Origin of the sequence: Propionivibrio sp. (assembly GCF_016790145.1) — a bacterium.
Classification (GTDB): Bacteria; Pseudomonadota; Gammaproteobacteria; order Burkholderiales; family Rhodocyclaceae; genus Propionivibrio.
Window position 1 is genome coordinate 1 of sequence record NZ_JAEUOI010000016.1, and the last position, 50,897, is coordinate 50,897.

Sequence of the window (50,897 nt, forward strand, 5' to 3'; positions counted from 1 at the left end):
CGATATTCGCCTGCTGAGCGCAGCGGACGGCTACCGGGGCATCAAGATTGCGCGCGACACCGTGCCGGATGTGATCCTGATGGACATCAACCTGCCTGGCATCAACGGTCTCCAGGCGCTTAAAATACTGGCTGAAGACCCGGCCACTGCCCACATCCCGGTGATCGCACTGAGTGCCAATGCCATACCGCGCGATATCGAAAAGGGACTGGAAGCCGGATTCTTCAGATATCTCACCAAACCGATCAAGGTTGCGGAGTTCATGTCCACGCTGGATGTGGCCCTGCAATTTGCAACAACAGAGCGTAACAACGCAGCCAACAAGGAGCCCGCATGTTGATCACTGAATCCGAAATCCTCAGCGCCAGTATCCTGATTGTTGACGACCAGGAATCCAATATCAATTTGCTAGAACAAATGCTGATCGAAGCCGACTACACTTTTGTCACCTCGACCAAGGATCCGCACGAGGTCTGCGCTCTGCATCGAAAACACCACTATGACCTGATCCTGCTCGACCTGCAGATGCCCGGCATGGATGGTTTCCAGGTGATGGAAGGCCTGAAGACCAACGAAGCGGACAGTTTTCTTCCGGTTCTGGTGATCACCGCCCAGCCCGGCCACAAGCTGCGTGCGCTGCAGGCCGGCGCCCGCGATTTCATCAGCAAGCCCTTCGACCTGCTTGAAGTCAAGACGCGTATCCGCAACCTGCTGGAAGTTCGCTTGCTGTACAGGAAACTCGAAAATTACAGCAGGGAGCTGGAACAGACCGTGCAGGAACGGACCGCCGAACTGCGCGAAAGCGAAGCACGTTATCGCAGTCTGACCGAACTGGCCTCCGACTGGTACTGGGAGCAAGACGAGAACATGCAGTTCACCAAGGTTTCCGGCCCGGTACTGGAGATGCTTGGAATCCGCGTCGACAACCTGAGCGGAGATGCCGGAGATGCAGTCGATACACAATTGGCCGGCTGGAACAAGGAGGAGCGTGACTTGCTGCAGGCGACCATTGCCGCCCGGCAACCGTTTCTCGACTTTGTGTTCACCCGCGTCAATGCCGATGGCACGCAGCAGAAATTTCAGGTCAGCGGGGAGCCCATGTTCAACCAGTCCTGCCGCTTCCTCGGTTACCGCGGGATCGGCTTCGAACTCTCCGGCAAGCATTGAACTCAGTGTGGATGTTTAGTCATGTCAATCGCTCCTAGTCCTAATCAAAATCATCTTCTCGCCGCCTTGCCGACGGCTGAATTCGAGCCACTGGCGGCACAACTGGAACTGGTTCTGATGCCGCTCGGGCAGATGCTTTACGAACCCGGCAGTCAGTTGCAGCACGCCTATTTCCCGACGAGCTGCATCGTCTCGTTGCACTATGTCACCGAGTCGGGCGCGTCGGCCGAAACCGCCGGTGTCGGTAGTGAAGGTGTTGTCGGCGTTTCGCTGTTCATGGGCGGGGACACCACGTCGAGCTCGGCCGTGGTGCAAACCGCAGGCCACGCCTACCGGCTGGAGCGGCACAAACTGTTGCAGGAGTTCAATCGCGCCGGCCTGCTGCAGCGCCTGCTGCTGCGTTACACGCAGGCCTTGCTGACGCAGATGGCGCAGACGGCGGTGTGCAATCGGCACCATACGCTGGAGCAGCAACTGTGCCGCTGGCTACTGCTGACGCTGGATCGCCTGCCGACGAACGAGTTGATCATGACCCAGGAGCTGGTCGCCAGCATGCTCGGTGTGCGCCGGGAAGGGGTTACCGAGGCGGCCGGGAAGCTGCAGCGCGCCGGCTGTATCAGTTACCGGCGCGGCCACATTGCCGTTCTTGACCGATCGGGGCTGGAGACCCGCGCCTGCGAGTGCTACGCCGTGGTCAGGAAAGAAATGAACCGCCTGCTCTCCGATGTGCAGTATCGCCAGGGCATTTGACTGCCGCCTGCCAAGCGCCTCCGGCGCAGTGACGGCTGGCGCAAACACCGTGGCCCGAGGCCAGGCTTCGCGCTCATTCCGGGCTTGACCCGGAATCCAGTTCGTAAATCAAGACAGTTTTACTAACATTCTGATCAGATGAACGAATCTGGATTCCGGCCTACGCCGGAATGAGCGCAAAGCCTGGCCTCGGGCCACGATGGGTTTATAGAACAGATTCACCCGGCTGGCCAGGCGCTGCGTTTCACACCCTTACTCGGCTGCCCAGCGAAAGTCGATTGTACTGAGCTTTGTCGCGCCGACGGCAACCTGGCGTTTTTCCGCCTTGCCGGCGAAGCTGGCGACGATCTGGTAATTGCCTGCGGGCAAGCGGGTTAGGAGCCACGGCCCTGCGCTGGTAGTATCCAGAATGGTTTTGCCTTTCGCGTCAATGATTACGACTCTGACGTCGCTCACGTAGTTGCCAGACTTCATGGCGAACACCAGTTTTAGATTGAATTCACTGGCCATCATATTTAGCCTGTCGATCGACTCGTCTCCGACACCGCCGGAGACATAGGATATGCCTCCGGGGGTTTGAGCGATTGTTTCCTTGTTGTCGGCGGCGAGCGCAAGGAACGATGCTGAGCCAAGCAAAATGGCGGCACAGCCATACGAAAGTAATTTGCTCTTCATGCCAGGATTCGGTTTCATGTGTCGATACTCCAATAACAATTTGATGGCCCATGCTGCGCGGAGTGATTCAAGCCATTGGTGGAGTAATTATCCTCATCCGAGGAACGCCATCTGTGCGCTGGCGCACACCCGTCGATAAATTTCAGGGCGAACCGATTTTGCAGATTCTGTAGCTCGGGTGAGCGCAGTGTCCCCCAGGTGGATTTTCTTCGCGGCAAAACCCGACGAGTTTTATAGCGGGAAGAATAACTTTCCGCGTGTTCTTTTCCCAACGTGCGCCATCGCACAGAGCCTGTCGGCGCAAAAGGGGATGATGGCCTCTGTAACGGGCGGTCGGGCGTCCTCGGGACCAATATTTCCTGCTCCTGCAGGGCCATGCTCCTGCCCTCGGCCACAAATAAATCCTGACTCATGGAAAGCAATCATCTTGGACATCAAGACTCCTGTGGATGTGAAGGATGAAGGGTCGGGCTGGCTGGGCCGCTTGCGCGCACGCATGCCGCGGGCTACCCGCTGGATACTCCTGGCAGCCGCCTGTGTTATGTTGGCCGGTGGCGCGTACTATGCCTGGTGGGCAGGATTCGGTCAGGACAACCCGGCCGACAGCCTGATCACAACGCTGGCGCAGCGGGGTGATCTTGAGGATACGATCACCGCGACCGGGACGCTACAGCCCAAGGACTATGTCGACGTCGGCACGCAAGTTTCCGGGCAACTGAAAAAGCTGCTGGTGGATGTCGGTACCGTCGTCACCGCCGGGCAACTCCTCGCCGAGATTGACCCTTCGGTGTATCAGTCCAGGGTCGACGGCGATCACGCCCTGTTGCTCAACCAGGAGGCGCAACTCGCTGACCGCCAGGCGCAGCTTGTTCTTGCCCGCCTGCAGTTAACCCGGCAAAAAAATCTCGACCGCGAAAATGCAACCACCACCGACGCCTTGCAGAGTGCCGCAGCGACGCATCAATCCGCGCTGGCGCAGACCGATGCCATCCGTGCCCAGATCAAGCAGACCGGATCGATCTTGCGCGGTGACGAAGCGAATCTGGGCTACACCAGGATCTACTCGCCGATTGCCGGAACCGTCGTTTCGCAGACAGCCAAACAGGGGCAGACGCTTAATGCCAACCAGCAGGCACCGATCGTCATGCGCATCGCCGATCTGGCGACGATGACGGTACAGGCTCAAGTCTCGGAGGCCGACGTGTCCAAGCTGGTTATCGGCATGGACGTTTACTTCACGACGCTAGGTGGCAATAGCCGTCGCCACTACGGCAAGTTGCGCCAGATTCCGCCGACGCCGACAGTGGTCAACAATGTGGTGCTCTACGATGCCCTGTTCGACGTCGAAAATCCGGACCAGGCGCTGATGACGCAGATGACGGCACAGGTTTTCTTCGTTGCGGCGAGCGCCAGGGACGCCGTGCTGGTGCCGGTCGCTGCGCTGGGCCCGCTGGCAGCGAGCGGTCAGACGCCACGAGCCGGCGGCGGGCGCAAGGCTTCGGGCCTCGATCCGCGCGGCCAGTACGCAGGCGGCAAGGCGCTGGTCAATGTGCTCGACGCCGGCGGCAAGGTCACCGGGCGCGAGGTGAAAGTCGGCGTGATGAACCGCATTTCGGCGCAGATTATCTCCGGGCTGGAGCCGGGCGAGAAGGTGGTGATCGGCAGCCGCTCACCGGCAGCCGAGGATCAGTCGAAGCCGTCCAGTGCGCTGGCGCCCACCGCTCAGAAGGGCGGCCGCTAGTGGGCTCTGCGCTTCCCTTGCGTGCTGCGGGCCGACCGGCCAGCCAGACGGCGGGCAGAGCGCTGATCGAGCTGGTTGATGTCAGCAAGACCTATCGCAGCGGCGAACTCGATGTCGAAGTGCTGCACGGGGTCAGCCTGAAGATCTACCAGGGCGAGTTTCTGGCGATCATCGGCGCCTCGGGTTCGGGCAAGACGACGCTGATGAATATCCTCGGTTGCCTCGACCGGCCGACGAGCGGCAGCTACCACTTCAAGTGCGAGGACGTTTCCGCTTTCGGCCGCGACGAACTGGCGAGACTGCGGCGCGAGGATTTTGGCTTTGTTTTCCAGAGCTACAACCTGATCGGCACCGCGTCGGCACTCGAAAATGTCGAGGTCCCTGCCGTCTACTCGGGGATGACGCCGGCCGACCGCGATGCGCGGGCGCGGGAACTGCTCACCTCGCTCGGACTTGGCGAGCGCCTGGCACATCGCCCGAGCCAGCTCTCCGGCGGCCAGCAGCAGCGCGTTTCGATCGCCCGCGCGTTGATCAACGGCGGGCGCATCGTCCTCGCCGACGAACCGACCGGTGCCCTCGACAAGCAGAGCGGAATCGAAGTGATGGCGCTGCTGCAGGACCTGTCGCAGCGCGGACACACCGTGATTCTGATCACCCACGCCCCCGACATTGCGGCGCAGGCGCAGCGCACGATCGAGATCAGCGACGGGCGTATCGTCAGCGACTCCGGTGTCAGTGCTCCATCCTCCCCGCCAACGACTCCGTCGGTCCCGGCTTCCGGCTCCGCAGCGCGGCAGATGCTGCCCGAGCCGGTGCAGGGCGCAGAGGAAGGCGGCGCCTCGCTGCTCGGCGGCGCGCTGGAGGCGGCGAAAACCGCGGTTCGCGCGCTGCGCGCCAACCTTTTCCGCACGGTGTTGACGCTGCTTGGCATCGTCATCGGCGTCGGTTCGGTGATCGCCATGCTGGCCATTGGCGACGGTGCGAAGCAACTCGTTCTCGATCGCATCAGCGCGATGGGGACCAATCTGCTGCTGATCCGCCCGGGGCCACCGGATCGCCGCGGCGTTGGCGGCGCCGTCGCCTCGCTGGTGCCGGAGGATGCCGAGATGATTGCTGCGCTGCCCAATGTGCTTGCCGCCGTTCCCGAGCTCGGCGGCAGTGTCACCGTGCGTGTCGGCAATTCAGACTACCAGACGCAGGCCACCGGGACGGCGGCGACCTTTCCGGTGGCGCGCAACTGGCCGGTCAGCAAGGGCGTTTTCTTTTCAAGCGAAGACGTAAAAAGCTATACGGCGGTCGCGGTGCTCGGGCAGACGGTTGCCGACAAGCTGTTTGCCGAGGGTTCGGATCCGATCGGCCAGTACGTCGTCCTCAACAACGTGCTGTTTCAGGTGATCGGCCTGATGGCGGCGCGCGGGGCGTCGCCGCAGGGGCAGGATCAGGATGACGTGGTGATGGTGCCGCTGACCACCGGTGGCCTGCGCCTGTTCGGTCAGCGCTTCCTGCGCAATGTCACGGTGGCGGTCGACGATGTCACGCGCATCGACGAAACGCAGGCAACTGTCACGGCGCTGCTCAAGTCGCGCCATCAGAGCGCCGACTTCCAGATTCGCAATATGTCGTCGATCCTCGACACGGCAACCGATACCCAGAACACGCTGACCGTGCTGCTTGGCTCGGTTGCCGCGATCTCGCTGTTGGTCGGCGGCATCGGCGTGATGAACATCATGCTGGTGAGCGTCACCGAGCGTACGCGCGAGATCGGCATCCGCATGGCGACCGGGGCGCGCACGCGCAACATCCTGCAGCAGTTCATGACCGAGGCACTGGTCGTCTCATTGCTCGGCGGGGTGATCGGTGTCGCACTCGGGCTTGGCGCTGCAGCACTGGTCGGCTGGTTCGGAACACCGGTCAGGTATTCGATCGGCCCGGTTTTGCTGGCCTTTGGCTGCGCCATGGCAACCGGAATCGTTTTCGGTTACATGCCGGCGCGCAAGGCGGCGCGGGTCGATCCGATCATTGCCCTGGCAACATGATGCCCGACCACGGACCCGCACAAGGGCGCCGCGGCAAGTTCGCTTGTGCCATGCTGCCCGCCGTGCTGGTGCTTGCCGCCTGTTCCATCGCCAACACCGTGCCTCTGGTACCGGAAATCGCCTCCGACATGCCGACAGCCTGGGTCGAGCCGGCGTTCTCCGACGCCGACGCGGCGGTAAGCGCACCCGGGTGGTGGCGCAACTTCAACTCGAAGGAATTGTCGGCACTGATCGCCGCCGCCCTGAGTGCCAATCCGGACCTGGCGATCGCCGGCGAGCGCGTACACCAAGCGGAAGCTCAAGTGCGGATTGCCGGCGCCTCGCTATTTCCGGAGCTGAGCGTCGGGATGGGCAGCGCGCGTGGCAGAATCCGCCCGGACGGCGCTCCTTGGGTCACCAATGATGTGTCAAGCGCCACCTTCACTGCCAGTTATGAACTCGATCTGTGGGGAAGGAATGCCGCCGGAGTGAGCTCGGCCGAATCTACGCTGAGTGCCAGCCGCTTCGACTTCGAAAGCGTGCGCCTGACGCTGGTGGCGGGTGTGGCCAGCGCCTATTTCCAGGTGCTTTCGCTGCGCTCCCGCCTGGTCATCGCGCGCGAAAACCTGGTCATTGCCGATCGTGTCCTGGCCGTGGTCGATTCCCGCGTGCGCAACGGCGCGGCTTCCGCGCTCGACCTGGCCGGCCAGCGGACGGCCGTGCTCGCGCAACGCGCCACCATTCCGCCGCTCGAACTGCAGGAGCGACAAACGCTGTTTGCGCTCGCCTTACTGCTCGGCAGGCCGCCCGAGGGCTTCACTGTGGGCGTCAATTATGGTGTTGACACAAGCGCTGCGAGCGTTACTGCAACTTTATCCGATCTGGCCGTTCCGCGCGTCGCGCCCGGCCTTCCCGCCGATCTGCTGACCCGTCGCCCCGATCTTGCAAGTGCCGAAGCACAGCTTGCCGCCGCCCATGCCAATGTCACAGTAGCCAGGGCGGCTCTGTTACCCGCAATCCAGCTCACCGGATCGGCGGGGCTGGCGAGCAAGGTGCTGCTCAATTTCCTGAATGCACCCACGGCCGCACTGGCGCTCGGCGCGTCGCTGGTGCAGACAGTTTTCGATGCCGGCAGCCTGCGCGCCCAGGTCGATGTGGCCACATCGCACGAGCGCGAGCTGGTCGAAAATTACCGGAAGGCCATCCTCGCCGCACTGGCGGATGTCGAAAGCGCGCTCGCCGCGAACAGTCTTACGGCAGATCAGGAGTTGCTGCAGGAACAGATACTGGTTCAGGCGCGACTGGCCCTCAGGCTGGCAGAAATCCGCTATCGTGAAGGTGTCGACGATTTGTTGTTCGTACTGCTCGCGCAGCGCACGCTGTTCCAGGCCGAGGATCAGCTTGCACAAATCCGCCTGTCACGTCTGCAAGCCTCGATCAGCCTGTTCAAGGCGCTCGGCGGTGGCTGGAAAATAAACGAGACAGCGCAGGACGCTGTGCCTAACTGGAGATCGCGATGACCGTATTTCGTTCGCTCAAATGGATCGCCGCAGTTGTTCTGGCAGCACTTGTGCTGGCGGCTGTTGTTATCGGAACTGTCGGCTGGAACTGGCTGCGCGGGCCGATCGAGCGCATGGTCCTGGATAAAACCGGGCGCGAACTGGTCATTGGTGGCGATCTTGAGCTCAGGTTCGGCTGGCCGCATCCCCGCCTGCATGCCAGTTCAGTGACCTTCGCCAACCCCGGCTGGGCCAGGGAAAAGCAGATGGTCACTGCCGACGCGGTGGACATCACAATTGATTTGGCGCAACTGCTCCAGTTGAAGATCGTATTTCCCGAGGTCAGGCTTGCGCGTGGAACGATCTTTCTCGAGCAAGGCAGCGAAGCTCGAAAGAACTGGTTGCTGGATGTCAACCAGCAGGATGAGGCAGCACGCATCCTGATTTCCCGCCTGGCCATCGATCATGGAACGCTCGGCTATGACGATGCCGGTCAGAAGACACGCATCCGCGCCGAACTGTCGACGCTGGATAGCTCGACAGGCCCACAGCCCGACGCAGATGGGCTGTCCTTTACCGCACACGGGCAATACAAGGGCATGCCGCTCAAGGCGCACGGCAAGGGTGGGCCCATACTGGCCCTGCGTGACGAAAGCACGCCTTATCCGCTGCAAATCGAGCTTGCTGTGGGCCGCACTTTCGTCAAGGCCAATGGCACCATTACCAGCCTGGTGAAATTTACCGCGATGGACATGCACCTTGCGCTGCGCGGCGACAGCCTGGCGCAACTTTTCCCCTTGCTCGGCATCGCCTTTCCGGAAACACGCGCTTACGTGACCGAAGGGCAAATTGTTCATGGTGGAACAACGTGGCGGTACGAGAAATTTTCGGGGCGCATCGGGGGCAGCGATATCGCCGGGACATTCCAGGTCGATAGCGGCGGAAAACGCACGGCGATAGAGGCCGATCTGGTTTCCAGGCAGCTCGATCTGGCCGATCTTGGCCCCTTGATCGGTTCCCGGCCCGGTAGCCTCGAAGCGGCCAGAGAGGCGGCTCCAGAACCTTCGTCAAACGTTACTCCGACACCTGCGACCGCCCGCGTGCTGCCGTCCAAGCCGTTCAAGACCGGGCAATGGGACAGCATCGACGCGGAGGTCACCCTGAAGGCCGGAAGCATTCGCGCCGATGATCTGCCGCTGGAAGACCTGGTGACCCATCTGAGTTTGCGCGATTCGGTGCTGACGCTCGATCCGCTCGATTTCGGCGTCGCTGGCGGCCACCTCAGCGGCGTCATATCGCTCGATGGGCGGAAGGATTCGATTCAAGCGCAGGCCAAAATCAAGGCGAGAAAAATTCTCATTGCCAAGCTTTTTCCGAAGGTCGAACTGAGCAAAACCAGCATCGGCCAGATCAACGGCGAGTTCGATCTGACCGGAAACGGTAACTCGGTTGGACGCATGCTGGCGACGTCAAACGGCAAGGTCGGACTGGTTATCAAACGGGGCGAAATCAGTCAGTTGATGATGGAAAAAGCCGGTCTGCATCTCTGGGAAATTCTTGGGCTGAAAATGACCGGCGACCGGCTGGTCAAGGTGCGTTGCGGAGTAGCCGACTTTGATGTCAGGGATGGCAAAATGATCGCCGATGCGCTCATTTTCGACACCGAGGTGACGACCCTGATCGGTAGCGGCAGCATTGATCTCGGGCAGGAAACGCTGGATTTGAAACTCCTTCAGAAAACCAAGAACACCAGCCCACTGGCCTTGCGTAGCCCGATTTACATCCGCGGCAGCTTTGCCAGGCCGGATATCGGAATCGACAAAGGGCCGGTCGCCGCGCGTGTGTTCGGCGCCATTGCGCTGGCCATGGTCAATCCGCTGCTGGTGTTGATCCCATTGATTGACCCTGGTCCAGGTGAAGACAGCGATTGCCGGCAACTGATCCGGGATGCACAGGCTCTGCCGCGACAACAGCAGAAGCAGCGGTCAGGTGTTATACCCGCAAGATGAAGCGGCATGTATTCCAATGAGCCATCTTGAGAAGCTAGCTGTGTATGTGATGCGTGGAGTATTGCCGAGGATTGGCGAGGGGAGCAAGCTGCGATTCTTGCTCCATTTGGGTCCCAGAAGCTGTGAATTGATGGATAAACATCTCCCAAGTCGTGGCCCGAGGCCTGGCTTCGCGCTCATTCCGGCGAACTCCGGAATCCATTACCTTCTTCTGAAATCCATTAAACCAATCAGATAAACGAACTGGACCCCGGCTTTTGCCTGGGTGACGAGCGTGGAAATCAGGCTGTAATGATTTCTTCACGAGGCCAATCCTGGCCACATTTTCAACAGAAAATGCAAAAGCGCCTGCCGGCCTTGAGTTTTCAGGCCGCTTGCAGGCACTTGCAATTCCTGCCTGCGTCAACCGGCCCGCAGACAGGAAAGCCCGGCTTAAAGCTGGGACTTGAAGTAATTGAAGGAATGGATAAAGGCATCGCGCACTTTTTCCATTTCGCCGACCATGGTTTCCCAAGTATCTTCGCCGGCGGCCTTCAGTTCATCGAGTTTGGCGACTGCGAGTTTGGATTGATGCCGCAGTTTGGTCATTTCTTCCTTGTATTTGGCACGCGCATCTTCTTTCGCTTCCTGCGCCTTGGCTTCCAACTCGCTGATCTTTACGTTCAGCTCGTCGAGTTGAAGTTTCATTTTTGCCACATAGGCGTCTCTTTTTGTCATGGTATGTGCTCCTTGCTGTTGAAAAAAGGGTCTAGAGAAACCACGAAACGGGTGTTATCGATTCATGTTCCTTCTCCATGTATGACCACAATAGCCCTTCGGAAAAATGAGGTCTGTGCGATAGCGTACATTGGAGAAGATATTGATCTGCCGTCGCCTGGATCGATGCATCACAAGTAGATGATTCGCTTACGCCGGCCAAAAAACAGGCCCTCGGGCATGGGAATGCTCCGAGGGCCGCGACCAGCCAATCGACTTCAGAGGATGGGAAGAAGTGGCGAGTCCAGTTGCATGTTGCTCTGAATCCTTGCTGAAATCTGTACGCTGGCGCACAGAAGCGAAGGTAAATAGAGCGTAGATTCAAAACGTAACTTCAGACGGCCGCCAACCATTTCGGGTGAGTGGATTTTGTCAATCTTTGGAAAGGAATTCCCATGAAATATTCAATAGTGTTTTCATCCGTACTGATCGCTCTGTCCCTGGGCGCTTGCGACAAATCGACTCCGGCAATGCCCACCGTGGTTACCGTCCCCGTTCCCGGACCCGCCGGACCGACTGGGGCCACAGGTTCTACAGGAACCACCGGATCGACTGGCGCAACCGGGAGTGCAGGAAATACCGGAGCTACGGGTGAAAAAGGAAAAGCCAGCGGCGACACGGTGATTGTCGTTCCGCCATCGCCTCCCGCACGCTGATTTCATTCAGGAAGGGGGCCGGGACGCTCTGCGGAGCAGGCATCACGCTTGCTGCCCGTGTTCCGGCTCCTGCTCTAGCGACGGAGACAGCGCATGGTAATTCGATTGACCAAGCTGCTTGCCGTGGCTGTATCTTGCCTGCTCGCTGCGGACGGTTGCGCGACCTTGCCTGATACCGATGCCCTCATAGAGCGGCACAGCGGGCAGGCGGCCCGCTTTGAAAATGCCAGGGGTCCGCTGACCACGCAGAAAAGCGCCGCTATCCTCGCCGAGCTCAAAAGCAAATCCGGCGACATCGATATTCTTGAAAAGCAGATTGTGCTGGAACAGGCGATTGTCGGCAGCCCCTTGATCCTGGGCAACAAGGTCACCCTGCTGCAGGACGGCAAGGCGACCTACTCGGCGATGTTTGCTGCCATCCGCAAAGCCCGGAATCATATCAATCTCGAATCCTACATCATTGAAGACGACGAAATTGGACACCAGTTTGCCGACTTGCTTCTGGAAATGCAGGGCAGGGGAGTTCAGGTCAACCTGATCTATGACAGCGTTGGTGCATTCAATACACCGAAGACCTTCTTCGAGCGTCTGAGCGCGGGCGGGATCGAGGTTCTTGAATTCAATCCGGTCAATCCGCTGGCAGCAAAAAAGGAATGGCTGATCAATAACCGCGACCACCGCAAGTTGCTGGTGGTCGACGGGCGGATTGCGTTCATCGGCGGCATCAATATCAGCAGTGTTTATTCTTCGGGGTCGAGCCTCAGGCGGAACAGAAAAGTGACGGTGAAAGTGGCGGAAAACACGGTGGCCTGGCGCGATACCGATCTGCAGATCGAAGGTCCGGTAGTCGCCGAGTTGCAGAAGCTTTTCATCGAGACATGGGAAAAGCAGAAGGGCAGGACGCTGGCCGCGAAAGCCTATTTTCCGGTACTGGAAGTGCAGGGGAAAGACATCGTGCGTGCTATCGGCAGCACTCCCGACGACCCCTACAGCTTGATCTACCTGACACTGATCTCGGCCATCGGCAACGCCGAAAAGCAGGTGAGCCTGACCAATGCCTACTTTGTCCCCGATCCGCAACTGCTGAAATCCCTGATCGATGCCGCGGGGCGCGGTGTCGACGTGAAGTTGATCCTGCCCGGTCATTCCGACTCCGACGTGGTGTTTCATGCGGGCCGCTCACACTATTCCGCGCTGCTGAAAGCCGGAGTCAGGATCTACGAGCGACGCGGGGCGCTGTTGCATTCGAAGACCGCATTCATCGACGGTGTCTGGTCCTGCGTCGGCTCGACCAACCTCGACTGGCGCAGTTTTCTCGACAACGACGAGATCAACGCGGTGATCCTGGGGCGTGATTTCGCCGAGAAAATGCAGGCCATGTTTGCCACTGACCTCGAAGCTTCCGAGGCCATCGATCCGGAGAGTTGGGAACAGCGATCTCCACTGCTGCGTATCAAGGAATGGGGAGCCAGTCTGTTGCAGCGCTGGCTGTAGCACAATGTCGTTATCGCTGTCAGGGTCAAACCACCGAGCCACCGGGGACAGCACGCCAAGTTTGATATGGATCCGTCGGTGTGCCTGACCGGAAAACCCGGTCAGTCATGACCGACATGAACGAGCAATTTGCCAAAGTTCTTGCCCTGGAGCAGGCCGATGAAAGCTTGCGGAGCGTTCTCGAGGCCTTCGATGATGTGCTCCCGTATCTTGATCCTGTCCTCCTTGAGCCAGATGTTCATCTGCTTCAGGAATTCACCGAAGCGATCACCGTAGTCGTCGAAAATGATGAAGCCCTGCATCTTGATGCGCTTGGTGAGCAGCGTCCGGGTCAGGAGCCCCAGACGATCCGGACCTTGCGGTAAAGCGGTGTCGTTGTAATGGGCGATCAGGCCGCACAGTGGAACGCGAGCACGGGCGTTGAGCAGGGGCAGGACGGCATCGAAGACTGCACCGCCGACACTTTCGAAGTAGACGTCGATACCTTTCGGGCAGGCCGCCGCCAATTGTTGCGGAAAATCGATGCTGCGGTGGTCTATGCAGGCATCGAAACCCAATTCGTCGACCACATAGCGGCACTTGTCTGGACCACCAGCGATACCGACTGCGCGGCACCCCTTGATTTTGGCGATCTGTCCAACCACCGAACCGACGGCGCCGCTGGCTGCGGCAACGACAACGGTTTCGCCCTCTTTCGGTTGGCCGATGTCGAGCAGCCCCATGTAGGCCGTGAAGCCAGGCATGCCCAGAACGCCAAGGGCGAGCGAGTGGTGTCTCATGTCGGGATCGAGTTTGATCAGGCCCGTGCCGTCCGAAAGAGCATAGCTCTGCCAGCCGCTGAAACTGCGCACCAGATCACCTGGCTGGTAATCAGGATGCCGGGAGGCTTCCACGCGCGAGAGGGTGCCGCCGACCATCACCTCACCCACGGCCACTGGTGCGGCATACGAGGGGGCGTCGCTCATGCGACCGCGCATATACGGGTCGAGCGAAAGATACACGGTGCGCAGAAGGATCTGGCCGGACGATGGTTCAGGAACGATGCATTCTTCAAGCAGGAAATTATGCGCGCTCGGTGCGCCGACCGGACGGGAGTTCAGAACGATCCGGTGATTGACGGTGTTCTCTCTTGGGGTAATTATTGATCCATCGGAAGTGGATAGGGTGCGATGTTCCATTTATGGACTCCTGTAAAAGGTGTATGGGCAGGTTTTCCGTAGCGTCGATCGTACCGACTAGTCGGGGCTATGTGGCCGGGCTTTCCTTGATTCTGTTCGCTGTAACACGAAACCACTGTGACTTGATTGCTTCGAGCAGGAACAGGCTGAGTAAACCTGCTGCCGCGCATAGAGCAAGATCATCCCAGTGCAATCGGCCAAAATTAAATAGCGATTGCGCCGGGGGCCACGACAAAGCCAATGCGAGAAGTGCCCCGATGCTGCCAACCAGAATCCACAGCGAGCGGTTGGGGCGCATGAACGCGCGGATGAGTGACGACTTGAACGAACGGTTAACCAGGATGAGCCCGATGTTGATGAGTATCAGCGCCGTGAACACCAGAGCGCGCAGATCCGGATCAGGTACATCCATCCGTGCCGCACCAATGTAAACGCCTGCCAGGATGGCAAAAACAATCAAGCCTTGCAATACTGCCCACAGAATCCGTTTGGGAAGGAGCAGGGGGCTCGCCGGATCGCGCGGCGGACGTTGCATGACGTCGTCTTCCTCCTGTTCGGCTTCAAAAACGATCGAGCATGCCGGATCGATCACCATTTCCAGGAAGGCGATGTGGATCGGCGTGAGAATCAGCGGCAGACCCAGTAGAAGGGGAAGCAGTGCGAGTCCGGCGATCGGGATATGCACCGCAACAATGAACTCGATTGCCTTGCGCAGGTTGTCGTAGATACGGCGCCCGAGTCGGATTGTTTTGACGATCGAGCCGAAATCATCGTCGAGCAGCACGATGGCGGAAGCTTCACGGGCGACATCCGTGCCGCGCCCACCCATGGCAATGCCGATGTTCGCCGCCTTGATGGCCGGGGCATCGTTCACGCCATCGCCGGTCATGGCGACGATCTCGCCGTTGGTCTTGAGGCTCTGCACAATGCGCAGTTTCTGTTCGGGACGGATACGGGCGAAGATCGACGTCGATTTCACACGCAGGGCGAGTTGATCGTCAGTCAGGGTTTCGAGCTCGTCGCCGGAGAGCACTTCCGTCGAGTCGATCCCCGCCTGCTTGCCGATGGCGCGGGCCGTTTCCGGATAATCACCGGTAATCATCACCACGCGGATTCCTGCGGAGCGGCATTCCGCCACGGCGGCAGGCACATTGGGACGCAAGGGATCGGCGAAGCCGATCAGGCCCACATACTCGAAATTGAGACCTCGTGGTGTGTCCGGCAGGTTCTGTTCCTGCGCCGCATTCGGAACAGTGGCCCTGGCTACCGCGAGCACACGAATACCATCGCCGGCAAGCGCATCGACCCGTTGGCGAATCTTGAGGAGTCGATCTGCGGGCAGGTGACACAGTTCAGCGATCGCTTCGAGCGCGCCTTTGGCGTAGGCCGTGCCCACGTTATTGCCTTCGCCGGACAGAATGTTTGCGACCGCAAACAGGTCCGGTCTGAGGCCATAGGCGCGGATCAGCGTGTGTTTGGGGAAGCTTGCCGCATTTTTCCCGATCTGGGATTGCGCCAGCGTGTGAATGGCGATATCCATCGGGTCGGTGGGTTCGCGTGGGCAGGCAAGCAGGGCCGCTTCCAGCGTTTCCCGGATTTTGTCATCTGCTGGCTTGTTTTCTTTAGGATGCCAGAGCATGTCCTCGCTGTGTATGGCGACAAGCGTCATGCGGTTTTCGGTCAGCGTGCCCGTTTTGTCGGTGCATAACACGGTCGTCGCTCCGAGCGTTTCAATGGCCGATGCGCGCCGGGTGAGCACCCGAGCCCGCGAAATGCGCCACGCCCCCATGGCCATGAACACGGCGAGGACGAGCGGGAATTCTTCAGGCAGCAACGACATGCCGATGGCGATACCGCCAAGCATCGCCTCAAGCCACGATCCGCGTAACAACCCGTAAAGCAGAACTACCAACCCGCCGGCGAGCAGGCCAATAATGGCGAAGTTGCGAACCAGTCCGTGGATTTGAATTTTCAGGCGCGGCTGTTCTGTTTCAATGCTTTCAAGGGCTCGGCCGATCTTGCCCATCTCACTGCGGATACCTGTGGCGTGGACCAGGGCTTGTCCGGAACCGCGCACAACCAGCGTTCCGGCAAAGATATGGGGCAGGTCTTCACCGCCGGGCTTGGGTGCGGTCGCTTGTCCTTCCGTTATTGGCGAAGAATCCGGTGCCTGTTTGCGAACAGGAAGGGATTCGCCGGTCAGCAGCGATTCGTCGAGCAACAGATCTTGTGCGGAGACGAGCGTCGCGTCGGCTGCAACGCGATCACCCTCTGCAATAATGATCAGATCGTCACGGACGACCTCCCTGCCGGCAACCAGTATCCGCTGGCCGTCGCGGACCACAAGCGCGCGAGGACTGGCGAGGTTGCGCAGTGCTTCCAGTACGTTTTCACTGCGCGATTCCTGAACGATGGTGATCGTTACCGAAAGGGAAGCGAACAGTAGCAGGAGCAAGGCTTCTGTTCGACTTCCCAGGAGCAGATAAACGATCCCGCCACCGATCAGTAGCGCAAACATGGGCTGACGCACCACTTCGAAGAGGATGCGCAGGAATCCGCGTTTGCCGGGTGATGGCAGTTCGTTGAAACCGTCCTGCTTCAGACGCTGTGCTGCTGCTACCGCGCTTAGCCCGGTAATGGTTTTCGATTCAGTGGTCACTTGAAGGACTTGAGCAAGGCTTCAAACTTCGTTTTCAGCGACTCGGCGTGAGGCGTTACCGCCGGAATATCGCGCTCGATACCCAGTAGTTCATAGACTGCCATCTGGGCTGCGCGCACCGAATACTCGACGGTAAAGACGACATCATCGGGAATTTCGACGAACTGGCTGATGAACGCCAGATTCTTCGATCCATAGGGTACGGGCAGCGGCCGATCACCAGCCAGTCGCGGCATGAACATGCTGGTGATGTAGGGCATCCGGCACGGAATGCAGTTGGCTTTTGCAACCGTCTCCGGATCGAAGCGCAGGTGGCCGCACAACTCCTGCAGGATTTCTGCGCCGTTGCAGTCGGCCATCGACTTGGCAACGAAATTTCCGATCCGGTCGGGGAACAGTGAGTATCCCCAGAATACCTGCACATCGTCAGGCTGGTTCAGAAAGTGGGGTTGAAAGGCCAGCACGATGGACATCAGCCAGTTCGAGTCCTTGAACGTTACCAGGCCGCCGATTCCTGGTAAATTTCCGCTGAATTGACTCATCTGGTCGAAGAATGCGGTGTCCTTCAGGGTGACGGTAAACGACGCCCAATAGGACTGTGCGATGCAGCTATTGAAGACCTGGGGATGGCCGAATTCGGGACGATCATGCGCCAGTTTTTCCCACAGCGTCCAGCCGCCACTATCGGTTTTGGTCAGCTTGGCCGGCGCACTGGTCATCGACCCGAGGCTCGAGGCGTCGGTCATCGAGCCGTTTTGCATGAAGACCAGTTCGTCGTCATTGACGGTAATTAACATGCTTTTGCCACGGCCGAGACAATGGATGCCGGTCACGACAAATTTGTCGTCAACGGTCTGGTATTCGAGGTCTGTCACCTTGCAGTCCGTAATCAAATGGACGCCCTGGGCTTTGAGCCAGGTCTGCAAGGGAAGGACCAGCGAGTCGTACTGGTTGTAGATGGTTCGCTTGACGCCCGCCAGCGTCTCGATGCGGGAGAATTCGAGCATGAAACGCAGCAGGTAACGCTTGAACTCAACGGCGCTGTGCCACGGCTGGAAAGCAAAGGTGGTTGACCACATAAACCAGAATTCAGTCTCGAAGAACTCGGGCGAAAACCATTCCGTGATACGGCTTGCACCTAGCGCCGTTTCATCGGCCGTGCTGAGTTTCAGCAATTCGACGCGATCCTGCATCGAGAAGCCCATGGACGTTACCGGAACCTGCGCGCGTCGACGGTCAACCAGTCTTGCCATCGAATGTGCCTGGTGTTTCTCGTTGAACTCGACGGTTTCGTCGAATACTGTCTTGCTCTCGTTGTTCAGTGAGGGAATCGACTTGAAAAGATCCCAGGTGCATTCGTAGTTGTCGGTGGTCAGCATCCGTCCGCCACGCAATGAATAACCACGTTCCGCATCTCCGGCACCGTCCAGGCTTCCGCCGAGTAGCGGTGATGCTTCCAGGATCGTGATGTGGCCGCCGGGCAGCTTGCCATCACGGATCATGAAGGCGGCGGCAGCCAGCGAACCGATGCCGCCTCCGACGAGATAGGCTTTGGAAGTGATCATGCTCATGTTGATTTTTCCTTAAAACACTCAGGTGAAGATGCGAATGGAGGTTTGGTTTCACCAGTAACACCATGAAATAATCCCGATGCTCCTTGGTGAATCTGGTGACTGGGTACTTCGTAGTCTTAGTTGTCCGACTCCTTGCGCCGGGATGCAGTGGCCTGCCAATTGCCTGCCACTTCGGCGCAAAAGCCTGCCAGCTTTTCCAGCACCGTCTGTACGGCACGATTCGCTGCTACGACGCCGCCGTAGGGATCTTCGCTGGTGGCCGTAACACTCTCGTCGAATTCCTGCCACGCCAGCACCTGGCGCGTGGTGTTGTCGACCATGTAGGCGCGCAGCGTGAAACGCACGCGGCCGGGTGGGCTGCCAACCTCATGCTGCAGGCGTATTATTTCGCTGTCGAGCCGCAGATCGCCGTCGGCGGCGCTCGGTGTCGACACGACGGCGCGGAATGCGCCGCTGTTTTCCAGCGCACTGACGATGAGCGGTGCCAGCATGCGCGCCGGCGTGTCGACCCATTCGCTGTGCGCATAGTATTCAAGCTGGTGAGCCTCGCGCACGTAGACGATGCGCTGGCTGTTGAAGCCCGATGCGGAATGCGTCGGATTGACAATCAGGGTAGGCGCTACCATTGACCGCTTTGCCGGTGCAGGCGTTAACGCCTTCGCTTCCAGTCTGACGCTATCTAGGGAATAGAAGGACGGTTGTTCCGTCGCCGGTGGCCGCAGTGCACTGCAGGCACTGGCCACGATGAGCAATAGCGCGGTGGCGGCAAGCCGGCAGGGGCGTGCGTTGAGTAAGCTGATCATGGTTTCTTCTGTCCTGGTGGTGTGCCTGTCGATGCTTCTCCCGGACCTTCCGGCACCGGTCGGCGACCGAACAGGAGACTCGAGGGATTGCGTTCGGTTTGCTCGGTCAGGCGGCGCAGCGAGATCGACAGGGCACTCAGTTCGCCGAGCAGGCGTTCCAGTTCAGGCAGTGTCTCTGAAGTGAAGCGCTTCACGTCGGCACCGATCGCATTGACCGTCTTTCCGGCGCTGGCACTTGTCCGGGCGACCTCGTTCCCCATTTTCTCGATCGCTTCGGCGCTGCGTTCGATACGATCGACGACCGGACCGAGCTGGGCCGATGCACTTGATGTGTTTTCGAGCGTGCGTCCGGCATTGGCCAGCCCCGCGTCGATGGTGTCCTTGCGTGCGGCGATGGTATGCGCGACGGTGGCGATGTCGGCGAGCAGACTCTTGAACGCCGCCTTGTTTTCGTCGCTGAGAATGTCGTTGATGTTGCCCGAGGTGCTGTCCAGCTTGGTCAGCACGGAGGTCAGCACATTCTCCAGTCGCGCGCTCAGCGAGGGTTTGGTGCGGATCTGCGGATATTCGTTGCCCGCCGTGACGCCGAGCGGCGGTGCATCGCGGGCGCCACCGCTCAGCTCGACATAGGTGATGCCGGTCAGTCCCTGTGTTTTCAGCACTGCTACGGTATCCTCCTTGATTGGCGTGCCGCGCTCGATGGCGAAGATCAGGTTCACCCGTTCCGGATTACCTGGATCGAGCTGGATCAAACGCACCTTGCCGACGTCAACCCCGTTGTATTTGACCGGCGCGTTTAGATTGAGTCCGGCGACCGACTCGTCTTCGACGGCCAGATACAAGTCGTATTTCTTCTGGAAAGCGCCGCCCGAGGCGAGCCACAGAACACCGGCAACGAGCACGGCGCCGAGGACAAGTACGAACGCGCCAACGAGCGCATAGTTCACTTTGGTTTCGATGATGGTCTCCCGATTTCATTGCTGGTTTGCACTTTTCCCTGTGGATTTTCCTGATCCTGCTCTTGTTCCTGCGCCGCTCTTCCGCGCGGACCGTCGAAGAATTTCCGGACGGCGGGATTGTCCATTTTCGACAGTTCGCGCATCGAGCCGGTGCCCTGCATCCTACCGTCGGCGAGGACGGCGACACGGTCGGCCACCTGCCACAACAGGTCGAGGTCGTGCGTGATCATGACGATGGTCAGGCCGAACAGGTCGCGCAGCTTGAGCACGAGCTGGTCGACTTCACCGGCACTTTCCGGGTCGAGTCCGGCGCTCGGTTCGTCGAGAAACAGCAGTTCCGGGTCAAGTGCCATGGCGCGCGCCAGCGACGCCCGCTTCATCATGCCGCCACTGAGTTCGGAGGGATACTGGGCACCGACCTCTGGCTTGAGACCGGTCATGGAAAGCTTCCACGCGGCGATTTCATCGATCAAGACGTCATCAAGAGCGGTGTGCTCGCGCAACGGCAGGCCGACATTTTCTTTCACCGTCAGCGAACCGAACAGGCCGCCATGCTGGAACATCACCCCCCAGCGCTGGCGCAGCGCCAGGGATTCACCGTCCGCTTCATCATCGCCGAGCTTCTGCAGGTCGACGCCGAGAACCCGGATCGAGCCGGAGTTCGGGCGTTGCAGCAGGATCATTTCGCGCAGCAGGGTCGATTTGCCGGAGCCGCTGCCGCCGATCAGGGCGAAAATCTCCGCACGGCGAACTTCCAGGTCGACGTCGGTATGCACGACATGATCGCCGAAGCGTGTCGACACCTTGCTCATCTCGATCACTAGGGCATCGGCAGGCGCGTCGTTTTTCATGTCAGAGATCCAGCGCGCTGAAGGCGACCGAAAACAGGGCATCGGCAACGATCACCAGGAAAGTCGATTGAACGACGCTGCGCGTGGTTTGCCGGCCGACGCTGTCGGCCCCGCCTTTGGTACGAAACCCCTGAAAGCAGCCGATCACGGCGATGATGGCTGCGAATACCGGTGCCTTGCAAATGCCGATCAGATAGGCAGTGATACTGACCGCCTTGACGAAGCGATCAAGAAACTCGCCGAAGCCGACTGCGAGCTGCGCGCGCGCCATGATCATGCCGCCCAGCACACCGAGCACGTCGGCGAACACGGTCAACAGCGGCAGCGCGATCAGCAGCGCGATGATCTTCGGCAAGACCAGCATATCCAGCGGCGCGATGCCCAGCGTGCGCATGGCGTCGATCTCCTCGGTCACCGACATCGTGCCAATCTGCGCGGCATAAGCGGATCCCGAGCGCCCGGCGATGATGATGGCGGTGATCAGCGGGGCGAACTCGCGCAGCATGGACAGGCCAACGAGATCGGCGACAAAGATGTTGGCGCCGTAATGCCTGAGCTGGTCGGCGCCCTGATAGGCGACTACGATACCGAGCAGGAATGACAGCAAGCCGACGATGGGCAGAGCGTCCAGCCCGGCGCTACGGATGTTGAAAAGGATAGGGCGCCCTCTGAAGCGCGCCGGGTGCGCGATGCATCCGGCAAAGGCGAGAGCACATTCCCCGACAAAACTGAGCAGCGCCATGCTCTGTTCGTAAGCCGCTGCAGCATTCCGCCCCAGGCCCTCAAGCCCCGACCGGGAGGCACTGGCGAGCGGGGGGGTGTCGGTCTGATCGGCGGCCTGCTGCTCGACGACGTCAAGCAGCCTGGCAAATTCCGGACGCAGTTCGCGCATTTCTACGCGTGACCCCTCGCCGCGCAAGCGGCGCAGGAGTTTTTGCAGAACCCAGGCGCCCGCCGTATCGAGCGACTCGATTCGTGCGCCGTCGACGACCATACTTGCCGGCGCGGATAACGCGTCGAGTTGTGCTCCGATTGTGCCGATCCCGCGTGCAGTCCATGACCCCGACAGGGCCAGTTCTTCTGGCGTCGGCTGATCGATGGCGGCGGGTATCAGCGCAATGGTGTTCATGGATGAGCTGGAGACTAGATGAATTGTTTCATCCAGTATGTACGCCAGCGTACAGAGCTCATCAACGGAAACTGTCCAGCCTTCTGCCTATAACCTCCAGAAGGAAGTGGACTCCATCGCTGGAGTCTGTTTCCAATTCTTGAGGCGATCTTACGTCGCAGTACGATCGCTTCAAAATGCATTAAATCTGACGCCGCCACGCCGCTCGCCATTGCAAAGGCGTCCGAAAAACAGCAGTCCTTTCCAATTGAGAGAAAAGGAGTCACGCTTGACCAGAAACCATACGCTTTCAACCGTCCGGTTGATGGTGTGTTCCACCACGAAGTGGCTCAGCAATACGGCAAAGGCTCAGCCCCATCGCATCGCGATCTTCTAGCCATTTGAGCTGTCCGTACCCTCTCCGGCATCACCACGACCTATGACTACGATGCCCTCGACCGCAATAAAAGCGGAACCTGCTTGAATGCTGGTACCAATGCTCGCAGCCCTTGCGGCGCGGTTGGCAGTGTTAAAATGATCGACGATAAAAACAATCGATGGCAGGGTGAGCAGACTATGGGTTACGAACAGATCGCTGCGGTTGATCTTGGCTCCAACAGTTTCCGTTTGCAGATCGGGCGTGTTGTTGACGACCAGATTTATCCGCTCGATACTTTGAAAGAACCGGTTCGTCTGGCTTCCGGGCTGACCCGTGAAAAATACCTCAATGAAATTGCGCAGCAGCGTGCGCTTGAGACCTTGTGTCGATTTGGCGAGCGTTTGCGCGGTTTTCAGCCTGAAGCGGTGCGTGTGGTGGCGACCAATACCCTGCGCGTGGCCAAGAATGCGCGAACATTTATCCCTCAGGCCGAAGCCGCTCTTGGTTTCCCGATCGAAGTCATCGGCGGGCGCGAGGAAGCCCGCCTGATTTACATCGGTGTCGCACATACACTGCCTCTCGACAAACACAAGCGCCTGGTCGTCGATATCGGCGGTGGCTCGACCGAATTCATTATCGGTAAAAAACTCGATCCTCTGGCCATGGAGTCGCTGTTCATGGGTTGCGTCAGCTATACACTGCGCTTCTTCCCGGATGGCAAGGTGGATAAGAAGCGTTTCAGCGAGGCCGAAGTGTCGGCCGCGCGTGAAATTCAAACGATCGCCCAGGATTACCGTCGCCTTGGCTGGACTGAAGCGGTCGGTTCTTCGGGCACCGCGCGCGCCATTGCCGATCTGCTCGAAGGCAACGCCTTGAATCCCGATGGACTCAGTGGCATCACCCGCGAGGGTCTGTCCAGGCTGCGCACGATGATCATTCGCGCCGGTTCGGCGGCTGAACTGAAGCTTGCTGGACTGAGCAGCGAGCGCCTTCCGGTTTTTGCCGGAGGGCTGGCGATCATGTCGGCGATCTTCTCCGAACTGCGTATCGAGCGCATGACCTATTCTGAAGGGGCCTTGCGCCTCGGCGTGCTCTACGACCTGCTTGGGCGCTTTCATCATCAGGACATGCGTGATGCGACAGTGCAACAGTTCATGCGGCGCTACCAGGTGGATGCCCGTCAGGCCGGGCGTGTCAGCCTGACTGCGCTTGATTTGCTCGGACAGTTGATCCGCGTCGATTCGACGGAACACGAGAGCGATGTTCGCTTTCTGCGCTGGGCCGTAGCGCTGCATGAAATCGGGATATCGATTGCGCATGGTGGTTTTCACAAACATGGGGCCTACATCGTCAGCTTTGCCGATATGCCCGGATTTTCAAAGAAGGATCAGGAACGCCTCGCGCAACTGTTGCTCGGGCAACGTGGCAAGCTGGAAAAGCTTCCGTCAGCGCCATCCGCTGACTCGATCTGGCGACTGGTTTTCTGCCTTCGACTGGCCGCACTTTTGCACCGCTCGCGCGATGATGAGCCACTGCCACCTGTCATGGTAAAGCAACTGGATAGCGGGTTTCAGCTTGAACTTCCCGCCGATTGGTTGCTCGCCAACCCGCTCAGTGCTGCGGCACTGGCCGATGAAGCCCTCAACTGGAAGCGTATTGGTTCGGCATTTCGGGTCAAGCCCCAGGGCCAACCGGCCGTGCTGGATTAGTCGGTATGGCTGGCGCCTCGGTTGACACCGATGAACGCGCAGGGCGGCTCCATGTAACGCTTTCCGGCGACTGGACGCTGGCGCATCTGCCGACGCCGATTTCCGGGCTTGAAGCGCGCTTGCAGGCGCTGGCGGCAAGTCATCCGATCTGGGATTTGCAAGCCATTCCGCGCATCGACAGTGTGGGCGCCATTCTTCTCTGGCGGGCCTGGGGCCGACGCTGGCCCGATTCGCTCAATGCCTTGCCGCAGCAGCGCTCGGTCCTCGAGCGGGCGGCGGCCATCCGGCCTGCTGATGCTAGCAAGCCTCAGGTATCGCGGCTTGCTGCAGTGCTTGCCCTAGGGCGGCTTGTTCTGGCAGCGTTCAAGAACCTGCGCCAGATCATCACATTGATCGGGCAGTTGCTGCTCGATGTGGCCTATCTTTGTTCGCATCCGCGCGACATTCCGTGGCGCGAGTTTTCGGCCAATCTCTACAAGAGCGGAGCGCAGGCGCTGCCGGTGACGGCGCTGGTCGGTTTCCTGATCGGTGTCGTGCTTTCGTACTTGTCCTCACTCCAACTCAAAACATTCGGTGCCGATATCTACATCGTCAATTTGCTCGGTATCAGCATTATTCGTGAACTGGGTCCGGTGATTGTTGCCGTTCTGGTGGCTGGACGATCCGGGTCGGCGATGACGGCGCAGATTGGCGTCATGCGGGTGACCGAAGAGATCGATGCGCTGGCGACGATGGGTGTTTCGCGCAGTGTGCGTCTGGTCCTGCCCAAGGTGGCTGCTTTGTCGATTGCCATGCCGCTGCTGGTCGTCTGGTGTTCGGCGGCAGGCATCATCGGCGGCATGGTGTCGGCCAACCTGCAGATGGGTCTGTCCTATGGTTTTTTCATAGAGGCGCTACCCAAGGCGGTTCCGTTGGGTAATCTCTGGATCGGGATCGGCAAGGGCTTCTTTTTCGGTCTGCTGATCGCGCTGATCGCCTGCCACTTTGGTCTTCAGGTAAAGCCGAATACCGAGAGCCTATCATCGAAAACGACAACGGCGGTCGTCACGGCGATTACCTTGGTGATTGTCGTTGATGCCGTGTTTGCCATATTGACGCGTAATCTGGGTCTGCCGGCATGAAAATCATCGATGCCCCGGCCAGCATTTCGCCGAGTTCGCCAGCGGATTGTCCAATAATCGAGATTCGCGGGGTAAGCACGAGGTTTGGCGATACGGTGATTCATAGCGACATCGACCTTGACGTCGAAGCCGGGCAGATTCTCGGACTGGTTGGCGGTTCCGGCAGCGGCAAGACGACGCTGTTGCGCGAGATCGTCGGCCTGCTCATGCCGAGCAGCGGGTCAGTCAAGCTGTTTGGACATTCGGTGCTTGATGCCGATCCGCTGATACGCCGTAAACTACGCCGCCGTTTCGGTATGCTTTTCCAGCAGGGCGCCTTGTTTTCCGCACTTTCAGTCTTCGACAATATCGCTTTTCCCTTGCGCGAGTTACGCGTGCTGGACAAGGAAATGATCCATGAACTGGTCTGTCTAAAACTCGGCATGGTCGAGCTCGAGGCACGTCATGGGCAGTTGATGCCTGCCGAATTGTCGGGGGGAATGGTCAAGCGGGTGGCCCTGGCGCGAGCCCTGTCGCTGGAGCCGGAACTGCTGGTGCTCGATGAACCGACGGCCGGCCTCGATCCTGATCTTGCCGATAATTTTGTAAAATTGATCGGGATGTTGCAGAAAGAGCTGGGGTTCACCGTTGTCATGGTGACTCACGATCTCGATACCCTGGCGGGTCTGGCGACGCATGTGGCAGTGCTGGCCGAGCAGCGTATCATTGCCTGCGGCACTCCGGCGGAAGTACTCGCCGTCGATCACCCGTTCATCCGTAATTTTTTCTGTTCCGAGCACGCAAAGGCGGCCATGCAAAAAGGGTTCGTTTAATCATGGAAAATCGCGCATATGCCCTGATGGCCGGGCTCTTTACGCTACTCCTGGGGTTTTCTGCCATTGCCGCGCTGTGGTGGTTCGGCGGCAAACCAGAAGCGACCAATCAGTATCTGGTCGTCACCAGGAAGACTATAAGCGGGCTTAACGTGCAGGCCCAGGTGCGCTATCGTGGCATTCGCGTCGGCAAGGTCGAAAACATTGAACTCGACCCGGGCGATGTCGGCAATACTTTGATTCGGATCGCCCTGCGCAAGGACATTCCGGTCACGCGAGGAACCACGGCCAGGCTCGGGTTTCAGGGTGTGACGGGAATTGCGCATGTGCAGCTCGAAGATACGGGTCAGGATGCGGCACCCCTTGAAGCCGGTGCCGGGGATCTGGCGAGGATTCCGATGCAGGATTCGCTGATCCAGGAACTCTCGGAGGTCGGAGGCGAAACCCTGCGCAATGCCCGTGATTTTCTGGCCAATGCCAACCAGGTCCTGACTCCGGAAAACCGCCAGAATATTTCAAAAACACTGTCCAATCTCGAAGCAACGAGTGCCAATGCCAGGGAGGTCAGCGCTCAGTTGCGCCAGTTACTGACACCGGAGAATGTACGCCTGCTTAACTCGACGCTGGCGCAGGTCGAGCAGACCACCGCGCAGGGCCCGCCTTTTCTTGCCGAGGCGCGCGGGCTGGTAGTGCGCTTGCAATCGGTGAGCGACAGGCTGGAGATGACGCTGGGCGATCCATTGAGCGGCGGCGCCGGTGCGCTGCTTCCCCGGCTCAACGAGTTGAGTAGCGAGCTTTCCTCCAATTCGCTTCAGCTCAACCGCGTCCTGCAAATGCTAGAGGAGTCGCCGCAAAGCCTGATCTTTGGTCGGCAGAAAACCTTGCCCGGGCCGGGTGAAGCGGGCTTTATTGTGCCAATGAACGCCAGGGAACAACCATGAAAAAAGTTTTGATACTCTTTGTTGCCTCGCTTCTGAGTGCATGTGTCGGTGGAGCGAGAAATGTGCCGCCGGCCCTTGTTTATGACTTTGGTTTGCCAGCGAAACGGCTGGTGGTTGAAGGAACGTGGTCCAGACTGGCGCTTGAAGTAAGGTCGCCGACCTGGACCGATTCGCGCAACATCGATTTTCGGCTGGTCTACGAAGAACCGCTAAAAAAACGCGAATACGCAGACAGTCGCTGGGCGAGCAGTCCGGGTCAAATGCTTGCCCAGCAACTCAGGCAGCAACTTGGAGCCGTCAGTGTCGGCGGCAATGCGGCGGCCGATTGTCTGCTCCGGGTCGAGTTGCAGGAATTTTCCCAGGTGTTCGACTCGCCGCAGAAAAGCCGTGCGCTGGTGCAGGCCAACGTCAGCCTGATTGATACCAGGCGGCAGCTTGTAGCCGAGCGACAGGTGGTTATCGAACACCCGGCAGCCAGCCCTGATGCACACGGTGGCGTCAATGCGCTTGTGAAGGTGAGTACCGAGCTCGGTCAGCAACTGGCCGACTGGCTCGCCAGTCTGGAGAAGAATAATGCGCTCAAGAGTTGTCGCTCAGGCCACTGATCTGGAGCTTTGGATACCAGTCAAATCTTTTTCTTGACCCTGACCGCCGTTGCACGATGCCGTTGGCAGTCATGCGCTTTCCCGATAGCGGTTTTTTTGTTACCTCTCAGCAGGTTCCTTGCTTGACAGACAAGAAACGCCATGTCCCGGTTTGCGACATGACAGTGCGAAAGATATCGTTGCCTGCGCAAGAATCCTTGTGGCAAAAGCCTCACAACCCGTATAGCGAAAATCACGCAAAGTGACATAGGCTGGCCTATTCCCATCGTGTACCTGACGGGTGGGCATCATCTGTGCTCCAAAACATGTTTCAAGTCATTGTTTTATAAGTAGCTATCTGTTTTTTCCGGGCTCTGGAGGCAATCTGTCCTGCGTGCTGGATTGCCTCGGGGAGAACGCTCTGCCATGCCATTTGATCGAAATGGCACGTTCATTGCCTGTAGGGATTATTCAGGGTGCCCGGAGTAACACTTTGTTTCGTTTCCTACATCGCCTGGTCAGGCAACTGTGCGTAAGCCACAAACCTTTCCTCATCAACGCGCTTGACGTGCTGGCGGTAATTTTTGTCTCGATGTTTTTGAACCTGATCATCCAGGGACGGCTTGATGCCGATGTCAACGGCATTTCCGCCAATTATCAGGAAACAATAGTCGCCGGTGTAGCTGCGCTAAAGGTGGCGCTGGCACCATCTCGTGACATGTTGCTGGTGGCAAATGATGCTCTGCACAAGGGGGCGTTGCAGGTCCCTCTGGAACTGAACGGCGAGGACGCGAAAAGTGGAATCTGGCGTGTCAGCCGTCGCGCGAACCGGCCAACTCATGAATTGTGGTTACAGGGTGGGTTAGTTGAAAACTGACCTCTTTATTTCATAAGATCATAAGGAGATAAAACATTGTCCTGACTAAAGAATTTAACCTAATGGAATAAACAACTGGAGCAATAGTTCATTGTTGTGCGAACGATTGCCAAGTAATCGAAGGTTTTCAAACCTCAACTCATAAAAAGGATGGATTGATGAAATACCCTAACTCGTCGTCCGCACCAATGTATGTCTTGGTGCATATGGCCCGGCTCATTCTTGCCGCTCTGCTGATCAGTGCGGTCTCCCCGGCGTTCGCCAGTTCTGAAGCCAATCTGGTCTTGCCGAACCTGCAGGATGCCGCTCTGGCAAGCTTCATGGGCGGTATGAGTGGCTCGCAATTGCTGACCTATGGTCTGTTCGTCTGCCTGGCAGGACTCGCATTTGGAGCCATCATTTATGGTCAGGTCAAGGCCATGCCCGTGCATCGTTCAATGGCTGAGGTCAGCGAACTGATCTACGAAACCTGCAAGACGTACATGATCACCCAGGGCAAATTCATCCTTTTTCTCGAAGTATTCATTGGCGTAATCATTGTGGCGTACTTTGGCTGGGTACAGCGCATGCCTGCCGCCGAAGTGGCGCTGATTCTGGCCTTCTCACTGGTTGGTATTGCCGGCTCCTTTGGCGTTGCCTGGTTCGGCATCCGTATCAACACCCTGGCCAACAGCCGCACTGCCTTTGCCTCGCTTGAAGGCAGGCCTTTCCCGGTCTATGCGATCCCGATGAAGTCAGGCATTTCCGTTGGCATGATGCTGATATCGACCGAACTGTTGATCATGCTCGGTATTCTGCTTTTTGTTCCACCCGAACTGGCTGGCAAGTGCTTTATCGGTTTTGCCATCGGCGAATCCCTCGGTGCGGCCGCACTGCGCATCGCTGGCGGCATCTTCACCAAGATTGCCGATATTGGCTCCGACCTGATGAAGATCGTCTTCAAGGTCAAGGAAGACGATCCCCGCAACCCCGGCGTCATTGCCGACTGTACCGGCGACAATGCCGGTGACTCGGTTGGCCCGACGGCTGACGGATTTGAAACCTACGGAGTAACCGGCGTTGCCCTGATCAGCTTCATTCTGCTGGCCGTTCCCGAAGCGGCCGTTCAGGTTCAGCTTCTGGTCTGGATCTTCGTCATGCGCGTGATGATGATTATTGCTTCTGGCATTTCCTATATCGGCAATGAAATCGCCATGAAGGCCAGATATGGCAAGGCAGAAAGTTTCGACTTCGAAGCCCCTCTGACTTCGCTGGTGTGGGTCACCTCCATTGTTTCGTTGATCATCACCTTCATCGTGTCCAAGGCATTGATCGGTAACATCGCTATCGGAGGAGTGGTTTATACCAATCTCTGGTGGCAACTCTCGCTGATCATTACCTTCGGTACGCTGGCCGGTGCGATCATCCCGGAAGTCGTGAAGGTTTTTACCTCGACAAACTCCCGGCACGTTCGCGAAGTCGTTACCGCGTCCCGCGAAGGTGGAGCAAGCCTGAACATTCTGGCCGGGCTCACCGCGGGTAACTTCTCCGCCTTCTGGATGGGCTTTGTCATCGTCGCCCTGATGACCGGGGCTTCTCTGGTATCGCAAGGCGATTTGTCGCTGGTGATCAACCCCGATCCGGAAAAGGCCGGCATCATGGCCGCCGTTTTCTCCTTCGGTCTGGTCGCCTTCGGCTTCCTTGGCATGGGTCCGGTAACCATCGCTGTCGATAGTTATGGCCCGGTGACCGACAACGCGCAGTCGGTCTATGAGTTGTCCACCATCGAGCAGATTCCGGGTATCGCAGCCGAAGTCAAGGCCGATTTCGGAATTACCCTCAACTTTCACAGGGCCAAGGAACTACTGGAAGAGAATGATGGTTGCGGCAATACTTTCAAGGCAACGGCCAAGCCGGTACTGATTGGTACGGCGGTTGTCGGCGCCGCGACCATGGTGTTCTCCATCATCATGCTGCTCACGGACGGCCTGGCGAGCAACGTCAACCATCTGTCGATGCTTCACCCTGCCTTCCTGCTTGGCCTGATCTCTGGCGGTGCCACGATTTTCTGGTTCTCCGGCGCTTCAACCCAGGCCGTGTCGACGGGTGCCTATCGTGCCGTTGAATTCATCAAGCTCAACATGAAACTTGACGAAGGCTCGACCAAGGCCAACGTGGCAGACAGCAAGCGGGTTGTTGCCATCTGCACGCAGTATGCACAAAAAGGCATGTTCAACATCTTCATGGCCGTGTTCTTCGGTACCCTGGCCTGTGCCTTCATTGAGCCCTTCTTCTTTATCGGCTACCTGATCTCGCTGGCCATCATCGGTCTCTATCAAGCCGTGTTCATGGCCAACGCCGGTGGGGCATGGGATAACGCCAAGAAGATTGTGGAAACCGAGCTGCGGGCCAAGGGCACGGAACTTCATGCGGCCGCAGTCATCGGTGACACGGTAGGTGATCCGTTCAAGGATACCTGTTCGGTTGCGATGAACCCGATCATCAAGTTCACCACACTTTTTGGTCTGTTGGCGGTTGAAATGGCAGTTGGCCTCGTTGCCAGGGGGCAACAAAACCTGGCCTGGTTATTGGCAGCCGTCTTCCTTATGCTGAACCTGTTCTTCGTTTATCGCAGCTTCTACTGGATGCGTATCGAGGATGACGAAAGATTCCCGGCCAAACCGGTACCGGTTCCTTACGGTGCTGTACCGCAAGAAAGCTGATTTAACGGGTTCGTTGTCTTATGAGACGGGGCAGAGTTTGACCGGATGTCAGCGCATGAATCCAGAGCAAACCTGCCCACCTGATCGTCAACGACTATGCAACTTATTGATGCCGACTTGGTCAGGCCCGACAGGCCAGACTAGAGATTGGCCGAGCGCCACCAGTTGCTGTGATCCTTCCTGAGCACCGCCTGCGAAGGCATCGGGTAGTACACGAAGTCTGAACCAATGCCTACATAGAAACCGCCCTTGACCATGCGGAACGGGAAGACGAGTGAATGCACCCGATGCACAAGCTTGTTCCGCTTCCCACCGGGCTTCAGTTCCATCAAGGCTTCGCGCAGATGCTGCATGAAAGTATATGGCAGATCGCCCTCCAGACCATTTTCCGGATCGTGGGCGAGCGGGCCCAGTTCGAGTTCGACAAAGCACAGTCCCGGAAAACTGAAAAACTTGGATGGCGTACTGGTTACATCGGCACAAAAAAATGCCGGGTCCAGACGACTGACCACCAGGCTGTTGATCGGTGCAAGATCCTGGTACATATGCAGTTCAGGTACGGCGGAAGGAACCTGGCTTGCACGACTCAAGCCCAGCGTCGCACCATTGGCCGTCGTCAGGTACAGTTTGCCCAATGAAGCCATAGTGAGGTGCTCCATCACGCGATACATCGAGATGTACACCGAGTTCTTGGGTGAACCATCCGGTTTCGCCACACACTTTGCCAAGGCTCCCTCGATGTCGAAGTACTCATGGCGGTAGCTTGGGTCGACTTCGAAAAATACGGCCTGCCCCTTCGATTTGAACTTGTGGCCTGTCGCGTAATACTGCCCGAATTCCTCTGGTGGCAGCATGGAGGCGATCAGCGCTTCCGGGATCAGCGAGAAGTAAAGATGAGTAGTCATTGTTGATGCCCCCTTAAAATAGTCGACTTCGTTCTGGATTAACCCTGTTGCCGTGGCTACGAACACAGGATGATTTTCTTGTTCGGGCAAAGACCTCAAGGACGCTACGGACTACATACTGCTACCGACTTTCCTCTTTGGCGACGATGCGCATACCGTAAAAACTGCGGAAAACAAATATCAGGTTGACGACCAGGAACAGAGCCGACATTGCCCATACCACGGATTGCTGGCCCTGAGCGTTCAGACCGACCGCCATTTCAACCGCCAGCAGGCCGAAAAGCGTCGTGAATTTGATGATCGGATTCATGGCCACCGAAGCGGTGTCCTTGAACGGGTCGCCGACGGTGTCGCCGACCACCGAGGCATTGTGCAAATCGGTACCCTTGGCGTGCATTTCGGTCTCCACGATCTTTTTGGCATTGTCCCATGCGCCACCGGCGTTGGCCATGAAAACGGCCTGATAAAGACCGATGATTGCCAGCGAGATCAGGTAGCCGATAAAGAAGAAGGGCTCGATGAAAGCACAGGCCAGGGTGCCGAAAAATACCGCCATGAAGATGTTGAACATGCCCTTCTGCGCGTAGATCGTGCAGATCTCGACAACCTTCTTGCTGTCTTTTTGTGAGGCCTTGACGACCTCATCAAGCCGGATGTGCGTGCTGATGAACTCGACAGCACGGTAGGCGCCGGTAGAAACGGCCTGTGTGCTGGCACCGGAAAACCAGAAAATCGTCGCGCCACCGGAGATCAGGCCGAGCAGGAATGGCGGATGCAGCAAAGAGAGCTTGTCCAGGTTTTCCGTAAGACCCGCTGTCAGCAACATGACGATGGAAAAAACCATGGTGGTCGCACCGACCACGGCGGTTCCGATCAATACCGGCTTGGCCGTGGCCTTGAAGGTGTTGCCGGCTCCATCATTCTCTTCGAGCAGGAACTTCGCGGTACGGAAATTGAGATCGAAGCCGAAATCCCTCTTTATCTCAGCCTCGATGCCGGGTATCTGCTCGATCATGGACAGTTCGTATACCGACTGTGCGTTATCGGTGACCGGGCCGTAGCTGTCGACGGCAATCGTTACCGGACCCATCCCCAGGAAGCCGAAGGCGACCAGTCCGAACGAGAACACCGCAGCCATCATCGCCGCCTTCGTGTAATCGGGATTGATCACTGCGGTCAGGTCGAACTGCGACAGAATGTAGGCGCCGGACATCAGCCCGACGATGATCACGCCAATCCAGAAAGCCGAGAAGTAGCCGGCGACCAGGCCGGACAGGATGTTGAGGCTGGCGCCGCCAGCCTCGGAAGCCTTAACCACTTCGCGCACGTGCTTGGAGTGGGTCGACGTGAACACCTTCACCACCTCGGGAATGATGGCGCCGGCCAGCGTACCGAGGGTGATGATCAGCGAAAGCTGCCACCAGAGGTTGGTGTAGGTTTCGCCGCCGACCGCGAAGTTGCCGATCAGCAGGTACGACACGATGAAAGTGATGATCAGGGAAATGAGCGAGGTGATCCAGACCAGCGAGGTCAACGGCGATTCGAAATTGAAGCGGACCTTTTCCCCGTACAGGCGTTGGGCGAGCACCTGATTGCCCAGATAGGATATGCCCGAGGCCACGATCATCATCACGCGCATGACGAACAGCCATACCAGCAGCTGAACCTGAACGGAGGGTTCCGGAACCGCGAGCATGATGAAGCTGATCAGCGCTACGCCGGTGACACCGTAGGTTTCGAAGCCGTCGGCGGTGGGGCCGACCGAGTCACCGGCATTGTCGCCGGCACAGTCGGCGATCACGCCGGGGTTGCGCGCATCGTCTTCCTGGATACCGAATTCAATTTTCATCAGGTCGGATCCGATGTCGGCAATCTTGGTAAAGATGCCCCCTGCAATGCGTAGCGCAGCGGCGCCCAGCGATTCGCCGATGGCGAAGCCGATGAAGCACTTGCCAGCCAGGCTCGGCGGCACGAACAACAGGATGCAGAGCATGATCAGCAGTTCGGTCGAGATCAGCAGCATGCCGATCGAGATGCCCGACTTGATTGGAATGGCATACACGGGATAGGGTTTGGCCGCCAGCGAGGCAAATGCCGTGCGGCTGTTCGCCAGGGTATTGATGCGTATGCCGAACCAGGCAACGGCGAAGGAGCCGGCGATACCGACCAGGGAAAACGCCAGGATCAGCGCCACGTCGGGAGCCGGGAGTTGTTGAACGAAATAGAAGTAGCCGATCATCAATACTGCGGTCAAAGCCTGCAGAATCAGCAGAAACTTGCCCTGGGTGATCATGTAGGTCTTGCAGGTTTCGTAGATCAATTCGCTGACTTCGGCCATCGAGCCATGTACCGGCAGACTGTAAATTTGACGGTAAATGATGGCACCGAAGACCAGGCCGCCGAAGCATATCAGGAGTCCATAGGACAGCAGCGACCAGCCGGACATCCCGCCGAGGAAAGATACCAGCGACAGATCGCCAAGATCGGGAAGGACAAGATTGGCCTCGCTAACGTGGCCCGTGGATGCAAGGACGGGAAGCGAACTCAGTCCGACGATGAAAAGCAGGGTAAACAACAGGCAACGCGCAAGATTTCGCCATGCCGGAACATACGCAGAATTACCAAAAGTCATCAGTCTTCCCCAAAAAAAGCAAGCCAAAGCGCTGCGATGGATAGGTCGGTCCATTCAGGCAATAAAAAAGTTCACATTTCCGGCAAGCGTAGCAACTGATTATGCAGTTGAAGACAACGAAGTCGAGCCGGTAATGTCCCAATAATCCTGCTTCCGAGCCTGATAAGAATGCAGAAATTCGACAGTGCTAAATCATAAGCCGGGATGCTCCATGACATCATCAATTGCTGGCCGGCAGCTCAGTCCTGCCGGATGCGCTAATTTACAGATGTATTGCCAAGGAACTCTGAAACGTTTGGAAGTTTACTACCAGATTGCTGAATCTGACCAGTTGCAACTCATGTTTTTTGCCTTGAATGTTTCCAGCCCCGGCTTTCGAATGAGTAGTGACGGGCAGCCAATAACGGCGATTCTCATAGCCTCTTCAGATTCACGCTGATCGACCACTCGCAGGCTAACTCAGTTGTTGGCAATGGCAGCTTGGGGACAGCGTTAAAATGGTATTATTCGCAACGGCGGGTCTCCCCGCATTGCAGGGTGGTTAACCTGGTCAGGTCCGGAAGGAAGCAGCCACAGCCATTTACTGCGAGTGCCGGGGGTAAGGCTCGCCACTTCCATTTCTGGTGGCGTGGCGGTACGCTGTGTCAGGAAAAGCGCTGCATGAAGCGGCGGTCGATCCTGTCCTTCCAGCGCCAAACCCATACCCCGCTGGTGTAGAGGGGCCCCCAGGCTGCCAGCGCGTGGCGCTTTCCGGTGCTGATCAGGTATAGCGCCTTTCCCTGGGGTGCCCATCTTTGCATGGTTTTGCCAGTCAATACTGAGCGCAGATTGTTGGCGAGCACCGGGCCGGCACGAACGGCAAAGACGCCGGACTTTGGTCTGGGTTCGGCATAAGCGGCTACATCACCGGCGGCAAAAACAAAAGGATGGGAAGTGCTTTGCAGCGTTGGGGTGACGCGGATAAAGCCTTTTTCATCGCAGGCCAGACCGCTTGCCGATGGCCAGGTCGGAGCGGCGGCGCCGGTCACGAGCAGGCTGACATCGCAAGCCAGGCTCGTTGCATCGGAGAGTCTGACATGCCCCGCAATGAGTTCAATCGCGCGTCGATTCGCCAGGAAAGGGATCCCGTGTTGTTTAAGCAGCGCAAGGGCAGTATTTCGCAGACGTTCAGGGAGGCCCGATAACGGTAAGGCGTTGCCGCCGATCAGCGTGACTTGAGCGTTGGCTAACTGCTCACGAGCGAATCGTTGTTTAATGGAAAAGGCCAGTTCAGTGCCTGCAGCGCCATCGCCGACGATGCTAAGCATAAAACCGGATTTCGCCTGGCGAGCACGCTCCAGCAAACCGGGCCAGGCGGCAACAAACCCTTCGATAGGCCGGATCGGCAAAGCGAATTCCAGGGCGCCGGGGTCTAAACCCAGATCGACGTCCGAACCACTATCGATGGATGCGATGTCAAAAGGGATGGTTTCGCCATTGGCGCAGCGTACCTGTTTCAATTCGCTGTCGAGTTCGGTACATGCGCTCTGTACAAACCGGATACCGGCCCGACTGGCGAGCAGGCTGATCGGGATTGCGCATTGCTCGATGCTGTAATGGCCGGCGATCCAGCCTGGCAGCATACCTGAATAGATCTGTCGTGGATAAGGCGAGATGAGCGTTACTTCGCAATCGGGATAGGGCGACCTGGCCAGTGCGTCGAGCACGTACACATGGGCGTGACCGCCTCCGATGAGCAGCAAACGTCTCATGGCCTGACTTTGAAGCGGAAATCGCCCGAGTGGCAAGTCATGATGACCACTCGGTGAAGTCCTCAAGAGTGGCGAGGCGTGCCAGATCGGAGGGTCGATCAACATCCCACAAGATCAGCGGTTCTGCCCAGCGCAGGCCAAGCCCATCCAGACGTTCGCGTGTCTGTGCCATGACCTGTTCGCTTCCCCAGTCGATGTTTTCGAACAGTAAGGGTTGCGGTTGGCGAAGTCCGACCAGCACATAGCCGCCATCCTCGGCCGGAATGAACACGGCATCGCGTCCATCGCGCAGCACATTGGCCGCCGTGGCTAAATGAGCGGTTTGCAGCGCCGGGCAGTCGGTACCGATCAGCAACATCGGACCCCCATGAACAGCAAAGGCATGCGCCATGCGGGTGCCAAGATCGGGCCCCAACTGACGGCTGACCTTGACTCCACAATGTGCATGCAGGGCGCGAAAAAAATGGTGCCGCGTATCCGGGGAGCACCACAAGGTTATCCTTCCTGAATCAATGCGGATGGCATTATTCAGGGCGTTCAGGATCATCCGACGTTGCAGTCGTGCCGCACCAGCAGCACCAAGCGCTGGAATCAGCCTTGTCTTCGCTGCGCCTGGCTGCGGTGCCCTGGCAAAAATGGCAATATCCACAGAATCAGCGCTGACGCGGAAGGGTGCCATAGCGAACGGCCAGTTTGTCCGGATCCGTACCGAAAAAAAACCAGGTGCGCAAACACCACATGAGCACTATGGTGCGTAAAACACCCTGCCTTTCCCAGCGCCGACCCGAGGTGACAACGCGTTCGCGCAGGCACGCCGGACGGGCAATTCGTTTAAGCTTCTTCGACAGGACAATATCCTCCATCAAGGGCAACTCAGGATAGCCGCCAATCCGCTCGAACACCTCCCGGCGAACAAAAATGGCCTGATCGCCGGTGGCAATGCCGCTCAGCCTGGAGCGCCAGTTCATCATGCGCTCGACGATACGCAACAAGGGGTGTGCGCCGTCGATGCGTACGTCGAATCGCCCCCAAAACGCTCCGGACGCGATGACTTCATGAACTCGCTCGAAGACAGAAGAGGGAAGGGCGGTGTCGGCATGCAGGAAAAGCAGTACCTCTGAGCTACTGGCTCGTGCGCCGGCGTTCATTTGCACAGCACGGCCGCGGGGAGAATGAGTGACCAGATCAACCAGCGGGCCTGCCTGCTCTGCCGTGCTGTCTTCGCTGCCCCCGTCAACAACAATCAGGGTAACACCCTTGCCGCGTAAAAATTGCAGCGCCTCAAGTTGCGAACGGATCCCCGCCGCTTCATTGAGCACGGGAATAATGACCGAGAGAAAGGGCTTGGGCATTGAGAGCAGTGATGCAAAACGTATAACGGTGGGCTGGTCTACGCCTGGCTTGGCAAGCGTCCAGGGGTTTGGCGAGCGATGTTTACACACGAATGGATGCAGCAATGCCAAGCATCAGCATTCGCATTCTATCGCGCTTGCCGGTAGCCCCCGTAACCGGCAGGAACGCTTGCCTACCTTTAGCGGTGCCGGCTACCGCTACGGTGTGAACCTCCGCCTGCCGGCGGCTTGCCGCTTCCGGCGCGGGTGGTATTGGCCGCACCCGGGCGTGCGCCGCCGCCGGTTCGAGCAGCGGGCGAACGCTGTCCGCCGCGTGAACCCGCCGAGCGCATCAGGATCGGTTCGGCACGGATGCTCGGATCGGGCGCGTAATCCGGATAGGGCACCACTTCAATCTGCTTTTTCAGCAGTCGCTCGATGTCATGCAGGAGCTTGAGTTCATCGACGCAGACCAGCGAAACGGCGGCACCCTCGATCCCCGCACGCCCGGTACGGCCGATGCGATGCACGTAATCCTCGGCGACGTTCGGTAACTCGTAATTGACGACATGCGGCAATTCGTTGATGTCGATACCGCGCGCCGCGATGTCGGTGGCGACCAGCACATGCAGCTTGCCGTTCTTGAAGTTGGCCAGTGCCCGGGTGCGCGCGTTCTGGCTCTTGTTGCCGTGAATGGCATCCGCTTCGATGCCGGCCTTGAGCAGTTTGTCGGCCAGGCCGTTGGCGCCCCACTTGGTGCGCGTAAACACCAGCACCTGATACCAGCCATTGTCACGGATCAGATCGACCAGCAGGTCACGCTTGCGTTCACGGTCAACTCGATAAACAAACTGTTTGACCAGTTCTGGCGCCGTATTGCGGCGCTCCGACTCGACGTACTCGGGGTCAATCAGGAAGCTGCCGGCCAGCGTGCGGATTTCGTCAGAAAAAGTGGCTGAAAAGAGCAGATTCTGGCGCTTCTTTGGCACCAGCTTGATGACGCGCCTGATGTCGTGAATGAAGCCCATGTCGAGCATGCGGTCGGCTTCGTCAAGTACCAGCACCTCAACACCCGAAAGGTCGACATTGCGCTGCTGGGCGTGATCGAGCAGGCGACCGGGTGTGGCAACGAGGATGTCGACACCGTTTTTGAGTGCCGAAATCTGCGGGTTGATGCCGACGCCGCCAAAAATGACGAGGGACTTGAACGGCAGGTGAGCACCGTAGGTACGAACGCTGTCTTCAACCTGCGCTGCCAGCTCGCGCGTCGGTGTCAGAATCAGCACCCGTATTTTGCGCGGCCCGGTCACCCGCGCGGCGGCCAGACGATTGAGAATCGGCAGGGTGAAGCCGGCGGTCTTGCCGGTACCTGTTTGCGCGCAGGCCATCAGGTCACGTCCGGCGAGTACGACCGGAATCGCCTGAGCCTGAATCGGCGTGGGGTTTTCGTAGCCTTGATCGGCGATGGAACGAAGGATCTCGGGTACCAGACCCAGTTCGGTAAATTTCATGCGGGAGAACTCCATGCATTTGCCATGCGTGCGCGGAACACAATGACCGCCAATACACGAACCAGTCTGGGCAAACAGCAAGGGATTTGTAAGTCGGACGAGGCGAGAATGCCTGGCCAGATCGGTCGGGCGCCAAGACTGATGAATGGCGCAACGAAGAAAGCGTATTGTAGCACGACACCGGCATTGATTGATCATATATCCTTCCGTCAGCAGAAATGGCGTGTGCGAAGGATCAATCCGGCACACACAGCCGTGCGATTCCAGTTGATGTATCGCTTCGCTATCTGCGAGCTTGCGGGATATCCTTTATCGGGCAAGGCATTGACAGTGCTCGGGTCGCAGTGCAGAATCGAATGCTGATGGTTCACCGGCGGTCTCTGCTCGTCGCACCGGTTCACACGAGAAAAAAAATACATGGCATTTTCGTCAGATTCCTTTGCTCCTGCGTCGCAGATTTTTATTCAGGTCGGTCAGACCCTGATGCAGGGTTTTGTGGACCTTCTCGGAACGCAGCCGCGGGCTCCGGGTGTTTCAGCTCCGTCGCTCGATCTTCCCGATCCTGAGCCTCTGGTGAAGTTGCAGAAGAACCTTGTCGATCAACACCAGCACTTGTGGAATTCAATGTTGCGTGGAGAAGACCAGTCCTTGCCACCCGGGATCGAGGCGGATCCGGGTGATCGCCGATTCTCGTCACCCGAATGGAAAAGCAGCCCGGTTTTTGACTATGTCCTGCAGGCCTATCTGATCAATTCGCATTACATCCGAGAACTGGTCGAGCTATATCCGGCCAGCGATGACAAGGCAAAAGAGCGCGCCCGGTTTCTGGCTCGCCAGTTTATTGACGCGCTGTCGCCGGCCAACTTCCTGGCCACCAACCCTGAATTCATCCGTCATGCGCTGGATACCGGCGGACAGTGCATCACCGACGGCATCAACAACCTGATCAATGATTACGGTAAAGGTCGCGTATCCATTTCTGACGAGTCGGCGTTTGAAATCGGCAGGAATCTGGCGACGACCCCCGGCGCCGTGATTTTCGAGAATGAACTCATCCAGTTGATTCAGTATGTGCCGACGACGCCCAGGGTCGCCCGGAGGCCGTTGCTGATTATCCCTCCGTGCATCAACAAGTTCTACGTTCTCGATCTGCAACCTGAAAATTCCTTTGTCCGCTATGCGCTCGAACAGGGCAACACGGTCTTTCTTGTTTCCTGGCGCAATCCAAAAGCCGGGCAAGGACATCTGACCTGGCACGACTATCTGGAAAGCGGACCGATTACCGCCATCGACAAGGTTCGCGAAATCTGCAAGGTCGATCAGGTGAACACGTTGGGCTGGTGCGTTGGCGGAACCCTGCTTACGAGCGCACTGGCCGTGCTCGCTGCGCGCGGTGAAGACAAGGTGGCCAGCCTGACGCTGCTCACCACCTTGCTTGATTATTCGGAGACGGGCGAGCTTGGTCTGTTCATCGACGAACCGTCGGTGGCAGAGCGTGAGGCCAAGATGGCCCAGGGTGGCCTCCTGAAGGGGGCCGAGTTATCGAGCGTCTTTTCAATGCTGCGGGCCAACGATCTGGTGTGGAACTATGTCGTCAGCAATTACCTCAAGGGCAAACAGCCGCCGGCCTTTGACCTGCTTTACTGGAATTCGGACAGCACCAATCTGCCCGGTCCTTTTGCCTGCTGGTACCTGCGCAATCTCTATCTGGAGAATGGTCTGCGCGTTGCGGACAAACTTGAGATGTGCGGCGTCAAGGTTGATCTGGCTCGCATAGAGGCGCCAAACTATGTATTGGCGACGCGTGAGGATCACATCGTTCCCTGGAAATCCTCCTACCTCGGCACCCGGCTGCTGGGAGGAGAATCACGTTTTGTCCTCGGCGCAAGTGGCCATATCGCCGGTGTGATCAACCCGGCCAGCAAGAATAAACGCAGCTTCTGGCTTAACGAGAGCGAGCAGGGGAATGCGGATCATTGGCTCAATGGTGCGCAGGAACACAAAGGGAGCTGGTGGCAAGACTGGAGCAACTGGCTGAAACAATTTGCCGATGGCGAGTGCGCCGCACGCATAAAACCGGGCAATGTAAAATACAAGCTCATTGAGCCGGCACCGGGTCGCTATGTCAAAGAGAAATCATGAGTTTATAATGGCGATGCGCAAAGGTAGTGCTCATTGTGTGTCTTAGAAAAAAAAGAGAGAAAAATCCAAGGAGTTGTACCCGTTTCATCAATGTTGGTCGGCCTCTGTACTGATAACCGGTAAAGGCTTTATCCCAGCTATTTCATTTGTTTTTAAACGAAAGGAAACATCATGACGCAACGTATTGCTCTGGTTACAGGTGCTATGGGTGGTCTCGGTACCGCAATTTGTCAGGAGTTCGCCAAGGCAGGTCACAAGGTAGTCGCTGCCTACCATCCGGAGTTCGACAAGCCGGATGAGTGGACAAAGGATATGGTCGCCGCCGGTTTCAAGGATTTCATTATTGTCGCTGGCGATATTGCCAGTCTTGACTCGTGTGCGGCGATGGTTGCCGAGGCAGAAGCCAAAGCGGGTGGCCCTATCGATATTCTGGTGAACAACGCCGGGATTACTCGCGACCGCATGTTTGCAAAGTTGGAACTGGCCCAGTGGGATGCCGTGATTGCCACCAACCTGACCAGCCTCTTCAACATGACCAAGCAGGTGTCGGCGAAAATGGCCGAGCGCGGCTGGGGCCGCATCATCAACATGTCGTCGATGAACGGCGTCAAGGGCCAGGCCGGCCAGTCCAACTACGCCGCGGCCAAGGCCGGTGTCATCGGTTTCACCAAGTCGCTGGCGCAGGAACTGGCCGCCAAGGGCGTGACCGTCAATGCTGTTGCCCCTGGCTATGTCGGCACCAATATGGTGATGGCGATCCGCGAGGACGTACTCAAGGGCATCGTCGACGCGATTCCGATGAAGCGGCTGTGCAAACCCGAAGAAATCGGCGGTATCTGCGCCTATCTGGCCTCTGACATCTCGGGTTACATGACGGGTGCAACCCTGAACATCAATGGCGGCAGTTACTACCAATAAGCAGCCCGAAAGTGGGAACGAGGCAGGCTCTGTTCAGGAGCCTGCTTTTTTTCTGATGTATAATGGTGCTTTGCAACATTGATGCGCCTGCAAGAATGTGTGTGATTTGGCAATGGAGAGGTCTGCATGTCTGAGTCGTTGCGACTGGTCAAGAAATACCCGAATCGCCGTCTTTACGACACCAAAACGAGTGCCTATATCACCTTGAGCGATGTAAAAGCTCTCGTTCTGTCTCTCGAAAACTTCAAGGTGGTGGACGCCAAAACCGGTGAAGACCTGACGCGCAGCATCCTGCTACAAATCATTATCGAAGAGGAAACGGCCGGTGTTCCGCTGTTTACCACCGAACTGCTGGCACAAATGATCCGCTTTTACGGCCATGCCATGGAGGGCATGCTGGGCAAGTATCTGGAAACGAATATCAAGGCTTTTACCGAGTTCCAGAAAAAGCTTCGGGAGCAGTCGCATACGCTCTATGGTGAGAACAACAGCCAGATGCAAAGCGATATGTGGTCCCAGTTCATGAACTTTCAGGGACCGGCGATGCAGACGATGATGGCCACCTATATGGATCAGAGCAAGAAGATGGTTCATAAGATGCAGGGTCAGCTAAAGAGTCAGACGCTGAACATTTTTTCCGGCATCCAGTTGCCCGGCTTCGCCACGGAAGAAGCGATCAAGCCCAACAAAACCGATTGACACGTCGGCTCCCCCTGTTTTTTGGAAAACTCCCCAGTGATTGCTGATTGCATTCAGCCGCCCAAGGTAGGCTTCGTTTCACTCGGGTGCCCCAAGGCGCTCGTCGATTCAGAACAGATCCTGACCAGGCTGCGTGCCGAGGGCTACCTGATTTCACCGTCGTATGAAGGCGCCGATCTGGTGGTCGTCAACACCTGTGGCTTTATCGACGCGGCGGTTGAAGAATCGCTCGATACCATCGGCGAGGCGCTCGCCGCAAACGGCAAGGTCATCGTCACCGGTTGCCTGGGGGTGAAGGACGATGTGATTCGCCAGGTGCATCCGCAGGTTCTGGCGATCACCGGTCCGCACGCCAGCGACGAGGTACTGCAGCATGTCCATGCGCACCTGCCGCAGCCGCACGACCCTTACACCAGCCTGATACCGCCGCAAGGCATCAAGCTCACGCCGCCGCATTTCGCCTACCTCAAGATTTCCGAAGGCTGCAACCACACCTGTACCTTCTGCATCATCCCCTCGCTGCGCGGCCCGCTGGTCAGCCGGCCGGTCGGCGATGTCTTGCTCGAAGCGAAGCATCTCGCCGAGGCCGGTGTGCGCGAGTTGCTTGTCATCTCGCAGGACACCAGTGCCTACGGCGTCGATCTGAAGTACCGCACCGGCTTCTTTGGCGGCCGTCCGGTCAAGACACGGCTCAGGGAGTTGTGCTCGGCGCTGGCCGAGTTCGGCATCTGGGTGCGCCTGCACTACGTTTACCCGTATCCGAGCGTCGATGAGCTGCTGCCGCTGATGGCCGAGGGCAAGATCCTGCCCTACCTCGATGTGCCGTTTCAGCACGCCAGTCCGCGCATCCTCAAGGCCATGAAACGCCCCGCCAGTTCGGAGAACAACCTGGAGCGCATCAACGCGTGGCGTACGGTTTGCCCGGACATCACCCTGCGCAGCACCTTCATCACCGGCTTTCCCGGCGAAACCGAAGCCGAGTTTGAAGAACTGCTCAACTTCATCGAGGAAGCGCGGCTCGACCGCGTCGGCTGCTTTGCCTATTCGCCGGTCGCCGGCGCTACGGCCAATGCCTTGCCCGGCGCGCTGCCGGACGAGGTACGCGAAGAACGCCGCCGTCGCCTGATGGACGTTCAGGAAGATATTTCCGCCGAACGGCTCGCCGCCAAAATCGGGCGCGAGATCGAGGTGCTGGTGGACGAGGTCGATGAGGAAGGCACCATCGCCCGTTCTTCGGCCGATGCACCGGAGATCGATGGGCTGGTCTTCATCAACGACTACTTCGCTGCCAAAGCGGGCGATTTCCTGCGCGTTCGCGTGCTTGACTCCGACGAGCACGACCTCTATGCCGAGATTGCCGATCGTTGATAGTTGACTGCGAAGTTAACCAGGCCAATCAGGCGAAAAATGATCGCCCGCCATTGTCGCCGAGAACACAAAGAAGCTGCCGTCATACCGGCGATAGCCGGTATCCAGCGCTGATGTGGATTTACCTCCTGGTTCCCGGCCTCTGCCGCGAAGGAAATACACTCGACGAGGCTCATGGCCATGGCGTGCATCGGGTTAAGCGCGAAGCCTGGCCTCGGACTAAGATCTACCTGCATTTGTGGGTCGGAGCAAAAATTGCTTGCGCAGCCAGCCCTTCGTGGTTAAATCCTGTTTCTGAAAGCAAGGGGTGTCCTGCTTGGATTTGATTGAACAACTCGTTGCCATTGTCGGCTCCGATAACATCCTGACGGCGGCCGGCGACATGGCGCCCTATCTCCTCGACTGGCGTGGGTACTATCGCGGCGCTGCACGTTGCTTGGTGCGTCCGGCATCGAGCGAAGAAGTGTCCGCCGTGGTGCGCGCCTGCGCGCAGGCTGGAGTGGCGATGGTTCCGCAGGGCGGCAATACCAGCCTCTGCGGGGCAAGCATTCCCGATGAAGGCGGTGAAGCCGTGCTGATCTGCCTGTCCCGCTTGAACCGTATCCGGACAATTGACCTGGACAACAGCTCGATCACGGTCGAGGCCGGTTGCCTTCTGCAGGCTGTACATGAAGCCGCATTGGCGGCCGGGCGGCTGTTTCCACTGTCGTTGGCCGCCGAGGGCAGTTGCCAGATCGGCGGCAATCTGTCGACCAATGCCGGCGGCGTGCAGGTGATACGTTACGGCAACATGCGCGAACTCACGCTTGGACTGGAAGTGGTGCTGCCCAGCGGCGAGGTCTGGAACGGCCTGCACGGGCTGCGCAAGGACAACACTGGCTACGACCTCAAGCAGCTTTTCATTGGCGCCGAGGGTACGCTCGGCATCATCACGGCGGCGGTGCTCAAGCTCTTTCCTCTGCCGCAGGCCAGCGCTACCTGTTGGCTGGCGCTCGAATCGCCGCAGGCCGCCGTGCATCTGCTGGGCGATCTGCAAAGCGCCTTTGGCGCCACGCTGACCGCCTGCGAACTCATCTCCGACGTCGCACTTGGCCTGGTGCTCAAACACATTCCAGGCGCGCAGGCGCCGCTTGCGGCAAGCCCGTGGCATCTTCTCGTCGAGCTTTCAGGTCCGGGCGAAGCGGGCGCGCTACGTTCCTCGCTGGTAAGTTTTCTCGAAAAAATGCTCGAGCGCGGCCTGATCGGCAACGCCGTGCTGGCGCAGAGCGGCGAGCAGGCAAGGCGTTTGTGGGCGCTGCGGGAGAACATCAGCGAAGCCCAGAAGGTCGAGGGGGTAAGTATCAAGCATGACATTTCGGTACCGATCTCTTCAATCCCCAAGTTCCTTGAGCGCGCCGACGCAGCACTGAAACAAGCCTTCCCAGGCTTTCGCATCGTCGCCTTCGGCCATGTCGGCGATGGCAACCTGCATTACAACCAGTCGAAACCCGAAGCGATCGGGAACGCCGCATTCATTGCCGTGCAGCCGCAAGTCAATCGGATCGTCCACGACATCGTGCATCAACTCGGCGGCAGCATCAGCGCCGAGCACGGCATCGGTCAGCTCAAACGCGAGGAAATCCTGCGCTACAAGAGTGCGGTCGAAATGGATTTGATGCGCGCGGTCAAGAAGGCCTTTGATCCGAAGGGGCTGATGAACCCCGGGAAGGTGCTTTGACGACGATGTCCCTGTGGGAGTCTCGCCGATAGACGACCTGCAAGCCAATAAATACGCCATTCTTCGGATGCATGCCTGGTAGCTCGCCATTTTCATGGGCGTTGCAGACTTGTCGTATGGGACGATCGTTTCAAGAACAAATTTGCAGCACTTATTCAAACAGCCCAGTTTTCGATGGTCAAGCCGGGAATACGTGCAAAATCACGTTCGTTGTTGGTGACGAGAATCAAATTTTCAGCGAGCGCATGGCAGGCAATCAGGGTGTCCTTGTAGCCCAGGAGCCTGCCGGACAGCTTTTGGGTGGCTCGCAGTTTGGCATAGTGCTCTGCCGCTGAAACAGGCCATTCCAGGCAGGGCATGTAATCGAGAAACGCGAGCACCGCGAGTTTAAGCGCCGTGGCCTCGGGTACGAGTTCAAGACCATACAGCAATTCGCCACGGGTAATGGCCGAAATGGCGATTTCTTCACTTACCAGCCCAGCACGTATTTTGCCCAACAACCCCGGCTCCTTGCGCTTGATCGCGTAGCTGCAAAAGCCACGGCTCACCACGACCCATGGGCCAGAGGCCTTGTTGACGCTGAGGCGCGATACGCCGTCATGACCAAGTGAATTGCTCGCACGCGACGGGCTGCGCCATGCGTCGGGGGTACCCAGAGCGGATCAGGAACTCATTTATCCACACCGCCCATGCACAGATACTTGATCGCCAGATAATCGTCCATCCCGTACTTCGAGCCTTCGCGGCCCAGACCGGATTGCTTGACGCCGCCAAATGGTGCGACTTCATTCGAAATCAGTCCGGTATTGATGCCGACCATCCCGCTCTCCAGGGCTTCCGCGACGCGCCAGATACGGCCGATGTCGCGTGAATAGAAATAGCTGGCCAGACCGAATTCGGTGTCGTTGGCCAGTTCGATCGCTTCGGCGTCGGTCTCGAAGCGGAACAGCGGGGCCAGCGGGCCAAAGGTTTCTTCGCGTGCGACGCGCATGTCCGGGGTGGCGTCGGCGATCACCGTCGGCTCGAAAAAACTGTGTCCGAGCGCATGGCGCTTGCCGCCAGTCAGCAGGCGTCCGCCCTTGGCCAGGGCATCGGCGACGTGCTCTTCCACTTTGCTGATGGCGGCTGCGTCGATCAACGGCCCTTGGGTCACGCCGGGCTCGACGCCATTGCCGACCTTGAGCTTTTCAACGGCGGCGACCAGTTTTTCGGCGAACAGATCGTATACGCCGTCCTGCACATAGAGACGGTTGGCGCAAACACAGGTCTGGCCCGCGTTGCGGTACTTGGAAACGATCGCCCCCTCGACCGCTGCATCGAGGTCGGCATCGTCAAATACGATGAACGGCGCGTTGCCGCCCAGTTCCAGCGACACTTTCTTGATCGTCGCCGCGCATTGTTGCATCAGCGTGCGGCCGACTTCGGTCGATCCGGTGAAGGTGAGCTTGCGCACGATCGGGTTGGCGGTCATCTCGCCGCCGATGGCGCTCGACGATCCGGTCAGCACGCTGAAGATGCCGGCAGGCACGCCGGCGCGTTCGGCGAGAACCGCCAGCGCCAGCCCGGAGTAGGGCGTCGCCAGGGCCGGCTTGAACACCATCGGACAACCCGCCGCCAGTGCCGGGCCGACCTTGCGCGTGATCATCGCCGCCGGGAAGTTCCACGGCGTAATCGCCGCGCAGACGCCGATCGGCTGCTTGATGACGAGGATGCGGCGATCCGGCCACGGCGACTGCAGAGTGTCGCCATTGACGCGCTTGGCTTCTTCGGCAAACCATTCGATAAAGGAGGCGGCGTAGGCAATTTCGCCCCTGGCTTCGGCCAGCGGTTTTCCTTGCTCGACGGTCATGATCAGCGCCAGATCGTCGGCATTGGCGAGTATCAGATCGTTCCATTGGCGCAGGATGGCGCTGCGCTCCTTGCCGGTTTTTGCCCGCCAGGCCGGCCACGCACTATCGGCTGCGGCGATCGCGCGGCGGGTTTCTGCGGCACCCATGTTCGGCACGGTGCCGATCGTTTCACCGGTGGCCGGGTTGGTGACGGGACAGGTTTCACCATTGTCCGCGTTGCACCACTGTCCGTACAGATAGGCCTGCTGCCGCAGTAGCGAGGGGTCTTTCAGTTGCATCATGAGGTTACTCCGTGAATAAAAGCAAACGTGAACTCTAAAGCAAACCCATAGCCCAGCGAAAACAATTCAACGTGCAGCAACTGGCTTTGGGACGCTTTGGTTTATCGTGCTTTTTCAGCCAACTTCGACTCGTTGTGAGCCCATCGTTCTTGTGCGTAGCGCTTGACCACGTCGTCAGCAAGGCTGACCAGAATCCCATTGGAAGCCTTTCCTGCCAAGCAGGTGAGTAGTTGCAAGAGGCCTCAATGCATTATTGACAAGCAATTTCCCTGACCCATTTGCATACTGCTTGCAAAATCAATCGGAAGCTATGCTATACATACGCCTTTATTCCACGATAGGACAATTACTTAATCATGAGAACGCAAGAAAATCCTGTCATATTCGGCACCGAAGATATTCTGCTCAGCCTGTGCAATTCGGTGACCAGGGTGCTGACCCTTGCAACGAAAAGTCAGATTCACTTTTCTGGAATGGTTCAGCGGATCACAAAAACCTGTCTCAAGCCGGATATTGGCTGCTTTGTCCTGTTCGACGGTGGTTTCTCGGGACTCGTGGTCATCAATTTCTCCGCCCAGGCCGCCATGGAACTGTATGAGAGTTACATGCAGAATATGGGCATGGCGAAGGAAGGCCTGGCCAGTTCGCACACCTCGGATGAGGTCAGCAATGTCATGGGGGAGCTGATGAACCAGATCGTCGGCGATTTCACCGGCAAGGTGGCGCGTGAGTTGCAGACCAATATCACACAGAACCAGCCCAAGATGATCGTTCTAAACAAGCAGGTGATGTTGAGCGTGGACACCAATCTCGAAAAGCCAGAGGCACGGCGCGTCACCTTCTACACCGGCAGCAACAAAATATTCTATTTGGAACTGGCCATCGACCGGACCGAGTTCATCAAATTGTTTGATTTTGAGGTCCTCGAGACCGAAGACCCCGACGCGTTGTTGGCTCAGGCCAATACACAGTCCTCGCCGACCCCCGCGCCGATGCAATCGAAAGATCAGGACGACCTGCTGGATTCACTCGGCATGTGAAGCCAGAGGCCTGAAGAACGGAATTGGCCGTAAAACGCCATTTTGAAATGATTTGCACTGGCAGGTGCAATCCTGTTGCACCCGCTGTGCCTCAGTACTCCAGCACGCGCAGCTCGGCGTTGGTATAGCGCAGCCGGCTGGCGAGTACGCTGGCCACGCCTTCCATGAGGTTCAGGGCGAGCTTCTTGTGCTCTTCGGCCAGCAGATCAAAGGTCTTGCGCGACAGAACGTAGAGCTCGGTATCGGAGAACACCACGGCGTCGGCCGAGCGCACTTCGCCATCGAGGAATGTCATTTCGCCGAATAAGGCGCCGCGGCCGAAGGTGCCGAGATGGTGGCTGAGCTTCTCAGAGATCGGCAGCATGATGCGCACGGAGCCGCTGCGGATGATGAACAACTCGTCACCGTCATCGCCACGGGTGAAAATTTTCTCGCCGCTCCGGTAGGCGCGCTTTTCGATGAGTTGATCGAATGTAGCGAGGGTCTCCGGCTTGCGCTCCTTGAAGAGTTCGATCTCATGCAGTTCCAGCGGTTTTTCCTCGCCACGCGCAAGCGCCGCCTCATCGATCAGGCGGTCTTCGACCCATTCCAGCGCATCGTCGAGCTCGGCGAACACGCGCACCGGGCTTTCCTTGCGCACCAGGCCAACCTGGTCGAAGTACTGCTCCATGTCTCGACCCGAGGGCAGGCTTTGCGGCAACTGGCTGAAGATCAGGAAACCCTGGCGATCGGCGAGCATGTCCTTTACCTGATCGAGCATGTGCGCGGCGGTGACATCGACGGTCTGCACGCGCCGCATGTCGAGGATGACGTAGTCGCGAGTCTTGAGTTCGGGCTCCAGCGCACTATAAAGCTGGTTGGTGGTGCCGAAGAAAATGCTGCCCTGCAGTTCGACAACGAGGACACGGGTGCCGCGTGCCACAAGAATTTCCATCTCCTCGTGGGTGCGCACGCGCTTGGAAAAAATCTCGTTGCCATAGACCTTGCGGCGCACGATGGTGCCGCCGATCTGTTCGCGGATGAACAGCATTATGGCGAGTACGATGCCGACGCCCGACGCGGCGATCAGGCTTGCCGTCAGCGCCGTGACGATGACAGCGGCAATCACGGCAAAATCGAGTATCGTCGAGCGCTGCTTGAGCAAGTTGAAGCTGTGGCGGTCTATCATGCGCACGCCGATGACGATCAGGATCGCCGCCAGCGCTGCCACCGGCACCCACGAGATCAGCGTGCCGAACACCAGAAAGGCGACCAGTACCATCACCCCTTCGATCACGCCCGAGAGCCGGCTCTGCGCGCCGCTGGAAATGTTCACCAGCGTGGCGCCCATGGTGCCGGCACCGGGGATACCACCGACCAGGGCCGAGCCGACGTTACCCAGCCCCTGGCCGATCAGTTCGCGGTTCGAATTGTGGCGTGAGCGCGTCAGCGCATCGAGTACGACGCAGGTTTTGAGGGTATCGATCGAGAGCAGAACCGCCAGTGTCAGTGCCGGCAGCGCAATCTGCCGAATCTGCTCGAAACCGATGCTCCCCAAGGCCTGCCAGCGTCCAGTCATGGCCTCGGCGAAGCGGCCACCACCGTCGCCGAATGAACCGACGACGAGCGCGTTGCCCTCAAGTTCGAGCAGTCCCGGATCGGCGAGTCCGAGGGCAAAATAGGCACCGACGCCGGCCGCCAGTCCGAGAATCGCTGCCGGTACCCGGCGGGTCAGGCGCGGTGCGCCAAGCATC

General features: G+C 58.4%; 41 protein-coding genes and 1 other RNA gene. 24 read left to right on the top strand and 18 right to left on the bottom strand.

Going from position 1 to position 50,897, the window contains the following annotated elements:
- From JNM42_RS01485 to JNM42_RS01495, 3 genes are all read left to right on the top strand, one after another.
- A partial coding sequence (locus JNM42_RS01485) for a response regulator (protein ID WP_294265071.1) occupies positions 1-340 on the top strand: 340 nt, incomplete at its 5' end.
- Entirely contained in the window at positions 334-1,167 is an 834-nt protein-coding gene (locus JNM42_RS01490; protein WP_294265073.1) for a response regulator, read from the top strand. The genes JNM42_RS01485 and JNM42_RS01490, both read left to right, overlap by 7 nt.
- Positions 1,168-1,188: 21 nt before the next feature.
- Positions 1,189-1,917, top strand: a complete 729-nt coding sequence (locus JNM42_RS01495) for a Crp/Fnr family transcriptional regulator (protein WP_294265078.1) — start codon at positions 1,189-1,191, stop codon at positions 1,915-1,917.
- 252 nt (positions 1,918-2,169) lie between these two features.
- Here the strand turns inward: JNM42_RS01495 and JNM42_RS01500 are convergent, their stop codons facing one another.
- Positions 2,170-2,610, bottom strand: coding sequence for a carboxypeptidase-like regulatory domain-containing protein (locus JNM42_RS01500; RefSeq protein ID WP_294265081.1), 441 nt, complete (start codon positions 2,608-2,610; stop codon positions 2,170-2,172).
- 409 nt (positions 2,611-3,019) lie between these two features.
- Between JNM42_RS01500 and JNM42_RS01505 the strand changes: the two genes are divergently transcribed.
- The 4 genes from JNM42_RS01505 to JNM42_RS01520 are packed head-to-tail and all read left to right on the top strand — an operon-like array spanning position 3,020 to position 9,856.
- Positions 3,020-4,333: an efflux RND transporter periplasmic adaptor subunit gene (locus JNM42_RS01505; RefSeq protein ID WP_294265085.1), complete on the top strand. Its 1,314-nt coding sequence runs from the start codon at positions 3,020-3,022 to the stop codon at positions 4,331-4,333.
- Positions 4,333-6,369, top strand: a complete 2,037-nt coding sequence (locus tag JNM42_RS01510) for a MacB family efflux pump subunit (protein ID WP_294265086.1) — start codon at positions 4,333-4,335, stop codon at positions 6,367-6,369. Before JNM42_RS01505 ends, JNM42_RS01510 begins: the two co-directional genes overlap by 1 nt.
- Positions 6,366-7,868 carry an efflux transporter outer membrane subunit gene (locus JNM42_RS01515; protein ID WP_294265088.1) on the top strand — a complete coding sequence of 501 codons (1,503 nt, stop codon included), beginning with the start codon at positions 6,366-6,368 and terminating at the stop codon, positions 7,866-7,868. The genes JNM42_RS01510 and JNM42_RS01515 overlap by 4 nt, the downstream gene beginning before the upstream one ends.
- Positions 7,865-9,856 (top strand): AsmA family protein, encoded by a 1,992-nt coding sequence (locus JNM42_RS01520; protein WP_294265091.1) that lies wholly within the window; start codon positions 7,865-7,867, stop codon positions 9,854-9,856. Before JNM42_RS01515 ends, JNM42_RS01520 begins: the two co-directional genes overlap by 4 nt.
- A 432-nt stretch (positions 9,857-10,288) precedes the next feature.
- Here JNM42_RS01520 and JNM42_RS01525 read toward each other — a convergent pair whose 3' ends face one another.
- The gene (locus JNM42_RS01525; protein WP_294265093.1) at positions 10,289-10,573 is read right to left on the bottom strand and encodes a hypothetical protein; all 285 of its coding nucleotides are present in this window, start codon (positions 10,571-10,573) and stop codon (positions 10,289-10,291) included.
- 434 nt (positions 10,574-11,007) lie between these two features.
- Between JNM42_RS01525 and JNM42_RS01530 the strand changes: the two genes are divergently transcribed.
- Positions 11,008-11,268 carry a hypothetical protein gene (locus JNM42_RS01530; protein ID WP_294265097.1) on the top strand — a complete coding sequence of 87 codons (261 nt, stop codon included), beginning with the start codon at positions 11,008-11,010 and terminating at the stop codon, positions 11,266-11,268.
- Positions 11,269-11,361: 93 nt separating this feature from the next.
- Positions 11,362-12,762 carry a cardiolipin synthase gene (gene cls / locus JNM42_RS01535; RefSeq protein ID WP_294265099.1) on the top strand — a complete coding sequence of 467 codons (1,401 nt, stop codon included), beginning with the start codon at positions 11,362-11,364 and terminating at the stop codon, positions 12,760-12,762.
- A gap of 101 nt (positions 12,763-12,863) precedes the next feature.
- Here cls and JNM42_RS01540 read toward each other — a convergent pair whose 3' ends face one another.
- The 7 genes from JNM42_RS01540 to JNM42_RS01570 all read right to left on the bottom strand — a co-directional run bounded on the left by JNM42_RS01540 (position 12,864) and on the right by JNM42_RS01570 (position 21,915).
- Entirely contained in the window at positions 12,864-13,940 is a 1,077-nt protein-coding gene (locus JNM42_RS01540; protein WP_294265101.1) for an NADP-dependent oxidoreductase, read from the bottom strand.
- Between the two features lie 67 nt (positions 13,941-14,007).
- Positions 14,008-16,599, bottom strand: a complete 2,592-nt coding sequence (locus tag JNM42_RS01545) for a cation-translocating P-type ATPase (protein ID WP_294265104.1) — start codon at positions 16,597-16,599, stop codon at positions 14,008-14,010.
- Positions 16,596-18,170 carry an oleate hydratase gene (locus JNM42_RS01550; protein ID WP_294265107.1) on the bottom strand — a complete coding sequence of 525 codons (1,575 nt, stop codon included), beginning with the start codon at positions 18,168-18,170 and terminating at the stop codon, positions 16,596-16,598. The genes JNM42_RS01545 and JNM42_RS01550 overlap by 4 nt, the downstream gene beginning before the upstream one ends.
- 119 nt (positions 18,171-18,289) lie before the next feature.
- Positions 18,290-18,976, bottom strand: a complete 687-nt coding sequence (locus JNM42_RS01555) for an ABC-type transport auxiliary lipoprotein family protein (RefSeq protein ID WP_294265110.1) — start codon at positions 18,974-18,976, stop codon at positions 18,290-18,292.
- Positions 18,973-19,923, bottom strand: coding sequence for an MlaD family protein (locus tag JNM42_RS01560; protein ID WP_294265114.1), 951 nt, complete (start codon positions 19,921-19,923; stop codon positions 18,973-18,975). The genes JNM42_RS01555 and JNM42_RS01560 overlap by 4 nt, the downstream gene beginning before the upstream one ends.
- Positions 19,920-20,786, bottom strand: a complete 867-nt coding sequence (locus tag JNM42_RS01565; RefSeq protein WP_294265117.1) for an ATP-binding cassette domain-containing protein — start codon at positions 20,784-20,786, stop codon at positions 19,920-19,922. Before JNM42_RS01565 ends, JNM42_RS01560 begins: the two co-directional genes overlap by 4 nt.
- 1 nt (position 20,787) lies before the next feature.
- Entirely contained in the window at positions 20,788-21,915 is a 1,128-nt protein-coding gene (locus tag JNM42_RS01570) for an MlaE family lipid ABC transporter permease subunit (RefSeq protein ID WP_294265119.1), read from the bottom strand.
- 513 nt (positions 21,916-22,428) lie between these two features.
- Here JNM42_RS01570 and ppx point away from each other — a divergent pair.
- From ppx to JNM42_RS01605, 7 genes are all read left to right on the top strand, one after another.
- The gene (ppx, locus tag JNM42_RS01575) at positions 22,429-23,982 is read left to right on the top strand and encodes an exopolyphosphatase (RefSeq protein WP_294265121.1); all 1,554 of its coding nucleotides are present in this window, start codon (positions 22,429-22,431) and stop codon (positions 23,980-23,982) included.
- A gap of 5 nt (positions 23,983-23,987) precedes the next feature.
- Positions 23,988-25,103: an ABC transporter permease gene (locus JNM42_RS01580; protein WP_294265124.1), complete on the top strand. Its 1,116-nt coding sequence runs from the start codon at positions 23,988-23,990 to the stop codon at positions 25,101-25,103.
- On the top strand, positions 25,100-25,915 hold the full coding sequence (locus tag JNM42_RS01585; protein WP_294265126.1) for an ATP-binding cassette domain-containing protein: 816 nt from the start codon (positions 25,100-25,102) through the stop codon (positions 25,913-25,915). Before JNM42_RS01580 ends, JNM42_RS01585 begins: the two co-directional genes overlap by 4 nt.
- Positions 25,916-25,917: 2 nt before the next feature.
- Positions 25,918-26,856: an MlaD family protein gene (locus JNM42_RS01590; RefSeq protein ID WP_294265129.1), complete on the top strand. Its 939-nt coding sequence runs from the start codon at positions 25,918-25,920 to the stop codon at positions 26,854-26,856.
- Positions 26,853-27,461: an ABC-type transport auxiliary lipoprotein family protein gene (locus JNM42_RS01595; protein ID WP_294265132.1), complete on the top strand. Its 609-nt coding sequence runs from the start codon at positions 26,853-26,855 to the stop codon at positions 27,459-27,461. The genes JNM42_RS01590 and JNM42_RS01595 overlap by 4 nt, the downstream gene beginning before the upstream one ends.
- Positions 27,462-27,882: 421 nt before the next feature.
- The gene (locus tag JNM42_RS01600) at positions 27,883-28,317 is read left to right on the top strand and encodes a hypothetical protein (protein ID WP_294265135.1); all 435 of its coding nucleotides are present in this window, start codon (positions 27,883-27,885) and stop codon (positions 28,315-28,317) included.
- A 158-nt stretch (positions 28,318-28,475) separates the two neighbouring features.
- Positions 28,476-31,019 (top strand): sodium-translocating pyrophosphatase, encoded by a 2,544-nt coding sequence (locus JNM42_RS01605; RefSeq protein ID WP_294265137.1) that lies wholly within the window; start codon positions 28,476-28,478, stop codon positions 31,017-31,019.
- Positions 31,020-31,159: 140 nt separating this feature from the next.
- Here the strand turns inward: JNM42_RS01605 and JNM42_RS01610 are convergent, their stop codons facing one another.
- Complete coding sequence (locus JNM42_RS01610; protein ID WP_294265140.1) at positions 31,160-31,924, bottom strand: hypothetical protein; 765 nt, start codon at positions 31,922-31,924, stop codon at positions 31,160-31,162.
- A 121-nt stretch (positions 31,925-32,045) separates the two neighbouring features.
- Positions 32,046-34,556 carry a sodium-translocating pyrophosphatase gene (locus JNM42_RS01615; RefSeq protein ID WP_294265143.1) on the bottom strand — a complete coding sequence of 837 codons (2,511 nt, stop codon included), beginning with the start codon at positions 34,554-34,556 and terminating at the stop codon, positions 32,046-32,048.
- A gap of 211 nt (positions 34,557-34,767) precedes the next feature.
- On the opposite strand from JNM42_RS01615, the gene JNM42_RS01620 reads away from it, so the two are divergent.
- Together JNM42_RS01620 and ffs are read left to right on the top strand one after the other, a co-directional pair.
- Positions 34,768-34,995, top strand: coding sequence for a hypothetical protein (locus JNM42_RS01620; RefSeq protein WP_294265147.1), 228 nt, complete (start codon positions 34,768-34,770; stop codon positions 34,993-34,995).
- A gap of 75 nt (positions 34,996-35,070) precedes the next feature.
- Positions 35,071-35,169, top strand: an RNA gene (gene ffs, locus JNM42_RS01625) — signal recognition particle sRNA small type.
- A 31-nt stretch (positions 35,170-35,200) separates the two neighbouring features.
- On the opposite strand, the gene JNM42_RS01630 is transcribed toward ffs, so the two are convergent.
- The 4 genes from JNM42_RS01630 to JNM42_RS01645 form a co-directional block, all read right to left on the bottom strand.
- Positions 35,201-36,307, bottom strand: a complete 1,107-nt coding sequence (locus JNM42_RS01630; RefSeq protein WP_294265151.1) for an FAD-dependent oxidoreductase — start codon at positions 36,305-36,307, stop codon at positions 35,201-35,203.
- 37 nt (positions 36,308-36,344) lie between these two features.
- Positions 36,345-36,986, bottom strand: a complete 642-nt coding sequence (locus JNM42_RS01635) for a TIGR04282 family arsenosugar biosynthesis glycosyltransferase (RefSeq protein WP_294265153.1) — start codon at positions 36,984-36,986, stop codon at positions 36,345-36,347.
- Entirely contained in the window at positions 36,961-37,659 is a 699-nt protein-coding gene (locus tag JNM42_RS01640) for a TIGR04283 family arsenosugar biosynthesis glycosyltransferase (RefSeq protein WP_294265156.1), read from the bottom strand. The genes JNM42_RS01635 and JNM42_RS01640 overlap by 26 nt, the downstream gene beginning before the upstream one ends.
- A 179-nt stretch (positions 37,660-37,838) precedes the next feature.
- A complete protein-coding gene (locus JNM42_RS01645; protein WP_294265159.1) occupies positions 37,839-39,149 on the bottom strand; it encodes a DEAD/DEAH box helicase in 1,311 nt (436 codons plus the stop codon).
- Positions 39,150-39,566: 417 nt separating this feature from the next.
- Here JNM42_RS01645 and phaC point away from each other — a divergent pair, with 417 nt between their 5' ends.
- From phaC to JNM42_RS01670, 5 genes are all read left to right on the top strand, one after another.
- Positions 39,567-41,291, top strand: coding sequence for a class I poly(R)-hydroxyalkanoic acid synthase (phaC, locus tag JNM42_RS01650; protein WP_294265162.1), 1,725 nt, complete (start codon positions 39,567-39,569; stop codon positions 41,289-41,291).
- Between the two features lie 171 nt (positions 41,292-41,462).
- The gene (phbB, locus tag JNM42_RS01655) at positions 41,463-42,209 is read left to right on the top strand and encodes an acetoacetyl-CoA reductase (RefSeq protein WP_294265165.1); all 747 of its coding nucleotides are present in this window, start codon (positions 41,463-41,465) and stop codon (positions 42,207-42,209) included.
- Positions 42,210-42,335: 126 nt separating this feature from the next.
- The gene (gene phaR, locus JNM42_RS01660; RefSeq protein ID WP_294265167.1) at positions 42,336-42,908 is read left to right on the top strand and encodes a polyhydroxyalkanoate synthesis repressor PhaR; all 573 of its coding nucleotides are present in this window, start codon (positions 42,336-42,338) and stop codon (positions 42,906-42,908) included.
- Positions 42,909-42,944: 36 nt separating this feature from the next.
- A complete protein-coding gene (gene rimO / locus JNM42_RS01665; protein WP_294265170.1) occupies positions 42,945-44,276 on the top strand; it encodes a 30S ribosomal protein S12 methylthiotransferase RimO in 1,332 nt (443 codons plus the stop codon).
- A 316-nt stretch (positions 44,277-44,592) separates the two neighbouring features.
- Positions 44,593-45,993 carry an FAD-binding oxidoreductase gene (locus JNM42_RS01670; protein ID WP_294265172.1) on the top strand — a complete coding sequence of 467 codons (1,401 nt, stop codon included), beginning with the start codon at positions 44,593-44,595 and terminating at the stop codon, positions 45,991-45,993.
- Between the two features lie 155 nt (positions 45,994-46,148).
- Here the strand turns inward: JNM42_RS01670 and JNM42_RS01675 are convergent, their stop codons facing one another.
- Together JNM42_RS01675 and gabD are read right to left on the bottom strand one after the other, a co-directional pair.
- Positions 46,149-46,541 (bottom strand): type II toxin-antitoxin system VapC family toxin, encoded by a 393-nt coding sequence (locus JNM42_RS01675; RefSeq protein WP_294265175.1) that lies wholly within the window; start codon positions 46,539-46,541, stop codon positions 46,149-46,151.
- 122 nt (positions 46,542-46,663) lie between these two features.
- Positions 46,664-48,121, bottom strand: coding sequence for an NADP-dependent succinate-semialdehyde dehydrogenase (gene gabD / locus JNM42_RS01680; RefSeq protein ID WP_294265185.1), 1,458 nt, complete (start codon positions 48,119-48,121; stop codon positions 46,664-46,666).
- A 359-nt stretch (positions 48,122-48,480) separates the two neighbouring features.
- Here gabD and JNM42_RS01685 point away from each other — a divergent pair, with 359 nt between their 5' ends.
- Positions 48,481-49,164, top strand: a complete 684-nt coding sequence (locus JNM42_RS01685) for a DUF3334 family protein (RefSeq protein ID WP_294265178.1) — start codon at positions 48,481-48,483, stop codon at positions 49,162-49,164.
- Between the two features lie 91 nt (positions 49,165-49,255).
- Here JNM42_RS01685 and JNM42_RS01690 read toward each other — a convergent pair.
- Positions 49,256-50,897 (bottom strand): SulP family inorganic anion transporter (locus JNM42_RS01690; RefSeq protein WP_294265181.1); only part of this gene is annotated, 1,642 nt, incomplete at its 5' end.

Coding starts and splice junctions, on each gene's coding strand:
- ppx (WP_294265121.1), top strand. CDS start 22,429: ATGATCGACGATAAAAACAATCGATGGCAGGGTGAGCAGACTATGGGT.
- cls (WP_294265099.1), top strand. CDS start 11,362: ATGGTAATTCGATTGACCAAGCTGCTTGCCGTGGCTGTATCTTGCCTG.
- JNM42_RS01555 (WP_294265110.1), bottom strand. CDS start 18,976: ATGATCAGCTTACTCAACGCACGCCCCTGCCGGCTTGCCGCCACCGCG.
- phaR (WP_294265167.1), top strand. CDS start 42,336: ATGTCTGAGTCGTTGCGACTGGTCAAGAAATACCCGAATCGCCGTCTT.
- JNM42_RS01495 (WP_294265078.1), top strand. CDS start 1,189: ATGTCAATCGCTCCTAGTCCTAATCAAAATCATCTTCTCGCCGCCTTG.
- JNM42_RS01635 (WP_294265153.1), bottom strand. CDS start 36,986: ATGGCACCCTTCCGCGTCAGCGCTGATTCTGTGGATATTGCCATTTTT.
- JNM42_RS01550 (WP_294265107.1), bottom strand. CDS start 18,170: ATGAGCATGATCACTTCCAAAGCCTATCTCGTCGGAGGCGGCATCGGT.
- phaC (WP_294265162.1), top strand. CDS start 39,567: ATGGCATTTTCGTCAGATTCCTTTGCTCCTGCGTCGCAGATTTTTATT.
- JNM42_RS01500 (WP_294265081.1), bottom strand. CDS start 2,610: ATGAAACCGAATCCTGGCATGAAGAGCAAATTACTTTCGTATGGCTGT.
- phbB (WP_294265165.1), top strand. CDS start 41,463: ATGACGCAACGTATTGCTCTGGTTACAGGTGCTATGGGTGGTCTCGGT.
- JNM42_RS01565 (WP_294265117.1), bottom strand. CDS start 20,786: ATGAAAAACGACGCGCCTGCCGATGCCCTAGTGATCGAGATGAGCAAG.
- JNM42_RS01610 (WP_294265140.1), bottom strand. CDS start 31,924: ATGACTACTCATCTTTACTTCTCGCTGATCCCGGAAGCGCTGATCGCC.
- JNM42_RS01685 (WP_294265178.1), top strand. CDS start 48,481: ATGAGAACGCAAGAAAATCCTGTCATATTCGGCACCGAAGATATTCTG.
- JNM42_RS01605 (WP_294265137.1), top strand. CDS start 28,476: ATGAAATACCCTAACTCGTCGTCCGCACCAATGTATGTCTTGGTGCAT.
- JNM42_RS01615 (WP_294265143.1), bottom strand. CDS start 34,556: ATGACTTTTGGTAATTCTGCGTATGTTCCGGCATGGCGAAATCTTGCG.
- JNM42_RS01525 (WP_294265093.1), bottom strand. CDS start 10,573: ATGACAAAAAGAGACGCCTATGTGGCAAAAATGAAACTTCAACTCGAC.
- JNM42_RS01630 (WP_294265151.1), bottom strand. CDS start 36,307: ATGAGACGTTTGCTGCTCATCGGAGGCGGTCACGCCCATGTGTACGTG.
- JNM42_RS01585 (WP_294265126.1), top strand. CDS start 25,100: ATGAAAATCATCGATGCCCCGGCCAGCATTTCGCCGAGTTCGCCAGCG.
- JNM42_RS01530 (WP_294265097.1), top strand. CDS start 11,008: ATGAAATATTCAATAGTGTTTTCATCCGTACTGATCGCTCTGTCCCTG.
- JNM42_RS01520 (WP_294265091.1), top strand. CDS start 7,865: ATGACCGTATTTCGTTCGCTCAAATGGATCGCCGCAGTTGTTCTGGCA.
- JNM42_RS01645 (WP_294265159.1), bottom strand. CDS start 39,149: ATGAAATTTACCGAACTGGGTCTGGTACCCGAGATCCTTCGTTCCATC.
- JNM42_RS01595 (WP_294265132.1), top strand. CDS start 26,853: ATGAAAAAAGTTTTGATACTCTTTGTTGCCTCGCTTCTGAGTGCATGT.
- JNM42_RS01640 (WP_294265156.1), bottom strand. CDS start 37,659: ATGCCCAAGCCCTTTCTCTCGGTCATTATTCCCGTGCTCAATGAAGCG.
- JNM42_RS01600 (WP_294265135.1), top strand. CDS start 27,883: ATGGCACGTTCATTGCCTGTAGGGATTATTCAGGGTGCCCGGAGTAAC.
- JNM42_RS01540 (WP_294265101.1), bottom strand. CDS start 13,940: ATGGAACATCGCACCCTATCCACTTCCGATGGATCAATAATTACCCCA.
- gabD (WP_294265185.1), bottom strand. CDS start 48,121: ATGCAACTGAAAGACCCCTCGCTACTGCGGCAGCAGGCCTATCTGTAC.
- JNM42_RS01570 (WP_294265119.1), bottom strand. CDS start 21,915: ATGAACACCATTGCGCTGATACCCGCCGCCATCGATCAGCCGACGCCA.
- JNM42_RS01590 (WP_294265129.1), top strand. CDS start 25,918: ATGGAAAATCGCGCATATGCCCTGATGGCCGGGCTCTTTACGCTACTC.
- JNM42_RS01580 (WP_294265124.1), top strand. CDS start 23,988: ATGGCTGGCGCCTCGGTTGACACCGATGAACGCGCAGGGCGGCTCCAT.
- JNM42_RS01490 (WP_294265073.1), top strand. CDS start 334: ATGTTGATCACTGAATCCGAAATCCTCAGCGCCAGTATCCTGATTGTT.
- JNM42_RS01515 (WP_294265088.1), top strand. CDS start 6,366: ATGATGCCCGACCACGGACCCGCACAAGGGCGCCGCGGCAAGTTCGCT.
- JNM42_RS01620 (WP_294265147.1), top strand. CDS start 34,768: ATGACATCATCAATTGCTGGCCGGCAGCTCAGTCCTGCCGGATGCGCT.